This is a genomic window from Pseudomonas sp. ERMR1:02, from assembly GCF_002277815.1.
Classification (GTDB): Bacteria; Pseudomonadota; Gammaproteobacteria; order Pseudomonadales; family Pseudomonadaceae; genus Aquipseudomonas.
On the sequence record NZ_NKJI01000027.1, the window covers coordinates 1 to 57,671 of the forward strand.

General features: G+C 59.5%; 41 protein-coding genes and 8 pseudogenes (1 of these 49 running past the window's edge). 26 read left to right on the forward strand and 23 right to left on the reverse strand.

What is annotated here, in order from left to right; all coding sequences use genetic code 11:
• Nucleotides 1-226: 226 nt before the first annotated feature.
• From CES87_RS29140 to CES87_RS29165, 6 genes and pseudogenes are all read right to left on the reverse strand, one after another.
• Entirely contained in the window at nt 227-1,702 is a 1,476-nt protein-coding gene (locus CES87_RS29140) for an efflux transporter outer membrane subunit (protein ID WP_128608824.1), read from the reverse strand.
• Nucleotides 1,699-4,806, reverse strand: a complete 3,108-nt coding sequence (locus tag CES87_RS29145) for an efflux RND transporter permease subunit (protein ID WP_128608825.1) — start codon at nt 4,804-4,806, stop codon at nt 1,699-1,701. Before CES87_RS29145 ends, CES87_RS29140 begins: the two co-directional genes overlap by 4 nt.
• A complete protein-coding gene (locus tag CES87_RS29150; RefSeq protein ID WP_128608826.1) occupies nt 4,803-7,907 on the reverse strand; it encodes an MdtB/MuxB family multidrug efflux RND transporter permease subunit in 3,105 nt (1,034 codons plus the stop codon). The genes CES87_RS29145 and CES87_RS29150 overlap by 4 nt, the downstream gene beginning before the upstream one ends.
• The gene (locus CES87_RS29155; RefSeq protein ID WP_128608827.1) at nt 7,904-9,220 is read right to left on the reverse strand and encodes an MdtA/MuxA family multidrug efflux RND transporter periplasmic adaptor subunit; all 1,317 of its coding nucleotides are present in this window, start codon (nt 9,218-9,220) and stop codon (nt 7,904-7,906) included. The genes CES87_RS29150 and CES87_RS29155 overlap by 4 nt, the downstream gene beginning before the upstream one ends.
• A gap of 178 nt (nt 9,221-9,398) precedes the next feature.
• The gene (tpx, locus tag CES87_RS29160; protein ID WP_128608828.1) at nt 9,399-9,899 is read right to left on the reverse strand and encodes a thiol peroxidase; all 501 of its coding nucleotides are present in this window, start codon (nt 9,897-9,899) and stop codon (nt 9,399-9,401) included.
• A gap of 130 nt (nt 9,900-10,029) precedes the next feature.
• Nucleotides 10,030-10,472 (reverse strand): annotated as a pseudogene (locus CES87_RS29165) (polyketide cyclase).
• A 254-nt stretch (nt 10,473-10,726) separates the two neighbouring features.
• Between CES87_RS29165 and CES87_RS29170 the strand changes: the two are divergent.
• The 7 genes and pseudogenes from CES87_RS29170 (at nt 10,727) to CES87_RS29200 (ending at nt 17,401) form a co-directional block, all read left to right on the forward strand.
• Nucleotides 10,727-11,151, forward strand: a pseudogene (locus CES87_RS29170) (YciI family protein).
• 103 nt (nt 11,152-11,254) lie between these two features.
• Nucleotides 11,255-11,439 (forward strand): annotated as a pseudogene (locus CES87_RS29175) (DUF6124 family protein); the annotation flags it as partial.
• Between the two features lie 301 nt (nt 11,440-11,740).
• Nucleotides 11,741-12,187: pseudogene (locus CES87_RS29180) on the forward strand (hypothetical protein); the annotation flags it as partial.
• A 10-nt stretch (nt 12,188-12,197) separates the two neighbouring features.
• Nucleotides 12,198-13,610 (forward strand): DUF1254 domain-containing protein, encoded by a 1,413-nt coding sequence (locus tag CES87_RS29185; RefSeq protein ID WP_128608829.1) that lies wholly within the window; start codon nt 12,198-12,200, stop codon nt 13,608-13,610.
• A gap of 49 nt (nt 13,611-13,659) precedes the next feature.
• Nucleotides 13,660-14,141: pseudogene (locus tag CES87_RS29190) on the forward strand (DUF58 domain-containing protein); the annotation flags it as partial.
• A gap of 71 nt (nt 14,142-14,212) precedes the next feature.
• Nucleotides 14,213-16,609 carry a tetratricopeptide repeat protein gene (locus tag CES87_RS29195; protein WP_128608830.1) on the forward strand — a complete coding sequence of 799 codons (2,397 nt, stop codon included), beginning with the start codon at nt 14,213-14,215 and terminating at the stop codon, nt 16,607-16,609.
• A gap of 354 nt (nt 16,610-16,963) precedes the next feature.
• Complete coding sequence (locus tag CES87_RS29200; protein ID WP_256591135.1) at nt 16,964-17,401, forward strand: hypothetical protein; 438 nt, start codon at nt 16,964-16,966, stop codon at nt 17,399-17,401.
• Nucleotides 17,402-17,449: 48 nt separating this feature from the next.
• On the opposite strand, the gene CES87_RS29205 is transcribed toward CES87_RS29200, so the two are convergent.
• Both CES87_RS29205 and CES87_RS29210 read right to left on the reverse strand, forming a co-directional pair.
• The gene (locus CES87_RS29205) at nt 17,450-17,932 is read right to left on the reverse strand and encodes a DUF934 domain-containing protein (RefSeq protein ID WP_128608831.1); all 483 of its coding nucleotides are present in this window, start codon (nt 17,930-17,932) and stop codon (nt 17,450-17,452) included.
• Nucleotides 17,929-19,602, reverse strand: coding sequence for a nitrite/sulfite reductase (locus tag CES87_RS29210; RefSeq protein ID WP_128608832.1), 1,674 nt, complete (start codon nt 19,600-19,602; stop codon nt 17,929-17,931). The genes CES87_RS29205 and CES87_RS29210 overlap by 4 nt, the downstream gene beginning before the upstream one ends.
• A 326-nt stretch (nt 19,603-19,928) precedes the next feature.
• Between CES87_RS29210 and CES87_RS29215 the strand changes: the two are divergent.
• Together CES87_RS29215 and CES87_RS33805 are read left to right on the forward strand one after the other, a co-directional pair.
• Nucleotides 19,929-20,288: pseudogene (locus CES87_RS29215) on the forward strand (cbb3-type cytochrome c oxidase subunit I); the annotation flags it as partial.
• Nucleotides 20,287-20,400 (forward strand): annotated as a pseudogene (locus tag CES87_RS33805) (cbb3-type cytochrome c oxidase subunit 3); the annotation flags it as partial. The pseudogenes CES87_RS29215 and CES87_RS33805, both read left to right, overlap by 2 nt.
• Before the next feature lie 131 nt (nt 20,401-20,531).
• Here CES87_RS33805 and CES87_RS29230 read toward each other — a convergent pair.
• The 3 genes from CES87_RS29230 to CES87_RS29240 all read right to left on the reverse strand — a co-directional run bounded on the left by CES87_RS29230 (nt 20,532) and on the right by CES87_RS29240 (nt 22,250).
• Nucleotides 20,532-21,026, reverse strand: a complete 495-nt coding sequence (locus CES87_RS29230) for a hypothetical protein (protein WP_128608833.1) — start codon at nt 21,024-21,026, stop codon at nt 20,532-20,534.
• Between the two features lie 87 nt (nt 21,027-21,113).
• Nucleotides 21,114-21,629, reverse strand: a complete 516-nt coding sequence (locus CES87_RS29235; RefSeq protein WP_128608834.1) for a GNAT family N-acetyltransferase — start codon at nt 21,627-21,629, stop codon at nt 21,114-21,116.
• 180 nt (nt 21,630-21,809) lie between these two features.
• Nucleotides 21,810-22,250, reverse strand: coding sequence for a carboxymuconolactone decarboxylase family protein (locus CES87_RS29240; RefSeq protein ID WP_128608835.1), 441 nt, complete (start codon nt 22,248-22,250; stop codon nt 21,810-21,812).
• Nucleotides 22,251-22,455: 205 nt separating this feature from the next.
• On the opposite strand from CES87_RS29240, the gene CES87_RS29245 reads away from it, so the two are divergent.
• The 5 genes from CES87_RS29245 (at nt 22,456) to CES87_RS29265 (ending at nt 26,673) form a co-directional block, all read left to right on the forward strand.
• Nucleotides 22,456-23,889, forward strand: a complete 1,434-nt coding sequence (locus tag CES87_RS29245; protein ID WP_128608836.1) for a PLP-dependent aminotransferase family protein — start codon at nt 22,456-22,458, stop codon at nt 23,887-23,889.
• Nucleotides 23,890-24,012: 123 nt separating this feature from the next.
• Entirely contained in the window at nt 24,013-24,306 is a 294-nt protein-coding gene (locus CES87_RS29250; RefSeq protein ID WP_128608837.1) for an antibiotic biosynthesis monooxygenase family protein, read from the forward strand.
• Between the two features lie 198 nt (nt 24,307-24,504).
• The gene (locus tag CES87_RS29255; RefSeq protein ID WP_128608838.1) at nt 24,505-24,915 is read left to right on the forward strand and encodes a cupin domain-containing protein; all 411 of its coding nucleotides are present in this window, start codon (nt 24,505-24,507) and stop codon (nt 24,913-24,915) included.
• A gap of 228 nt (nt 24,916-25,143) precedes the next feature.
• On the forward strand, nt 25,144-25,854 hold the full coding sequence (locus tag CES87_RS29260) for an ATPase (RefSeq protein ID WP_128608839.1): 711 nt from the start codon (nt 25,144-25,146) through the stop codon (nt 25,852-25,854).
• Between the two features lie 216 nt (nt 25,855-26,070).
• The gene (locus CES87_RS29265) at nt 26,071-26,673 is read left to right on the forward strand and encodes a hypothetical protein (RefSeq protein WP_128608840.1); all 603 of its coding nucleotides are present in this window, start codon (nt 26,071-26,073) and stop codon (nt 26,671-26,673) included.
• Between the two features lie 127 nt (nt 26,674-26,800).
• Here CES87_RS29265 and ltrA read toward each other — a convergent pair whose 3' ends face one another.
• Together ltrA and CES87_RS29280 are read right to left on the reverse strand one after the other, a co-directional pair.
• The gene (ltrA, locus tag CES87_RS29270) at nt 26,801-28,093 is read right to left on the reverse strand and encodes a group II intron reverse transcriptase/maturase (protein ID WP_128606251.1); all 1,293 of its coding nucleotides are present in this window, start codon (nt 28,091-28,093) and stop codon (nt 26,801-26,803) included.
• Between the two features lie 502 nt (nt 28,094-28,595).
• On the reverse strand, nt 28,596-33,494 hold the full coding sequence (locus tag CES87_RS29280) for an NAD-glutamate dehydrogenase (RefSeq protein ID WP_128608841.1): 4,899 nt from the start codon (nt 33,492-33,494) through the stop codon (nt 28,596-28,598).
• Between the two features lie 505 nt (nt 33,495-33,999).
• Here CES87_RS29280 and CES87_RS29285 point away from each other — a divergent pair.
• From CES87_RS29285 to CES87_RS29330, 10 genes are all read left to right on the forward strand, one after another.
• Entirely contained in the window at nt 34,000-34,353 is a 354-nt protein-coding gene (locus tag CES87_RS29285; protein WP_128608842.1) for a hypothetical protein, read from the forward strand.
• Nucleotides 34,354-34,644: 291 nt separating this feature from the next.
• Nucleotides 34,645-35,604, forward strand: a complete 960-nt coding sequence (locus tag CES87_RS29290; RefSeq protein WP_128608843.1) for a MoxR family ATPase — start codon at nt 34,645-34,647, stop codon at nt 35,602-35,604.
• 5 nt (nt 35,605-35,609) lie between these two features.
• The gene (locus tag CES87_RS29295; protein WP_128608844.1) at nt 35,610-36,554 is read left to right on the forward strand and encodes a DUF58 domain-containing protein; all 945 of its coding nucleotides are present in this window, start codon (nt 35,610-35,612) and stop codon (nt 36,552-36,554) included.
• Complete coding sequence (locus CES87_RS29300) at nt 36,551-37,045, forward strand: DUF4381 domain-containing protein (protein ID WP_128608845.1); 495 nt, start codon at nt 36,551-36,553, stop codon at nt 37,043-37,045. Before CES87_RS29295 ends, CES87_RS29300 begins: the two co-directional genes overlap by 4 nt.
• Nucleotides 37,038-38,117, forward strand: a complete 1,080-nt coding sequence (locus CES87_RS29305) for a VWA domain-containing protein (protein WP_128608846.1) — start codon at nt 37,038-37,040, stop codon at nt 38,115-38,117. The genes CES87_RS29300 and CES87_RS29305 overlap by 8 nt, the downstream gene beginning before the upstream one ends.
• Entirely contained in the window at nt 38,114-39,853 is a 1,740-nt protein-coding gene (locus CES87_RS29310) for a tetratricopeptide repeat protein (protein WP_128608847.1), read from the forward strand. The genes CES87_RS29305 and CES87_RS29310 overlap by 4 nt, the downstream gene beginning before the upstream one ends.
• The gene (locus tag CES87_RS29315) at nt 39,850-41,490 is read left to right on the forward strand and encodes a BatD family protein (RefSeq protein ID WP_128608848.1); all 1,641 of its coding nucleotides are present in this window, start codon (nt 39,850-39,852) and stop codon (nt 41,488-41,490) included. The genes CES87_RS29310 and CES87_RS29315 overlap by 4 nt, the downstream gene beginning before the upstream one ends.
• A 283-nt stretch (nt 41,491-41,773) precedes the next feature.
• Nucleotides 41,774-43,018 (forward strand): exonuclease SbcCD subunit D C-terminal domain-containing protein, encoded by a 1,245-nt coding sequence (locus CES87_RS29320; RefSeq protein WP_128608849.1) that lies wholly within the window; start codon nt 41,774-41,776, stop codon nt 43,016-43,018.
• Nucleotides 43,015-46,656: an AAA family ATPase gene (locus CES87_RS29325; RefSeq protein ID WP_128608850.1), complete on the forward strand. Its 3,642-nt coding sequence runs from the start codon at nt 43,015-43,017 to the stop codon at nt 46,654-46,656. Before CES87_RS29320 ends, CES87_RS29325 begins: the two co-directional genes overlap by 4 nt.
• Nucleotides 46,653-47,249, forward strand: coding sequence for a glutathione S-transferase (locus CES87_RS29330; protein ID WP_128608851.1), 597 nt, complete (start codon nt 46,653-46,655; stop codon nt 47,247-47,249). Before CES87_RS29325 ends, CES87_RS29330 begins: the two co-directional genes overlap by 4 nt.
• Before the next feature lie 122 nt (nt 47,250-47,371).
• On the opposite strand, the gene CES87_RS29335 is transcribed toward CES87_RS29330, so the two are convergent.
• The 8 genes and pseudogenes from CES87_RS29335 to CES87_RS29365 all read right to left on the reverse strand — a co-directional run.
• Nucleotides 47,372-47,629 (reverse strand): hypothetical protein, encoded by a 258-nt coding sequence (locus CES87_RS29335; protein ID WP_128608852.1) that lies wholly within the window; start codon nt 47,627-47,629, stop codon nt 47,372-47,374.
• The gene (locus CES87_RS29340) at nt 47,626-47,838 is read right to left on the reverse strand and encodes a hypothetical protein (protein ID WP_128608853.1); all 213 of its coding nucleotides are present in this window, start codon (nt 47,836-47,838) and stop codon (nt 47,626-47,628) included. Before CES87_RS29340 ends, CES87_RS29335 begins: the two co-directional genes overlap by 4 nt.
• Before the next feature lie 115 nt (nt 47,839-47,953).
• The gene (locus CES87_RS33810; RefSeq protein WP_256591136.1) at nt 47,954-48,079 is read right to left on the reverse strand and encodes a hypothetical protein; all 126 of its coding nucleotides are present in this window, start codon (nt 48,077-48,079) and stop codon (nt 47,954-47,956) included.
• Between the two features lie 208 nt (nt 48,080-48,287).
• Nucleotides 48,288-48,467 carry a hypothetical protein gene (locus CES87_RS29345; protein ID WP_128608854.1) on the reverse strand — a complete coding sequence of 60 codons (180 nt, stop codon included), beginning with the start codon at nt 48,465-48,467 and terminating at the stop codon, nt 48,288-48,290.
• Nucleotides 48,468-48,628: 161 nt separating this feature from the next.
• A complete protein-coding gene (locus CES87_RS29350) occupies nt 48,629-49,792 on the reverse strand; it encodes a lactonase family protein (RefSeq protein WP_128608855.1) in 1,164 nt (387 codons plus the stop codon).
• Entirely contained in the window at nt 49,785-50,123 is a 339-nt protein-coding gene (locus CES87_RS29355) for a DUF5629 family protein (protein ID WP_128608856.1), read from the reverse strand. Before CES87_RS29355 ends, CES87_RS29350 begins: the two co-directional genes overlap by 8 nt.
• 134 nt (nt 50,124-50,257) lie before the next feature.
• On the reverse strand, nt 50,258-51,250 hold the full coding sequence (araD1, locus tag CES87_RS29360; RefSeq protein ID WP_128608857.1) for an AraD1 family protein: 993 nt from the start codon (nt 51,248-51,250) through the stop codon (nt 50,258-50,260).
• 196 nt (nt 51,251-51,446) lie between these two features.
• Nucleotides 51,447-51,584: pseudogene (locus CES87_RS29365) on the reverse strand (MFS transporter); the annotation flags it as partial.
• A gap of 193 nt (nt 51,585-51,777) precedes the next feature.
• Between CES87_RS29365 and CES87_RS29370 the strand changes: the two are divergent.
• Together CES87_RS29370 and CES87_RS29375 are read left to right on the forward strand one after the other, a co-directional pair.
• Nucleotides 51,778-53,514: an IlvD/Edd family dehydratase gene (locus CES87_RS29370; RefSeq protein ID WP_178081502.1), complete on the forward strand. Its 1,737-nt coding sequence runs from the start codon at nt 51,778-51,780 to the stop codon at nt 53,512-53,514.
• Between the two features lie 236 nt (nt 53,515-53,750).
• Nucleotides 53,751-54,470: a FadR/GntR family transcriptional regulator gene (locus CES87_RS29375; RefSeq protein ID WP_128608859.1), complete on the forward strand. Its 720-nt coding sequence runs from the start codon at nt 53,751-53,753 to the stop codon at nt 54,468-54,470.
• Between the two features lie 177 nt (nt 54,471-54,647).
• On the opposite strand, the gene CES87_RS29380 is transcribed toward CES87_RS29375, so the two are convergent.
• Nucleotides 54,648-57,032 (reverse strand): RND family transporter, encoded by a 2,385-nt coding sequence (locus tag CES87_RS29380; protein WP_128608860.1) that lies wholly within the window; start codon nt 57,030-57,032, stop codon nt 54,648-54,650.
• Nucleotides 57,033-57,060: 28 nt separating this feature from the next.
• Nucleotides 57,061-57,671: the 3' portion of a YCF48-related protein gene (locus CES87_RS29385; protein ID WP_128608861.1), read on the reverse strand. Its footprint extends 442 nt past the window's final position; the window shows 611 of its 1,053 coding nt (coding positions 443-1,053); its start codon lies off the right edge, out of view; the stop codon is at nt 57,061-57,063.

A 57,671-nucleotide genomic window follows, 5' to 3' on the forward strand; every position in this document is an offset into this window, starting at 1 on the left:
GGGCAAAAAGCGCGATTGTACTGATTCCGGCATTGAACGCACTGAAAAAGTAATCATTTCGCCATCAGGACGATGAAACACTTGTTTAACCACCGCCGTAGCCCGTTCCAGAGCCCTGTAGGAGCGAGCTTGCTCGCGATGGACGACTAGACACTGCGGGCATTCAGGCCCCCCGCATTATCGTTGACCACCATCGCGAGCAAGCTCGCTCCTACAAGGGCCAAGGTCAGTTGTGTTGTTCAAGCTGCCCATCCCAGCCACCACCCAGCGCAGCTATCAACTGCACGCTGGCAATCAAACGGCTCTGCAACAGATCCAGCGCACTGCGCTCGTTGTTCAATGCCGCCGCTTGAACCACCACCACATCCAGATAGGCAATCACCCCGGCCTTGTACTGATTCTGGGTCAAGCGCAAGGATTCGCGTGCCGCGTCCAAGGCTTGCTGGCGAACGACCGCTTCGTTCTCCAGGACCTTGAGTTGCACCAGGAAGTTTTCCACTTCGCGGAAGCCATCGAGCACGGTCTGGCGGTATTTGGCCACGGTTTCGTCGTAGGCCGCTTCGCTGCGGTCCACTTCCGCCGAGCGTTGACCGCCGTCGAACACAGTCATGGCCAGTTGCGGACCAACCGACCAGAAGCGGTTAGGCAGGCTGAACAAGTCCTTCGACGTACTGCTGCTGTAACCACCGTTCAGACTCAGGGTCAGGTCCGGGTAATAGGCAGCCTTGGCCACGCCGATGTTGGCATTGGCGGCCATCACCGAACGCTCGGCGGAGGCAATGTCCGGACGGCGTTCCAGCAACTGGGAAGGCAGGCTCAGCGGCACCTCGGGCAAGGCCGGAATATCCTCGGATTCAGCCAGCTTGAACTCGGCTGGCGGCAGACCGATCAGTACCGCGATGGCGTTTTCGAACTGGGCGCGTTGCCAGATCAGATCGACCATGTCTGCCTCGGTGCTCTTGAGCTGCGTCTGCGCCTGAGCCACCGCATCCTTGCCGGAAACACCGGCACGGTACTGGTTCTCGGTCATTTTCAGCGAGCGCTGGTAGGCCTCCACGGTCGATTCCAATAAGCGCTTCTGCTCATCGATGACCCGCAATTGCAGGTAGTTCTGCACCAGTTCCGACTGCTGGCTCAAACGCATCGCCGCCAGATCGGCGAAGCTGGCTTCGGCGTTGGCTGTGTCGGCTTCGAGACCACGGCGTAATTTGCCCCAGATATCCGCTTCCCAACTGACGCCGGCCTGTGCCGTGTAGGTGTTGCGGATGCCGCTGGAAGAGCTGCTAAGGCTTGAGCTACTACTGCCGGTGCCCCGACCGGAGCGGGTTTTCCCTGCGGTCAGGTCCACCGTCGGGAAAAACGCGCCCCGAGCGCTACGCACCAAGGCCTGAGCCTGACGGAACTGGGCCTCGGACTGGGCAACGGTCTGGTTGGAGCTGTTGAGCTTTTCGATCAGGCCATTGAGCTGCTGATCGCCATACAGTTCCCACCAGGCTCCGCGGGCCAGGGCATCGCTCGGATTTGCCTGACTCCAGCCGGCCGCTTCCTTGTATTGCGCCGGATCAGCAGTTTGCGGGCGCTGGTAATCCGGGCCGACGGCGCAGGCACTGAGCATCGCCACGCACAGCGACAGGCTCAGCAACCGCGAGCCTCGAGCGGTGTTCAGCGGTGTGGCCAGGTTGAACAGCGAACGGTCAGTCATAGCGGAGTATCCAGAGCAGCATCGGTACGCACCCCACGCCAGTGGTTGAAGCGATGGCGCAGTTTGTCGAGATAGAGGTAAACCACCGGGGTGGTGTAAAGGGTCAGCACCTGGCTGAAGATCAGTCCGCCGATGATGGTCAGGCCCAGCGGCTGGCGCATCTCGGCCCCTTCGGCACGGCTGAGCAGCAACGGCATGGCACCGAGGATCGCCGCCAGGGTGGTCATCAGGATCGGCCGCAAACGTTGCAGGCACGCATTGCGAATCGACTCCAGCGGCGCCATGCCTTGCTGGCGTTCGAGTTGCAAGGCCAGGTCGATCATCAGAATGGCGTTTTTCTTCACCACGCCGATCAGCAGGAACAGCCCCAGCAATGAGATCAGGCTGAATTCACCGCCCAGCGCATAAATCGACAGCAACGCGCCGACGCCCGCCGACGGCAAAGTCGAGAGAATGGTCAGCGGATGAATGTAGCTTTCATACAGCACACCGAGCACCAGATAGACCGCCACCAACGCGCCAAGGATCATCCACGGCTGGCTTTTCTGGGTCGCGGCAAAGGCGTCGGCGGTGCCGGCCATTTTCACGATCACGTCTTCCGGCATCCCCAGCCTGGCAATCGCACGCTCGATGGCCGCCGTGCCCTGCTCCACCGTGACCCCTTCAGCCATGTCGAAGGAGATACTTTCGGAGGCAAACTGACCTTCGTGGCTGACCCGGTCGTCTTCCAGGCTGTTTTCGTAGTGCGCGATGGTCGACAGCGGAATCCGTGCCCCTGTGGCGGTAATTACCTGAACCTGCTTGAGGGTGATCGGGTCCTGGGCGTATTTCGGATTGACCTCCATCACCACCTGGTACTGGTTGAGGCTGTCGTAGATGGTGGAAATCTGCCGTTGGCTGTAGGCGTTGTTCAGTACCGCCGTGACCATGTTCATATCGACGCCCAAGCGTTTGGCCTGGTCGCGATCAACAATCAACGTGACCTGTTGGGCACCACGGCCTTCGCGAGCGTCAATCGCCGTCAGCTCCGGCAAGGCCTTCAGCGAAGTGACGACTTTCGGATACCACTCGCGCAGCTCGCCAAGATCAGCGCTTTGCAGGATGTAGGAATACTGCGACGTGGTCTGCTCGCGGCCACCACCGAATTGCAGGTCCTGGTCAGCCATCAACATCAGTTGCGCGCCGGCGACTTTGGGCATTTCCTTTCGCAGGCGCTCGATGACCTTTTGCGCGGAAATATTGCGTTCCTTGATGGGCTTGAGGCGCACCAGCATGAAGGCGTTGTTGGTGCCGTTGTTGCCACCAATGAAACCGGCGACGCTTTGCACTGCCTCGTCCTTGAGCACGGCACGCCGGAACGTCTCCATTTTCGGCTGCATCACGCTGAACGACAGGCCGTCGTCACCGCGTACGAAACCGATCAATTGACCAGTGTCCTGCTGCGGTAAAAACGTTTTTGGAACAACAACATACAGCGCGATGTTAACGCCAACTGTCACAAACAGACTTAGCAGCGTCAGCCGGCGATGACGCAGCACCCAGTCGAGGCTAGTGGCGTATTTGCCGACCATCCATTCATTGGCGCGCTGACTCCAGCGTTGCAGAAGGTTTTCCTGGCCCGGCGTGTGCGGCTTGAGCCAGCGGGCGCAGAGCATCGGGGTCAACGTCAGTGAAACCACCAGCGACACCACGATGGATGCCGCCAACGTGATGGAGAACTCGCGGAACAGGCTCTCGATGATCCCGCCCATGAACAGGATCGACAGGAACACCGCCACCAGCGACACGTTCATCGACAGCAAGGTGAAGCCGACTTCCTGGGCGCCGAGATAGGCGGCCTTCATCGGTTTGATGCCTTCGTCGATGTGTCGGGAAATGTTTTCCAGCACGACGATGGCGTCATCCACCACCAGTCCGGTGGCCAGAATCAGCGCCATCAGCGACAGGTTGTTCAACGAAAAGCCGTAGAGGTACATCACCGCAAAGGTGCCCACCAGCGACACCGGCACCGCCAGGGTGGGAATCAACGATGCACGGAAATTACCGAGAAACAGGAACACCACCAGAATCACCAGCGCTACGGCGATCAGCAGGGTCATTTCCGCTTCGTGCAACGTGGCCTTGATCACCGGCGAACGGTCCATGGCCAGGTTCAGTTTGACGCTGGCCGGCAGCACGGCCTGCAACGCCGGCAACTGGGCTTTGATCTCGTTGACCGTCTCGATGATGTTGGCGCCGGCCTGGCGGTTGATCACCAGCAGCACCGCCGAGTCGTCGTTGAAGAAGCCGCTGTTGTAGCGGTCTTCAACGCCGTCGCTGACCTTGGCCACATCCTTGAGACGCAGGGCCGCGCCATTCGCGTAGTGAATGATCAGCGACTCGTAGTCCTTGGCTTTTTCCAGTTGGTCATTGGCCTGCACCTGCCACAGACGCTGGCCGTCTTCCACCGAGCCCTTGGGCCGGCGCACGTTGGCGTTGGCGATGGTGTTGCGCACATCATCCAGTGCCACGCCGTACTGGTTGAGCGCCTGGGGTTCGAGCTCGATGCGCACCGCTGGCAAGGAGCTGCCGCCGATCTGCACTTCACCGACGCCCTGCACTTGCGACAGGCTCTGGGACAGGATGGTCGAGGCCAGGTCATACAACTGGCCTTTTTCCAGCACATCCGAGGTCAGCGACAGCACCATGATCGGCGCTTGGGACGGGTTGACCTTCTTGTAGGTCGGCATGCTGCGCATACCGCTGGGCAATAGGTTACGCGAGGCGTTGATCGCCGCCTGCACTTCACGTGCCGCGCCGTTAATGTCGCGGTCGAGGTCGAATTGCAGGATCACCCGGGTCGAACCCTGGCTTGATCGGCTGCTCATGGTGTTGACCCCGGCGATGGCACCGAAGGATCGCTCCAGGGGTGTAGCCACCGTGGAGGCCATCACTTCGGGGCTCGCGCCAGGCAGGCTGGCCTGAACCACGATCACCGGAAAGTCCATTTGCGGCAGTGGCGACACGGGCAACAGGCCGAAACTCACACCACCCAGCAGCATGATCGCCAGGCTGAGCAACATGGTTGCCACCGGGCGCTTGATGAAAGGTCCCGAAAGGTTCATGGCTGCTCTACCGCTTCCACGGACTCAGGCTTGCGACTCCAGCGCCGACCGAGGCGGTCGAAGTACAGGTAAATCACGGGCGTGGTGAAAAGGGTCAGAACCTGACTCACGAGCAACCCGCCGACCATTACCAGACCCAGCGGCTGGCGCAGTTCCGCCCCGGAACCGGTGGCCAGCATTAGCGGCACCGCGCCGAACAATGCCGCCAGTGTCGTCATTAAAATCGGCCGAAAACGCAGTAGTGCGGCCTGATAGATTGCCGTTTCCGGGTCCATGCCCTGATTGCGCTCAGCATCCAGCGCAAAGTCGATCATCATGATCGCGTTCTTCTTCACGATGCCGATCAGCAGGATGATGCCGATGATCGCGATCATGCCCAGGTCATTGCCGCTCAACAGTAGCGCCAGCAAAGCGCCGACCGCCGCCGACGGCAAGGTGGACAGGATGGTAATCGGGTGGATGTAGCTCTCGTACAGCACGCCCAGCACGATGTACATGGTCACCACCGCCGCCAGAATCAGCAGCAAAGTGCTCGACAGTGAGGCCTGGAAGGCTTCGGCCGCGCCCTGGAACTGGGTCTGCACGCCAATCGGCATGCCGATGTCCTTCTGCACCTGCTCGATAATCTGCACCGCATGCCCCAGCGCCACGCCGGGCGCGAGGTTGAACGACATCATCACCGCCGGGAACTGACCGATGTGGGTGATCGCCAGTTGCGCCTGACGCTCTTCGATGTGGGCCAGGCTGGACAGGCGCACCTGACCACCTTCGGTGGTCTTGACATGAATCTGTTCCAGCGCCTGCGGGCCGATCTTCTCGCCGGACTGCGACTGCAGCACCACACGATATTGACTGGCCTGGGTGTAGATCGTGGAAATCTGCCGCTGACCGAAGGCGTCATACAACGCATCGGTAATGTTCGACACCGATACCCCTACTCGTGACGCAGCGTCACGGTCGATCACCAGATAGACCTGCAAGCCCTTGTCCTGCAAGTCGCTGGCAACGTCGGTCAGCTCCGGGCGATCCGCCAGGGCCTCGACCAGCCGCCCGCTCCACAGGCTGAGCAATTCGGAGTCCGGCGACGACATGCTGAACTGGTACTGCGTGCGGCTGACCCGGTCCTCGATGGTCAGGTCCTGCACCGGCTGCATGTACAGGCGGATGCCGACCAGTTTGTCCAGTTCCGGTTGCAATCGGGCAATCACGCCGGTTGCGCTCAGATCGCGGTCGCCGTGGGATTTGAGGTTGATCAGCAGTCGACCGCTGTTGAGCGTCGAGTTATCGCCGTCGACACCAATATAGGACGACAGGCTCTCCACCGCCGGATCGGCCAGGATGACTTTGGCCAGTTCCTGCTGACGTTCACTCATCAAAGCGAAGGAAATCGACTGCGGCGCCTCTGAAATGCCCTGGATCACCCCGGTGTCCTGCACCGGGAAGAAGCCCTTGGGCACCACCATGTACAGGAATACCGTCAACGCCAGGGTGCCGATAGCCACCAGCAGCGTCAGCGGCTGGTGCTTGAGCACCCACTGCAATTTGCGTCCGTAGGCGGCGATCATCCAGTCGATTGCAGCGCCACTCGCGCGGTAGAAGCGGCCCTGTTCTTCTTCCTTGGGTTCGCGCTTGAGCAATCGCGCGCACATCATCGGCGTCAGGGTCAGGGATACCACCAGGGAAATCAGGATCGCCACCGCCAGGGTTATCGCAAACTCGCGGAACAACCGCCCTACCACGTCAGCCATGAACAGCAGCGGAATCAGTACCGCGATCAGCGACAGGGTCAGGGAAATCAGGGTAAAGCCGATCTGCTTGGCGCCCTTGAGTGCCGCGTTCAGCGGGCTGTCGCCCTCTTCGATGAATCGGGAGATGTTCTCCAGCATGACAATGGCATCGTCCACCACGAAACCGGTGGCGATGGTCAGGGCCATCAGGGTCAGGTTATTGACCGAGAAACCGGCAAGGTACATCACCCCGAAGGTGCCGATCAGCGACAGCGGCACGGCCACTGACGGAATGATCGTTGCACTGGCCCGGCGCAGGAACAGGAAGGTGACCATCACCACCAGGGCGATAGCGATCAGCAATTCGTGTTGCACATCCTTGACCGAGGCGCGGATGGTCTGGGTGCGATCGGTCAATACAGTGACGTCGAGACCGGCAGGCAGGTTGTCGGTGATGCTCGGCAGCAAGGCCTTGATCCGGTCCACCACCTCGATGACGTTGGCCCCTGGCTGGCGCTGGATGTTCAGCAGCACCGCCTGGTTTTCGTTGGCCCATGCCGCCAGACGTTCGTTTTCGGCGCCGTCGACGATCTCGGCCACGTCCTTGAGCCGCAACGGCGCACCGTTGGCATAGGCCAGGATCAGGTTGGCGTAGTCCTGTGGCGAGGTCAGTTGATCGTTTGCATCCAGCATCGACACCCGGGTCGGGCCGTCGAAGTTGCCCTTGGGCTGGTTGACGTTGGAAGCGCCGATCAGGGTGCGCACGTCCGACAGGTTCAGACCGTTGGCTGCCAGGGCTTCGGGATTGACCTTGATCCGCACCGCCTGACGCTGTCCGCCGGCAATGCTGACCATGCCGACGCCGCTGATCTGGGCGATTTTCTGCGCCATGCGCGTATCGACCAGATCGTTGAGCTTGGGCAACAGCATGGTCTTGGAGGTAATGGCCAGGGTCAGGACCGGCGTATCGGCCGGGTTGACCTTGTTGTACACCGGTGGCGCTGGCAAGTCCTTGGGCAACAGGTTGGTCGCGGCGTTGATCGCGGCCTGCACCTGCTGCTCGGCAACGTCCATGTTGATGTCGAGGCTGAAACGCAGGGTCAGCACCGAGGCGCCGCCGGAGCTGGTCGAGGCCATCTGGGTCAGGCCGGGCATTTGTCCGAACTGCCGCTCAAGCGGCGCGGTCACGGCGCTGGTCATGACATCGGGGCTGGCGCCGGGATAAAGCGTCATGACGCGAATGGTCGGGTAATCGACCTGAGGCAATGCTGAAACCGGCAACAGGCGATAAGCGATCACGCCGGCCAGAACGATGGCCAGCATGCTCAAAGTGGTCGCTACCGGGCGAAGGATGAACAGCCGCGAGAGGTTCATGCGCCGCCCTTTTTCGCCTTGTCGGCAGGCGCGGGCTCAGTCGAGTTGACCGCCGATTTGCCTTGCAGGTGGCCAGCGGGGTTGGCCGGCACCTGCTGCGGGTCGTTGACCACTTCTACGTCGCTGCCGTCCTTCAAGCGGTCGGTGCCCTCCAGAACCACGCGATCACCGGCGGCCAGGCCATCGGTGATCACAGTGTTTACGCCGTCGCTGGCGCCGATTTTCAGCTGGCGGATCTTGACCTTCTTGTCGCCGTCCAGGGCATAGACGAACGTGCCATTGGTGCCGAACTGGATCGCGGCGGACGGTGCGAGCACAACGTCCTTGAGGGTGTCCGCCAGCAGGCGCACATTGACGAATTGGTTGGGGAACAGGGCCTGATCGCGGTTGTCGTAACGGGCCTTGAATTTCAGGGTGCCGGTGGTGACGTCGATCTGGTTGTCCAGGCTCTGCAACACGCCAGTGGCTTGCAGTTTGGTGTCACCACGATCCCAGGCTTCGGCCGGCAATTTGGCACCGCTGCGGTAGCGCGCGAGCACGGTGTCGAGGCTGTTTTCCGGCAGGGTGAAGGCCACGCTGATTGGTTGGGTCTGGGTGATGATCGCCAGCGCTGTGGTGTCGTTGGCCGCTACCAGGTTGCCGACGTCGAGCTGGCGCAGGCCGACGCGTCCGGCGATTGGCGCGCGAATCTTGGTGAATTCGAGATTGAGCTTGGCATCGTTGACCGCCGCCTGATTGGTCTTGACCGTGCCCTGGAATTGACCGACCAGCGCAACGGCGGTGTCCAGGGTTTGCTTGGCGATGCTGTCTTCACGGTACAGTCCCGTATAACGCTCGACATCCACCTGGGCATTCTTCAGCTGTGCCTGATTCTGCAGCAAGGTGCCTTCTGCCTGGAGCAAGGCGTTCTGGAAGGGTCGTGGGTCGATTTCGGCCAGCAGGTCGCCAGCCTTGACCATTTGCCCTTCCTCGAAATAGATCTTGACCAGTTCACCGCCGACGCGGCTGCGCACGTTGATGGTGTTCAGCGCGGTGACCGTGCCCAGCGCCTTGTAGTACAACGGGAAGTCACCCTTGACCGCCGGCGCCACACGCACCGGAACCGGCCCCGATGCACCGCCGAACCCCGGACGCATTGCCCCCGACCTGCCGGTGTGCCCGGCCACGGCTTTCGGCTGCGCACCCTCTTTCGGCACAGCGCCGCCGGGCCAGAATTTCCAGCACAGGGCGGCGATGACCAACAGGACAAGCAGGCCAAACAGCCAGCGACGTGGACTACGGGAAGCGGAGGATTGCATTGAATGATCAACCATTGGGCGCGTGGGCTTCTTTTACATGAGGCTGAACGATAAGCACTGGCGGGTCTTAAGCAAAGCGCCTTTACCGGCAATTTACCTTTGGCTTACGTAACAGGAGATTTATCCAAGACACTGAAACACAAATGAAAACGGCCTGGACAGGGCCAGGCCGTTAACAATTGTAAAACTCTACTTATTTCAAGACAGCGAGCGCTGCTTCGTAGTTCGGTTCTTCAGCGATTTCCTTGACCAGTTCGCTGTGCAGCACGTTGTCGTTCTCGTCCAGTACCACGACAGCACGAGCGGTCAGGCCTTTGAGCGGGCCTTCAGCGATGGCAACGCCATAGTTCTCGATGAACTCGGCACCGCGCAGGGTCGACAGGTTCTGCACGTTTTCCAGGCCTTCGGCGCCGCAGAAGCGGGCCTGGGCGAATGGCAGGTCAGCGGAGATGCACAGCACCACGGTGTTTGCGACGTCATTGGCCTGGGCGTTGAACTTGCGTACCGAAGTGGCGCAGGTCGGGGTATCGACGCTTGGGAAGATGTTCAGCACTTTGCGCTTGCCTGCAAAGTCTTTCAGGGTGACGTCGGACAGATTGCCGGCAACCAGGGAAAAGGCTGGCGCCTTGGAACCGGCTTGAGGCAGTTGGCCGTTGACTTGAACCGGGTTGCCTTTAAGAGTGACTTGAGCCATGAACGGAGTCCTTCTGTACGTTGTTGTTGAGAATTTTGAAGAGGCCGAAGTTAACCATGAAATTGGTGAACGACCTACTGCGGATACTACCTATCCATAATCAACACAAAACCCTGTGGGAGCGGCGGTGCTATCTGAGTAACCGCAACATATTGCGATGCCGCGCCTCGAAGATCCGCCGCATATAGGCATTCACCAGCAGCGCTTGGGCCAACACACCACCCATCGCCGAATACGTCACCCGATCGGTATACAGCGTACCCCCTCTCCCACCGCTACCCGATGCTCATGACGAAAGGCACGCATTGGGCCCTTGAGCATTTCGTCGATGAAATGTGCATCGCCAACCTCACGAATCACCACCGTCCAGTTCGACGGAATGAAGTTGAACATCCAGTGCCGAAAGCGGAACTGCCGCCCTGCTTCGATACGCAGATTATTCAGGTCGATATCGCCCAGCGGTGTGATGCGCTCGGGAAAGATTTTCGGGAAATTCACGCCGTCGAGGCAGAAGTCGAGGACCTCTTTGGGCGTGCGATCGGGAATTAGCGTTGTGAGTTCTAGAACGGGCATAGATGAGGGCATTCCATTGACCAGGTAACTCACAGACTACCATCCCATAGGAGCTGGCTTGTCGGGTCGCCGCATCGCAGCGAAGGCTGGTATGTCAGACGGACCGAGTTGCGGCGTTCGCCAGCAAGCCGGCTCCTACATAAGGGATTGGGGGTATCACCAAATTTGTTACTACTTTCTGTGACTGCGTTGTCGATTCAGCCGGTGATCATTCGACTATAAGTGAGCAATCCAAATCCAACGGAGAAAACACCATGCGATTCATGATCATTATCAAAGCCAGTCAGGACTCCGAAGCCGGCATCATGCCCAGCACCGAACTGCTGACCGCAATGGGCAACTACAACGAAGAACTGGCCAAGGCCGGCATCCTCGTCGCCGGCGAAGGCCTGCACCCGAGCAGCAAAGGCGCCCGTGTGCGTTTCTCCGGCGACAAACGCTCGGTGATCGACGGTCCGTTTGCCGAAACCAAGGAACTGATCGCCGGCTACTGGCTGTGGCAGGTGAAGTCGAAGGAAGAAGCCATCGAATGGGTCAAGCGCTGCCCGAACCCGATGCCGGGAACGGAAGCCGAGATCGAGATTCGCCAAGTGTTCGAGATGGAAGATTCGGCGCAGAACTCACGCCGGAACTGCGCGAGCAGGAAGAGCGCGCGTTTGGGCAAGGGAAGAAGTGCTGAGTGTCGAATGAAGCTGGCAATGATTGCAGAGACAGTGATCTTTTGCATCAAAACGCCATCTTCCGGGGCTACAGCGCCTTGCGGCATTGCCAACAACTACGCCGATATCGACAACCACACCCTGCTGGAATACGCCTGCGTATCGCTGACCTCGGCCAATGTCATGGCCAGTGATTTCGCGCGGGATCTGAAGGGATCGCAGGGCATCACTCTGCTGGGGATTCAGCAATCGATCATGCTGGGGAAATGGCGGTGAATCGGGTGCTGGATAATCTTGATCCGCCTTAGTCGGCGCTGAGTTATCGACCCCCGAAGTTTCTTCAGGGATACCGCGTTATCGTTCTTCGCGGGCAAGCCTCGCTCCTACGGATCCCACTGACTGTAGGAGCGAGGCTTGCCCGCGAATGCGTTTTCAAGCACACCACCTTTTCGAATCTTCCCTCAACCTCCTGATTCGTATTAACTTTTAGTACACACAAATATCGAAAACTTGCAAACAAAACCAAGGAATCAAGGCCTCCGACTGGCTAACCCCCATTTAGCTGCTAGCTTCAAGAAATGTCCTACAGGCTTGATAAGAAAGAGATTGACCAAAGGCGTGCAGTTGGGTATCGGCCCGCAGATTACCGTTCCCTTCGCCGATCGGGACGAACTGGGGACGGGCAAATGGCAGGCCGGTCTGGCCGCAGTAGCCATCGACTCCTCGCCTCGCGGCCTGTTGGGCGCGCTGGTGTAATACCAGAGTTCATTCGCTGGCGATCACGACCGCGAACAAGTCGAAACCGCCACCTTGCAGCCCTTCATCATTCACAACCTGGAAGACGGATGGTACCTGCGCTCCACCGGCATCTGGACCTACGACCTGAAGAACGACACCCACTACATCCCACTCGGTTTGGGTGGCGGCAAAGTCTGGAAGTCCGGGCGTAATATTCTCAACGCCTTCATCGAGCCGCAATGGACAGTCGACCACAAAGGCGCTGGCCGGCCGAAGTTCACGCTATTCGCCGGGCTTAACGTCACGTTTGGAAAATGAGGACACTGCCATGCACATTGCAATTCGCACAGCCGGATTCAGCATGATGACAATGTTTGTCAGTTGCGGCGTGGGTGCCAACTTCACCGCCACCCCGCAAGAGGCCCGGGGCATCGCCAAGGAAGCCTATTTGTACGGCTTCCCGGTGGTGGAAATGTACAAGACCCTCTACACCCAGGCCGTGGACAAGAAGAGTTCCAATTTCAAGGCGCCGTTCAACCAGATCGGCAACACCGCCAAGGCCTTCACGGCCAAGGATACCGCATTCGTCTCGCCGAATGCGGACACCCCCTACTCCTTCGTCTGGATGGACCTGCGCGCCGAGCCATTGGTGCTCACTTTGCCGCGCATCGATGAGCACCGTTATTACTCGGTGCAATTGATCGACGCCTACACGCAGAATTTTGCTTATCTGGGCACCCGCAGCACGGGCAACAGTGGCGGCCATTTCATGGTTGCGGGGCCGAACTGGCAGGGTCAGCAACCGCTGGACATCGACCGCCTGCTGCGCAGTGAAACCAACATCGCCTATGCGCTGTATCGCACGCAGCTGTTGGATGAAAAGGACCTGGCCAAGGTCAAGCAGATCCAGAAGGGCTACAAGGTTGAAACCCTGAGCCGGTACGACAAGCACAAGGCACCGCCTGCCGCAGCGAAAATCGACTGGCCGAAACCCATGCCAACCATGAGCGACACGCCAGATCTGTTTCGCTACCTGAATTTCATGCTGGCCTTCGCACCGGCCCAGGACGTGGAAAAAGATCTGCTCGCACGCTTCAAGACCATCGGCATCGAAGCCGGCAAGCCGTTCGATCTCATCAGGTTGAGTGCCGATCAGCGCAAAGCCCTTGAGGATGGCATCAGCGACGCCAAGGCTGAATTCGCCGAATTGCAGAAAACCAAATTCGACACCCACGAACTGTCCAGCTCGGTCGCGTTCGGCACTCGCGATCATCTCAATGGCAATTACCTGTACCGCTACGCCGGCGCCAACATGGGTATCTTCGGTAACTCTGCCGAAGAGGCGAATTACATCCCCTATTTCGTCGACAAGGACAGTAAACCGCTCGACGCCTCGAAGCACGACTACACCCTGCATTTCGACAAGGGCGCCCTGCCCCCGGCCGAGGCCTTCTGGTCGCTGACCATGTACAACGCGAAGAACAAATTGCTGGTAGCCAATCCCCTCAACCGCTATCTGATCAACTCGCCGATGGTGCCCGACCTCAAGGTCGATGCCGATGGCGGCCTGACCCTTTACCTACAGAACAAGGCCCCGGCCAAGGACCTGCAAAGCAACTGGTTGCCGGCACCCAACGGGCCGTTCTACAGCGTGCTACGCCTGTACCTGCCAACACCTGCAGTCGCTAGCGGCCAATGGCAAATGCCGTCGCTGACGCCTGTAAACCAACAAAAACAGTAAGCGGAGTCATTCATGGTCAGGCCTTTCGTTTTTCCTCCGACATTACCGGCGCCGAGGTGAACCCGGCGATGATTGCGGCACCTCGACTGGCGCGCCTCGGTACGCACTGGCAAACCGGTGGTGCGTACCTTCACCGAAGAGGGCGACCGCCCGGCGTTGATCCTGGTCGATCAGCGCATCAGCATGTTTTTCGGCTCGCAACGCAGCTTCAAATCTGCGGTCGACGCGGAACTTGGCGCACTGGCGGCGTGGATGGTGTTCAACGCCGGCGACCGGGTCGGCGGGCTGGTGTTCAACGATCAGGCATCGACAGCGTCGCGCCGCTGCGCAGCCGCAAGCGAATCGAAGCGCTGTGCAGCCGCATCGTCCAGCAGAAACAGCAATTGAACGCAGCCAATCCGGACGCCGAAGGCGAAGACCAGCTCGACAAGGTTTTGCAGCAATGCCTGGCCTTGGCGGGGCACAGATCATTTGATCTGTATCGTCAGCAACCTGCACAGCGGATCACAACCGTCATTTGACAGACGCCGGGCATCCGGCAAAGCTGCGTCGAGCATGAACGCGCGCCTGACGGCAAACGCACCTGGACTACGGAAGTCGTAATGCCGAAAGATAAAAATAAAGCGATAGCCCCAACCCCTGATTCGCAACCGAACCTGATCAATCGCTACCTGTTTCCTGTCACCATCGGCGTGCTGCTTCTGGCGGTTATGGGCATCGGCTGGTTTCTGTTCAGCAGCAAACCGGTTCCCGTGACTTACGCGCCGGCCGGCACGCCTGTCGCTCAAACCACCCAGCCGAAACCGGTGGCCGCACTACCAGAGATGGCGCCGGCAACAGTGCCGGCGAAAATGGTCGACGAGCAGCAATGCCAGGCATGCCACAACACCCAGGTCAAGGACTGGCAAGGCTCCCATCACCAATTGGCGATGCAGGAAGCCACCGCTGAAACGATGCTCGGAGACTTCAACAACGTCACCTTCAAGGCGCAAAAGGAAACCACCCGCTTCTCACGCAAGGATGACGGATTCTGGGTCAATACCCCCGGCATCGACGGCAAAAACGCGGACTTCAAGGTCGCCTACACCTTTGGTATCGCGCCGTTGCAGCAATACCTGATTGCAGTCGGCGACGGTCGCTTGCAAGCCCTGGGCGTGGCCTGGGATACCGAGAAACACCGCTGGTTTCATCTCTATCCGGGCCAGGGCGTGACCTTCAAGGACCCGTTGCATTGGAGCAAACCGAGCCAGAACGCCAATTTCATGTGCGTCGAGTGCCACACCACCGGTTACAAACGCAACTTCGATGCGGCAAAAAACACCTTCGACAGCCAGTGGAACAGCCTCGGTGTCGGCTGTCAGGCCTGCCACGGTCCGGCCTCCAATCATCTGGAATGGACGGCGAAAAAAACCGATCTGATCCACGCTGGTTTTGCCGTCGACCTCAAGGACAAAAACGCCACCGTCGAAATCGAAACCTGCGCCCGCTGCCACTCTCGCCGCGCACCGCTGGGCGATGGTTACACTGTCGGCAAGCGCCTGATGGATGACTACCTGCCGAGCACCCTGACCCGTGAGTTGTATGCCCTGGATGGCAAGATCAAGGATGAAGTGTTCGAACACGGCTCCTTCGCGCAAAGCAAAATGTTCGACAAGGGCGTGCGTTGCAGCAATTGCCACAACCCCCACAGCACCCAACTCAAGGCACCCGGCAACGGCGTCTGCCTGCAATGCCACAACACTGCCGGCAAGACCCCGGTGGAAGGTGTCGATGGCAAGGGCCTGCAAGCGAAGAACTACGATTCCATCGAACACACCCGCCACACCATGGGCCAACCGGGTTCGCAGTGCGTGGATTGCCACATGCCCGGCAAGTTGTACATGGGCAACGACTTGCGTCATGACCACAGCTTTAGCATCCCCAATCCCGAACGCGCGAAGAAACTCGGCACGCCGGACGCCTGCCTGACCTGCCATCAGGGCAAGGCCGGGGACAATGCCGGTAAAAAAGTCACCGAGCAGTTCAAGCTGTGGAACACCGCCAATGCCGGCACCCCGCAGGCCCCACGCTACGACGAAAGTCTGTGGCTGATTCGCAATGGTCAACCCGGCGCAGCGCAAGCCTTGTTCGAGCAACTGCAACGCAGCAACCTGCCGGCGATTGAGCGGGCGACTCTGCTCACCGAATTGCCGTCGTACCCGAGCGATCAGGCGCTGAAACTGGCGACCAAGGATCTGAGCAACCCGGCACCGCAAGTGCGTGAGAGCGCTGTGCGCGCGCTCAGCGCATTCCTGCCGCCCGCGGAACGTGCGCCGCTGTTGACGCCGTTGCTGAGCGACCCGGTGAAGGCCGTGCGCATTGCGGCAGCGCGGGACTTGCTCGGCGTGGCGCGTGACGGTCTGGGCAATGCTCAGGGCAGCTGGAACAGCGCCATCGCCGAATACGAGGCGGTGCAGAAAAGCCTGGCCGAACGCGCCGAAGCCAACCTCAACCTGGCCATGCTGTATCAAGCCAGCGGCCGCAGTGGCGAGGTCGAAAGTCAACTGCGGACTTCCCTCCAGCGTGATCCGGATTTCTACCCGGCGCTGGTGACACTGGTGCAGTGGCTTGAGGCCAATGGCCGCAACCAGGAGGCTCAGGCGCTGCTCGCACAAAGCCTGAAGGAACACCCGGACGCCGCCCTGCTGCAACACACTCAGGGCCTGTCGCTGGTGCGTGCCGGTAAATCGGAGCAGGCCATGCCGTTCCTGCGCAAGGCGGCGCAACTGGAACCGCAGACTGCGCAATACGGCTACGTGCTGGCGGTGGCGTTGCATGACAGCGGCAAGGTTGATGCAGCGTGCCAGGAGCTGGAAAGATTGTTGAAGGTGCAGCCGACCAACCGCAATGCACGACTGGCGCTGATCCAGTACAACCTCGATAACGGGCAGGAGCCCAAGGCGCAGGTGCTGCTACAGGGCTGGAAGAAAATGAACATGGGAGATCCGGCGTTGAAGTGATTGGGGGGAAGGCCCCTTCGCGGGCAAGCCTCGCTCCTACAGGTCTAATGTATGGCCGAACCCTGTAGGCGCAAGGCTTGCCCGCGAAGACGTGCGCGCGAACAACGCCATCCTCAAGCCCAGATCGATGCATGCCCTCGTAGCGATAAAAAATTCCTACGATTTTTAGTGATATCACAGTGATATCACTGTTAAAGTTCATGCCGCGTAAACACACCCCCAAATAATCACCTCGTGGCCTGCATGAAGCACGCCCCGGCCAATGACGGCACAGTCCAGTCGCAAGGAAAAAAATGGTAGTTATCCGCAAGCTTTCACCGTTACAGCCCTGACCGCCACCCTCCTGACTTCCGGTTGCGCAAGCATCGTCGGGGACAGCAAGTATCCGGTGAACCTATCGAGTACCCAAGCGGGGCCAACTTCACTATCCAGAACAAGGCCGGTGTCGTCGTTCATAACGGTTCCACGCCCAATACCGTGACGCTGCCTTCGGGTCGTGGCTACTTCAAAGGCGAGACCTACACGGTTACCTTCAAGAAAGAAGGCTACGCCGATACCACAGCACAGCTGGAAACCAGCATGAGCGGCTGGTACTGGGGCAACATTCTGATCGGTGGGCTGATCGGCATGTTGGTAGTCGATCCGTTGACTGGGGCGATGTACAAGCTTCCTGCTGACGCCGCAGGCAATTTCGGTAAACCGTTGACTGCAGACGCTCCCAAGGACCTGACCCTGCTCGAAATCGATCAGATTTCACCGAGTGATCGGGCAGCTCTGATTCGCATCAATTAAGTGCACCCGGCGCATCCTGCCCAAGGATGCGCCCTCGTCGTCGACGATCTACTGCCGTCGCCGAAACAACGGCCGCGGCTCAATCACAGAACGCCCGTACAGCACACTCATCCCCGCCAACCCCTTCAGTGCATCCTCGGCGGATTTATCCTCGCGCACCGCGAAGCTGTCGAAACCGCACTGGCGCATGTGGCTGAGCTGGTCGCGCAGCACATCGCCGATGGCACGCAACTCGCCCCTCCAGCCCAATCGACTGCGCAGCAGATACGCCTGGCTGTACGCGCGCCCATCGCGAAAACTCGGGAAATCCAGAGCGATCAATGGCAGCTGGGCAAACCACGGCTTGAGGCTTTCCACTTCATCGTGCGGGCCGAGCCAGACGCCATTGGGGTGAGGGTTTTCCAGCCAGCGTACCAGCGGCAAAATCAACGCCTGCGCCGGTACAAACTCTTGCAGATCGCGCACGAGTATCCATGGATCATCAGAGATGATCCGCGCTTCGCCCTCTTCCAGCCGCAACACATTGTTCATGCCGACACCTCCAGCACTTTCGGATAAACCGACTCCTTGAACGGCTCAAGGCCGATGCGTTGGAAAGTGTCGACAAACAGTTCTTCACTCTCGCGGTAACGCACGAAGGTCTCGATGATGCGCTCGATGACCCCGGGCACCTCGACGGCGCTGAATGATGGACCGATGACCTTGCCCAATGCACTGTTCTTGCCCTGGGCGCCGCCGAGGGTAATCTGGTACCACTCGCTGCCGTTTTTATCGACACCGAGGATGCCGATGTTGCCAATGTGGTGGTGACCGCAGGCGTTCATGCAACCGGAAATATTGAGGCTGATGTCGCCCAGGTCGTGCAGGTAATCGAGGTCTTCGAAGCGCGCCTGAATGCCTTGGGCGATGGGGATTGACTTGGCGTTGGCCAGCGCACAAAAGTCGCCACCGGGACAGGCAATGATGTCAGTGAGCAACCCGACGTTGGCGCTTCCCAGATTGTGTTCGCAGGCCAGACTCCACAGCGCGAACAGCTCGGCCTTCGGTACATCCGGCAGGACGATATTTTGTTCGTGGGCAATGCGAATCTCGGCGAATCCAAAGTGCTCGGACCACTCGGCCACCGCTTCCATTTGTGCGGTGGTGACATCGCCCGGTGGCGAGGCGTTGCCGGGTTTGGTCGACAGCACCACGCTGGCGTAACCCGGCACTTTGTGCGGCTGCACGTTACGCAGCACCCAGCGTGCGAACGCCGGACTCTTGGCCAGATGCGTACCGAATTCGAGATCGGTATTGGCCAGAGCACGATAATCGGGCGCGATGAAGGCACTGGCCACGCGCTCGTACTCATCAGCAGTCAGTTGCGCCGGACCGTCCTTGAGGTACTGCCACTCCTCCTCCACTTCCCGGGCGAAGGCCTCAATGCCCAGGGCTTTGACCAGAATCTTGATCCGCGCCTTGTACTTGTTGTCGCGCCGGCCATGGCGGTTGTACACGCGCAACACCGCCTCGACGTAGGACAGCAGGTGCTGCCACGGCAAGTTTTCGCGGATCTGCAAGCCGAGGATCGGCGTGCGTCCCAGACCGCCACCGACGATCACCCGCAGCAGCATTTGCCCGTCCGCGCCTGGGTAAAGATAGAGGCCGATGTCATGCATCATGATCGCCGCCCGATCCTGCTCGGCCGAGCAGATGGCGATCTTGAATTTGCGCGGCAGGAACAGGAATTCGGGGTTGATGGTCGACCATTGCCGCAGGATTTCGGCCAGCGGTCGCGGATCGATCATTTCGTCCGCCGCGACTCCGGCGAAGGCTTCGGTGGTGATGTTGCGCACGCAGTTGCCGGACGTCTGGATCGCGTGCATTTCCACCTCGGCCAAGCGTTCGAGGATGTCCGGCACCTGGGCCAGTTCGATCCAGTTGAACTGCATGTTCTGCCGGGTGGTGAAGTGGCCGTAACCGCGATCGTAATCCCGGGCGATGCTCGCCAGCGTGCGCATTTGCCTGGCGCTCAACGTGCCATAAGGAATCGCCACGCGCAGCATGTAGGCATGTTTTTGCATGTACAGGCCGTTCTGCAGGCGCAAAGGCAGGAACTCTTCTTCGCTCAGTTCACCGGCCATGAAACGTTCGACCTGATCACGAAACTGCGCAACCCGTTCGAACACCAGCGCCCGGTCATAGTCGTCGTACTGATACATGTGGCTACCTCATCAGGATTGGGCACGTAACCCTGTAGGAGCGAGCTCGCTCGCGATGGAGTCAATGGCGACGCGCTCATCCAGAAAGTTCGCGTTTTCGTTAACGACCATCGCGAGCAGAGCTCGCTCCTACAGTGGTGGCGACTATGAGCTTTCGGCGCAGTACGTTACAGATCCACCTGAACACTAAAAAACCGTATCAGAACGCGGCAGATAGCCGCAGGTATGCCCAATACCTGATCCGGACAAATGAATTTTTCCTGAGCCTGTTTTGTTTTACCGGTGTTTTTACAGTGCACGCCATTGCAACCGTGGAAGCATTGAGCATGAGCACAACAACTATTGGACAGGCCTATAACTACAAGGTCGTCCGCCAATTCGTCGTGGCGACCGTATTCTGGGGCGTCGTGGGGATGGCGATGGGCGTCTGGATCGCGTCGCAACTGGTGTGGCCCGAGATGAATTTCGACCTGCCATGCAGTTTCCGCCGCTTGCGTCCGCTACACACCAGCCTGGTGATTTTCGGTTTCGCCGGCAGCGCGCAATTCGCCGCCAGTTATTACGCGGTGCAGCGTACCTGTCAGGTGCGGCTGTATTCGGACAAACTCGCTGCCTTCACTTTCTGGGGCTGGCAGTCGGTAATCGTGGTGATGCTGATCAGCCTGCCGCTGGGCTACACGACCACCATTTGCCGATGATCCGGAGGTGGCGCGGCGGGTGGAGTTGGCAATGGGTAAAACCGTGAACGCCGTTTCACCTGAAGTACCGAAGCCGGGTTGGGCTAATCTCGAAATCTGATGCACCACAAATCCAATGTGGGAGCGGGCTTGCTCGCGAAGGGGCCGTATCAGTCAACATTGATGTTGACTGATATTCCGCTTTCGCGAGCAAGCCCGCTCCCACAGGGGGATGTGTGGTGTCCAGAGAATTCAGCTGCGCTCGCGGGGTATCAGGCTCTGCAATTGCTGAGCGAGGAAGTCCGCATCAAACGCAAAGGTATCCGGGTCTTTCAAACCATTGGTCTTGCGCCACTGCCAGCCATCCGACGGCGGCAGGCAGACCAGCGAAACGCTGCCATAACGCGCGGCGGTAAAGCCCATCACCGCCACGGAAATCTGACCACCGACACCCATCACATCCGGCACAAATTCCACCGGCTTACCAGCAATCAAAATGGACAGCTTCTCGGTCCTGAACGTCGACGTCTCGACCGGCACACTCGGCCCGAACGCAACATACTGTTCGCGACTCACCTCAAGCAGATTCGGCGTCAGCACCGGTTCCAGCCATTGCTGGATCTGATCGAACAATTCACCAATGAGCGTCGCCCACACGGCCGATTGCGATTCAAACAATTGCTTCTTGTGCGCTTCGCTGTCTGCGTAGTGGCGAAGCATCTCGCCCAGTTGCTGTACATCGTCCATTGCGGTGTTCCTTTGGTTGAAACGGTGCTGCGGACTTTGAGCATGGCAGATGCGCGCGGATTGCGTACGACTAAACGCCGGGAGGTATCAGCCGGGCATGCGCCGCAGGCGCGCCATGCTCAGGACGTCAACCCACTGGCCGTCACGCAGCCCGTAGTCGCGTAACTGCCCTTCGGTTTCGAAACCGAATTTTCGGTACAGCCCAATGGCGGCTTCGTTGTCAGCATAAACGGTCAATTCGACACGGCGCAGGTTCATCCAGTTGTCAGCAATATCCAGCGCCGCCGCCAGCAGCATTGAACCCACGCCTTTGCCCTGCCACGCCCGCGCAACGCCCATGCCGAAGCTGCCGGCGTGGCTGCGGCGGATGCGCGAAAACTGCTCAAGGCTAATGTTGCCGATGACTGTTCCTTGATGCAGCGCCACCAGTTGCACGACCCGCTCGTCGTAGGACGCCAGGCGTTTACGCCAGATCTCGGTGGACAGAAACGGCATTTGCAGCGTCTGACGCAAAACCGCCGGTTCGTGATAAAGCGCGGTAATGCCTTCGAGGTGGGATTCGTTTAGGCGTTCGAGGGTGATGACCGATTCAGAGACGGGCATGGGTGATTCATCCTTGATACAGACATGGTTTGTCACTCTACAACGCATGCTTAGGGCAATGCGAGAACCCTTGTAATTGGATGGACTCGCCCAAGCCAAGGCGGTGTGTCTGGTTCACCGTGGTGTCTGGTTCGCCAGCAAGCCGGCTCCTACAGGGTTGTGGATGGCGCAGGACTTGTATCAGGTGCTGGGAACTTGCCGAAAGCTCACGGCCAGGCGATTCCAGCTGTTGATGGTGGTGACGGCGATGGTCAGGTCCACCAATTCGCCTTCACTGAATTGCTCCCGCGCCTGTTCATAGACGTCATCCGGCACATGGTTCTCCGAGAGCAGCGTCACCGCCTCGGTCCAGGCCAGTGCTGAGCGTTCGCGTGGGTTGAAGAAGTTGCTGTTACGCCAGACCACGATGGAATACAGACGCCGGTCGGTCTCACCGAGACGCCGGGCATCCACCGAGTGCATGTCGGTGCAGAATGCACAGCCATTGAGCTGCGACGCACGGATCTTGATCAGGTGCAGCAGCGCCGGTTCGATGCTCAAACTGCTGGTCAGGGCCTCCATGGCGATCATTGCTTTCATCGCTTTGGGGGAAGCGCTGTAGTAATCCAGACGGGGGTTCATGGAGCGACCTCGGGCAGCGATGATGTGCTCTCACGGTAGTGGTTGATACGTGCGCGTTACAGATCCAATTCTACGGAATATCCATGGACCACCTAGTGCATGACCAATTGACGGTTTTTGCGCCACGCAACTTCTGTATGGCAGCCGGATGAGGGTACTCTGGCGCGACGCACACGCGCCTTCACTGCTGCGGAGCTTTGCCGGTATGGAACTACATGTTGTCATCAACGGACGCAAGGATCTGTCGGGCCAGTTGTACAACCAACTGCGCAGTGCCATCGAATCGGGTCGCCTGGCAGCAGGGACGCAGCTCCCACCCAGCCGCCTGCTGGCCGAGCAACTGGGCATTTCGCGCAAGACCATTTCCGATACCTACGCCCAGCTGACTTACGAAAACTTCCTCACCGGAGTGATCGGCAAAGGCACCTACGTCAACGCCCGGGCCTCGAAGGTCGAGCGCAAGCAGAGCCACTCCGAGCTGGCCGGTTTCGAGGTGATCGAGTCCTGGCGCAACCTGCCGGTATTTCTGCGCCACCCGACGCTGGAAGGCTCGCTGCGTTATGACTTCATTGGCGGCGCCACCAGCAAGGGCCAGTTTCCCCAGGACGATTGGCGACGCTGCACCTCCCACGCCTTGCGCCAGATAGCCGCTTCCAAAGGCTTTTACAGCCTGGCCGAAGGCCTGCCGGCGTTGCGCAATGCCATCGCGCGGCACATCTCGTTTTCCCGCGGAGTCAATTGCCAGGATGAAGACGTGGTGGTGTGCAACGGTGCCCAGCAAGCCCTGGACCTGATCTCCCGCGTGCTCACGCGGTCCGGCAGCATCGTGGCCATGGAAGACCCCGGTTATCCGCCCGCACGCCTGTTGTTCGGCACCCACGGCGCCACGGTGATCGGGGTTCCGGTGGATGCCGAGGGCATCCAGGTGGACAAAATCCCCCTCGGTACACGGCTGATTTATGTCACCCCTTCGCACCAGTTCCCCCTCGGCATGCCCATGAGCCAGGAACGACGGGTGGCGTTGCTGACCAAGGCTCATGAACTGGGGGCAATCATCATCGAGGACGACTACGACAGCGAATTCCGCTACGAAGGTCGACCTACGGACTCGCTGCAAAGCATGGACGAGCGCGGGATTGTCGCCTACGTCGGGACCTTTTCGAAAACCCTGCTGCCGGAACTGCGTCTGGGTTACGCGATACTGCCGCCAGCGATCCTCGAAGCGGTGATCCGCGCCAAGCAACTCACCGATCTGCATACCTCCACCCTGCCCCAGTGGGCGCTGGCCAAGTTCATCGCTGAAGGTTGCCTGCTCAAGCACATTCGACGCTGCCATACGATTTATGCAGGCAGACGTGACCGGATCCTGGCGCGCATGGCCGGTGATCTCTCGCCATGGCTCGAAGCGGTGCCAACCAGGGCCGGTTTCCACATGGTGGTGCTGTGCAAAGTGCCAATCGACGTTCCATTGGTGATCGAACTGGCGAAAAAGGTTGAAGTCGGGCTCTATGCCATCGACAGCTTTTTCTACCAGCAAGCGCCGCAAGCCGGGTTTTTCCTCGGTTTTGGTGCCATTGAAACCCTGGACATCGACATCGCCCTGGACCGCCTTCGAGACATTTTGCAGCAGGTTGCCTGACGGATTGGACTGCGGCTTTATCCCGCGATTGGCTATTGGTGGTCCGGGAGTGCAGGCCTATCCTGCATAGGCGTTATCCCTCAATGAGCAGGATTCGTCCGGCCTGATTCAGGAGTGTGAGCAATGTCCTACAACGTGATCAATACCGTAAAGGTGCAGGCCGTCTCCGGCCGCTCGGAAGAACTGGGTAAGCAATTGCAAAAGATTGTCGACACCCTGCGCGAACTACCGGGCTGTGACTCCTATATGGTCGACCGCTGCCCTGAGGACAGTAATCGCTGGACTGTCAGCGCCCACTGGCAATCGGAAGCAGCCATGCAATCGCATTTCAACAGCCCCCAAGTGCAAGGCTTTATCGACCTGATCGATTGCCAGTTGGCCAATGCCGTCGACTTCAACAGCTTTCCGATCCGATAGAAAAACGGTTAAAGATCGCAGTCTTTTGGCTGTTCTTGCAGGGTATGGGTACCTCTGCAGAAACTGCCGGAGGCTGCGATCTTTTTCGTTTACGGCCCCTGCATTGGTCCCCTGACCTTCCCGAATATTGGCTGTTTGTTTGTCACTCGTAGCGGACTAGATTTGTCCCTGACAACTCGTCCAACGCAGGTAATGAACATGAACGTTTTGCGCTTCTGTGCCGCTCCCCTTGTCGCCCTGACCCTGACCGTTTCCGCCTCGGCATTCGCCCATGACCCGTCGGAAAAGGTCACGGTTTTGCAAGACCAAATGCTGAAAAACGTGCCGGGCAAAAAAGCGCTGATGATTGAAGTCGACTATAAGCCCGGCCAATCTTCCATTGCTCACAAGCACGACGGTACCGCCATGGCCTACGTCCTCTCGGGATCTATTACATCCCAGGTCAAAGGCGAGAATGAGATTACCTACAAGGCAGGCGAGTATTGGTATGAGCCGGCAGGCTCCGAGCATCTGGTCTCAAAAAACGCCAGCGCCACCAAGCCTGCCAGGTTGCTGGTATTCATGGTCTTGTCGCCGGACGAGAAAGTGCTGGTCCCATTGAAAAACTGATCGCTGAACGGACAGCTATAAATAAATAGGCCTGAATCATCAATTCGGGCCTTTTTATTTCTCCGGGTAATTAACCAGATATCTTTACACCAAACAAAACTATTGCCCACTTAATAAAGGCTGATATTGGCTATTTCATCGCGCCGCTCCAGGTTTAGTCTGAATGCACTGCCGGTTATCTCCGGCTTAATAACTTCCCGACTGATGTTGTTTCACTGGAGAAACACCATGAAACTTGCGCTTGTCAGTACGTTGACGATAACGACTCTTTTGACCGGCTGTTCGATTCCCACTGCGCCTTCGGCGGTTTCTTCGCTGGACGGTATCTTCAGCAAGCCGGTGGGTCGCAGCAGTGCAACCAGCATTCCCAACGGGGCTAAAGTTTCTCTGGGCGTGGTGTACAGCCGCAATACCCAGGCCAACCGTGCCTATTTGCAGGATTACCAGGCCAATGCAGGCACCGGTTTCGGCCAAAGCTTGCTGGTGCAATCGATTCATGATGCCTATGTAGCCACCTCCAACCCTGATATGGCCGTGGATGGGGTCAAGGCCTCCCTGCAGCGGCAGTTCGGTTCGGTCACGGTGTATCCGGACATGCAAAGCCTCAAGGCAGCCAAACCGGACGTCGTCGCGGTGATCGACAGCCGCAGTCAACTCATGACTTCGCGCAGTTCGGACATCAAGGCCGATGTCAGTGCGGACTTCTACGACAGCAACTTCAACTACATCGGTACTGCACAGGGGCATGATGCCAAAGCACTCAGCCCGGTATGGGCGGACTATAAACGCAGTGAAGAAATTGTCGCCGATATTAACGAGCAGCAGAATGTGCAAGTAAGGGCACTGCAGAAGTTTGACCAATCGCTCAGTAATTTATTGACCAGGCCGACAGATAAGGTGTCAATGATCGATAATAAAACAGGCATGAATTTGTATTGATTTAAATGGCCCCATCGCGGGCAAGCCCGCTCCCACATTGGTTTTGTGCATGACGCAAATCCAATGTGGGAGCGGGCTTGCTCGCGAAGAGGCCCGAACAGGCAGCATTAATCCTTCGAAGCAATATCAGGCAACCATTTTCCGTTACCACTCGAAATCGACATCGCTATCCTGACTTCTCGCACGACGCGAATCACTCAGCACATGGAGTTTTTTATGAGTACGGAACAGGAAAGATCATTTATCGCATGCATCCGCTGCGACGATGCAAAGATGAAATTTTTCGATGAAATGCCTTCCCGCAGCGCAGGCCAAGGGAATCTTCTCACGAGCTATCATCATTATTCTGAAATCAGCAAGGGGATGGTCAAGATTCAGAGGGCTCTTCCCGCCACTCGCACTCGCTCGGACGAGATGATTGCGTTTTTCGACTGCTACGACGACTACTACAACATCCAGATTCTCAGCGAAGCGTACCTCGGGAAATACCTCAGCAAAAACACTAATGGCATTCTCGGCGCGTTTCCTGCCGCCGGCGGTGATACCACTTCATTTAATTTGCTGAATGCCAATCAAGACATCATTACCCTGGATGATCTCAAGACTGACACGGTCAGCGTCTATCTCAAGGCCCGCAACACAGGCATGGTGAAACGCCAACTGATGCAGAATCCGAATCTGTATTGCTTTGGCGATCAATCCGGGGAGTCCGTGAAGTTCACTCTGAGTATCCTGGAGCGGAACGTTCCCCTTAGGACCATTTCTGAACCCTACCCCTTGTACATCGAGCCAAGGCTTCAGGATGACGACGAGGATTGATCAACCCGTCATTCGCAGGAATCCCCCGTAACGCTTGAAATCGGCATAGGGGGCGGCCTTCATAGGCCGCTCCCCTGCCACACCACCCGGCATGCGGGTCCGCACCGGGCGGTTCGAGAGATTGAGGTTATGAGAGTCGCACCAGACCCAGTCTGTCGAACCACGCCACATTCAACACTCGATTGAGCTCAAAGCGGCTGTTACGCCACCAGCTATGAGAGTTGGCCGCCACTTTCCGAGCCGTTTGGCTGCTGGCTCCCAACCCCCGCAGTTCGCGGTAAATCGTCGGACCACGCCTCCATTGTTTAAGCTGGATCGCTCGCAATCGGTGTCGCATCCACTCGTCCAGCTCTCGCCAGATTTTCGGCGTTTGTGACAACCCGAAGTAAGTTTTCCAGCCCATAAGATAAGGGCGTAGGTTCTCGACAACTTGTCGCAGACTGCGACCGCCTGAGCGACGGGTGAGTTCGCGTATCCGTTGTTTGAACTGCTTGCGCGCCTTGACCGCCACTGCTCTTTTGACGCCTTGTGGAGAAGCCCAGAAGGCGTATCCCAGAAACTTGCGGCCAAACGCGCTCGCCACCGCACTCTTGCTCTCGTTGACGCTCAAGTGCAGCCTTTCATACAGACGCTTCAGCAAGTCCATCACCCGTTGCCCCGCCTTATGACTGCGGACATACACATTCGCATCGTCGGCATAGCGCACGAAGCAATGACCTCGACGCTCAAGCTCCCGATCCACTTCGTCCAGCAGCACATTCGCCAGCAACGGCGACAGCGGACCGCCTTGCGGCGCCCCGCAGCGGCTTTTCTCGACCACGTCATTGATCAGCGTTCCCGCATCCAGATAAGCCCGGATCAAGCGAACAACCGCCCGGTCCGCGATCCTTTTGCCTAGACGATCAATCAAAATGTCGTGATCGACCCGGTCAAAGAACTTCTCCAGATCAACATCCACCACCACTCTGCGCCCTGAAGACACATGACGCTGAGCCGCTAGAACGGCATCCTGCGCCGAGCGCCCCGGGCGAAAGCCGTAGCTATGTTCACTGAACGTCGGATCGAGTATTGGCTGCAAGACTTGCAGGAACGCTTGTTGGATCAAGCGGTCGGTGACCGTGGGAATACCCAACTCGCGCTGACCGCCGTCAGGTTTGGGAATGACCACTCGGCGTACCGGACTGGGCCGGTAGACACCTGATAGAAGCTGTTCACGAATTGTTGGCCATCGAGTCAGCAGATGCTCGGCGGTCTGTTCAATATCCAGACCGTCGACTCCCGCCGCACCTTTGTTGGCCTTGACCCGCTTCCACGCCCGTTTCAGGTTTTCTCTCGCAAAGGCCCGCTCCAGCAGCCCTTGCCCTGCGTTGTCGGGTTCATTTTGCGGGCGATTGACCTCGTCGCTGACGGAGCTTCTCACGGTTTCACCGTTCGCAGTCTCTATCCGCCCCGCGTTTGGCAGGCATCTGACTTCCGGTCGTTCGCATCAACATGGCCTATAACGCTTTCTCTCGTTCGGCCCTTCGTCAAAAAAAAAGACTACTACGGCCTCTGCTGACTTCTCGCTCCGGCTTACGCCGTCGCCCTTTCAGGCACGAGGCGAGATCTCCCCAGGTAAGAACGCAATCCTTCCCCGCACAACCGCCGGATTTACGTTGCCGCCCTTTGACCACAAGAGCTTTGCGATTTATTGCCCGCTCGCCCTGGTCGGCATCGCCTTATATCCGGTTCTTGTCCATCGGCTCACGGTTTCGATTCACGCTTCCTCCCCACACTCGGTCACCCTCATGCAGTTGCGCTTCACTTCGTTCGCTGTGGTCAGCTCACGGCGGGACTTTCACCCACAAGATTGCGCCCATGCTGGGCGCACAATAAAAAAGCCCCGTATCTCTCGATACGGGGCTTTTTCATTCAACGCCTAATCAGGCCGCAGGCTCCAGTTCGGCGCTGGCCGCGGTAGCGGCGGCGGCAGGTACTACTGCTTGACCGCTCAACGCCACGTCCAACAACTCCCGGTTGGCCACCGCGTACATGGCGTAGTCCGTGCCGCTGGCGGCACGGATTTCCACCAGCATGGCACGCCAGCGTTCGATCGTGCTTTCGTGCTGCGCCATCCATTGCTCCAGGCGTGTTTCCACATTCTGGGTGCCACCGCCCTGTTGCAGGACGGAGATGGTGATCGCACGTTGCTGCCAGTCGACGTCATCGCGGAACGCTTCACGGGCCAGTGCCTGCCAGTTATTTTCAACCGGCAGCGCGCTGATCTGTTGCAGGTACCAGGTGATGTCCAACGCACTGCCCACGGCGAAGTAGGCCTTGGCCACGTCCGCAGGGTCCTGGCCGGTCACATCGGAGGCTTCGATGATCGGCAGCAAGGTGTACAGGTGCGTGGTGCCAGCCACCATGCGCGCCAGCAACTCAGGCACGCCAGCCGCAACGTAAGCCTGATAACGGGTCTGCCAGGTTTCGCGGATCTCGCCACTGAGCAGTTCGTCGAGCTTGAGGCCCAACGCCGCCAGATGCGGACCGAAGTGCGCGACGTCACGAGCGGCGTTCTGCTCGTTGCGACGGGCACGCAGGAACCAGCGCGTGGCGCGACGGCCCAGACGCATCAGCTCGTCCATCAGCTCCAGTTGCACGTCGGCGGAAACCTTGTAGTCCAGGTTTTCAATCTGACGGAACCAGTGCGGGAGGTGGAAAATGTCACGCACGATCACGTAGGCACCGGCCACGTTCGCCGGGCTCATGCCGGTCGACTCTTTGAGTCGTTGAACGAAGGTGATGCCCATGTGGTTCACCAGATCGTTGGCGATCTGGGTGCTGACGATTTCGCGCTTCAGACGGTGCCGGCGCATGGCTGCGGAGAACTTGCTCACCAGGGTCGGCGGGAAAGCGGTTTCCATGTCGCGGGTCAGGTAGTCGTCATCCGGCACCAGGGAGCCCAGCAGCTGCTCCTTGAGGTCGATCTTGCTATAGGAAATCAGCACCGACAGCTCGGCACGCGTCAGGCCATGACCGGCCGCGATGCGTTCATTGATCTGATCTTCCGCCGGCAGGAACTCGATGGCGCGATCCAACTTGCCTCGAGCTTCCAGATCGTTCATCAGACGCTTGTATTCAGCGATCCGTGGCAGGGCACGACGAGCCGCCAGCGACAGGGCCTGAGTCTGCTTGTAGTTGTTGCCCAGCACCAGACTACCAACTTCGTCGGTCATGCTCGCCAGCAACTGGTTACGTTGCTTGTCGGTCATGTCGCCAGCCTGAACCACTTCGTTCAGCAGGATCTTGATGTTCACTTCGTGGTCGGAGCAGTCCACGCCACCGGCGTTGTCGATGAAGTCGGTGTTAGAGCCGCCGCCATTGAGGCCGAATTCCACACGACCCAGTTGGGTCATGCCGAGGTTACCGCCCTCGCCCACGACTTTGCAGCGCAGTTCATTGCCGTTCACGCGCAGTGCATCGTTGGCCTTGTCGCCGACATCGGCGTGGCTTTCGCTGCTGGCTTTGACGTAAGTACCGATACCGCCGTTCCACAACAGATCCACAGGTGCCTTGAGCAAGGCATTGAGCAATTCGGTCGGGGTCAGCTTGTCGGCCTTAATGTCGAAACGCTCTTGCATCTGCGGGGAAATCGCGATGCTCTTCGCGCTACGGGAGAAGATCCCGCCGCCTTCGGACATGATGCTGGTGTCGTAATCCGACCATGCCGAACGCGGCAGGTCGAACAGACGCTGACGCTCGGCGAAGCTGTTGGCCGCTTCCGGGTTCGGATCGATAAAGATGTGCAGGTGGTTGAACGCTGCGACCAGTTGCAGCTTGTCGGACATCAGCAAGCCGTTACCGAACACGTCACCGGCCATATCGCCGACGCCCACCACAGTGATGCTGTCTTCCTGGACATTGATGCCGCGCTCGCGGAAGTGGCGCTGTACGCCAACCCACGCGCCCTTGGCGGTGATGCCCATTTTCTTGTGGTCGTAACCGGCCGAACCACCGGACGCAAACGCGTCACCCAGCCAGAAGCCGTAGTCGATGGCAATGCCGTTGGCGATGTCGGAGAAGGTCGCAGTGCCCTTGTCCGCTGCTACCACCAGGTACGGGTCATCGTCGTCATGACGCACGACGTTGGCCGGCGGTACCAGTGCGCCGTCTTTCAGGTTGTCGGTGATGTCCAGCAGACCCGAAATGAAGATGCGGTAGCAGGCGATGCCCTCGGCCGCGATCTCGTCACGGCTGCCGCCCAAAGGCAGGCGACGCGGCAGGAAGCCGCCCTTCGCGCCCACCGGCACGATCACCGAGTTCTTCACTTGCTGGGCTTTTACCAGGCCCAGGACTTCGGTACGGAAGTCTTCTTCACGGTCAGACCAGCGCAGACCACCGCGAGCGACGTTGCCGAAGCGCAGGTGCACGCCTTCGACGCGTGGCGAGTAAACGAAGATTTCGAATTTCGGTACAGGCTTCGGCAGTTCAGGGATCAAGTGCGGGTTGAACTTGAAGCTGAAGTACGACTTGTTATGGCCGTTGGCGTCAGTCTGGTAGAAGTTGGTCCGCAGGGTCGCCTTGATCAGGTCCAGGTAACGACGCAGGATGCGGTCTTCGTTGAGCACCTGGACGTCGTCCAGAGCGCTGAGAATCGCTTGTTCCAAACGCTGTTCGAGGTCGTCGCTGCTGAGCTTGCGCGCCAGGTAGAAACGGGTCTTGAACAACCGGGTCAGTTCGCGAGCGATGTCGGTGTGGTTGTTCAGGGTGCTGGCGATGTAGCCCAGGTCGAAGCCCAGGCGGATCTGCTTCAGGTAACGGGCGTAGGCACGCAGCAAGGCCACGTCGCGCCATGGCAGGCCGGCGGTCAGTACCAGGCGGTTGAACGCATCGTTCTCGGCATCGCCGCGCACGATATGGACAAACGCGTCCTGCAGGGTGTCGTTGAGTTGCTGGATGTCCAGATCCAGGCCCTCAGCGGCAGTGAACGCGAAATCGTGAATCCAGAACTCGCGGCCGCTGTTGTGACGCAGACGATACGGGAACTCACCCAGCACGCGCAGGCCGAGGTTTTCCAGGATCGGCAGGACGTCGGACAGGGCCAATGGGGTATCGGCGTGGTACAGCTTGCAATGCAGCTCGCGCTGACCGGAGACCTGGCCTAGTGGCTGATAGAAGCTCATCACCAGCGGATTTTTGTCGTTGAGGTTCAGCAGGTGCTGCATGTCGACCACGGCCGAATGCGCTGCGAAACGCTCGCGGTAACCGGCCGGGAAGCCTTTCGGGAAGTCGGCCAGCACGTTGGTGCCCTGGGCTTCGCCGAAGCTTTCGACGGTCAGTGCGGAGTAGTCGTCCTGCCAGCTGCGGCAGGCCTGGATTACTTCGTTTTCCAGCTGTTGCGGGTCGATGTCGAGGCGGTTTTTCGGGTCGACGCGCAGGATCAGTTGCACGCGGGCCAGCACGGACTCGGAGAAGAACGTCCAGAACTCGCAATCCGAGGCTTTCAGGCGATCCATCAGTACTTGCTGGATCTTCTGGCGCACTTCGGTGGAGTAGATATCACGCGGCACATAAGCCAGGCAGTAGCAGAAACGGCCGTACGGATCTTTGCGCAGGAAGACGCGAATCTTGTTGCGTTCCTGGATTTGCACGATTGACATCACGGTGCTGAACAGCTCGTCCACCGGAGTCTGGAACAGATCGTCGCGCGGCAGCACTTCGAGCACTTGCGCCAGTTCCTTGCCCAGGTGAGCCTTGGACTGGAAGCCGGAGCGGTGTTCGATTTCCGCAACCTTGCGGCGGATGTACGGAATGGCGCGCACGCTCTCGCCGTACACCGACGAGGTGTACAGGCCCATGAAACGGCATTCCTTGATGACCTTGCCATCAGCGTCGATTTCACGGATCGATACGTAGTCCGGGTAAGCCGGACGGTGTACACGACTCGGATGCGCGGCTTTGGCGAACGTCAGCAGTTTCGGCTCGCGCAGGTAATTCACGGCGTAGTCTTCGATGCGCAGGTCATCGTAGGTCATGCCGGTACGCAGCGATTTGGTCAGGCCCAGGAACGAGTTCTGGTCGTAGACGATGTGACCGCCATCGGCCTCATCGCTGACCACGAACTCTTCGTAGCCAAGGAAGGTGAAGTGGTTGCCCACCAGCCATTCCAGGAAACTCTTGATTTCGCTCTTTTCGTCGGCATCGACAGCGAACCGGCTGTTGTCCAGGTTGGTCAGGATTTCCTGGACCTTGGCTTTCATCGGCTCGAAATCAGTTACCGCGACGCGCACTTCACCGAGCACCTGCTCCAGCTCTTTGGTCAGCACGTTCAGTTCGGCTGGGTTGGCGCAACGGTCGATTTCCAGGTACATCAACGACTCTTGCAGCACGTCGTCGCCCTGGGTGCCTTTGGGCAGGATTTCCAGCAACTCACCCTTGCTCCCGCGACGTACGCTCAGCACGGTGGTTTGCAGGGTATGAATGCTGAAGCCGCGACGGTTCAGCTCGGTACGCACCGAGTCCACCAGGAACGGCAGGTCGTGGTGCAGCACTTCGACCGCGGTGTGGGTCGACTGCCAGCCGTGACGTTCGTAATCGGGGTTGTAGACGCGCACTTGCGGTTGCGCATGATCGAAGCGCTCAAGCAGGCGCCACGCAGAAAGGGTACAGCCAGCGAGATCGGACAACCGACGTTGGGTCAGTTCGTCCAGGGAAATGATGCCAAAGAATTGTTCAGCGAACAGCGCCACTTGTGGCAGTGCCTGTTCACTGATGTGCTGCGCCAGTGCCGCTTGCAGTTGGTGCTGGAAGTCGGCTTTGCTGGCTGCGGTGAAGAACGCCATCTGTGGTACTCCGCTTGGGCTTGTTATTGATGGAAGCGTCGCGTGCAAAACCCCTGATCGGGGCTACCCGTCACCCTGCTCCTGATTCTCGGGCAGAGGAAACAGGATGACAGGTGGGTGAAGCTGGTCGAGACACTCAGGTCACATTCACCTTCCATGAATGGGCATCTGCAAAAGCGACTGGGCTGCGGGCAACGCAATGCCTTTACAGGTGCTCATCCGTTGCGCAGCTTAACGAGTGCGGCAAGGCCCGTGCTTGCGAAGCTGCGACATATTCGGTCAACGGTATGCAGCTTGGTGGCGGTGCATCGAAGAACACTAGCAGTCGTACGGAAAAATGTCGGGTTTCTGTCCGGTTTTGCGGTACATCCGTACCAGAAATGACCAACAACACTTTGGCCAGTCACAACACATCCTTCGACACTCGGGCGAGCAGAAATTCACTGAGGCTGGCAGAATCGCCTTTTGTACGCCTTCATTACGCCCACCGAGCCAGGAATTCCCCATGCAAATGACCACCGCCCTCTTGATCGTCAACCCGTGCGATGACGAAGAAGACAACATGGCCATGCTCTGCTGCCACAGCGACAAGGGCGAAATGTTCCTGATGACCCGTTATCCGGACGAAGACGAGCTGGAAATCACCCTCGACGGCGAACCCTCGACGCTGGATGGCGTGAAAGTCACCCTTAGCCCTACGCGACTGCTGATCGAAATCGCTGCGGCGGATGCTGATGTGCTTAATGGTGATGATGTGCTGGAAATCACTCACGACACCGATTCGAGTGATCTGGCTGAGGTTGAAGAGACCTTGCAGAACATTCTCAAGGGGACTGGGACTTACATCAGCCAGCTTTGATGGTGCCTGAGCGTGCCTCTTCGCGGGCAAGCCTCGCTCCTACAGGGATTGAATCGGACGCGATATCTGCGGACGACATCGACACCTGTAGGAGCGAGGCTTGCCCGCGAAGAGGCCCGAATGAACGACGTCTCCCTCTCGCCCGTACAAACATCCAACAGTTTGCCAATCATTTCCCGCCCTTTGCACAAAATGCCGTTAGTCGCCGCCCCCCGCGATGGATTAAAGTAACGCCCCCAGCCCTGGCGTTATACGAACGTCTTCGGTCACCCTTTCCAGGAACAGTCATCGATGGAACATCGTGAAGCGCTGCTCGCGCTGCGAACCTTTCTTTCAACGCAGATTCTCGGCCAGGAAAAACTCATCGAGCGCTTGCTCATCGCCCTGCTTGCCGACGGCCATATGCTGGTCGAGGGCGCCCCTGGCCTGGCCAAGACCAAGGCCATCAAAGAACTTGCCGAAGGCATCGAAGCCCAGTTCCACCGCATTCAGTTCACCCCCGACCTGTTGCCTGCCGACATCACTGGCACGGAAATCTATCGCCCGGAAACAGGCAGTTTCGTGTTCCAGCAAGGTCCGATCTTCCATAACCTGGTGCTGGCGGACGAAATCAACCGTGCCCCGGCCAAGGTTCAGTCGGCATTGCTCGAAGCCATGGGCGAGCGCCAGGTGAGTGTCGGACGCAGCACCTATGAACTGTCGCCACTGTTTCTGGTGATGGCCACGCAAAACCCTATCGAGCAGGAAGGCACGTATCCGCTGCCCGAAGCCCAGCTCGACCGTTTCCTGTTGCACGTGAAGATCGGCTTCCCGGATGCCGCCGTCGAACGCCGCATCCTGCAGCAAGCCCGGGGCGAAGCCCTGCACGGCGAGGCCAAACCCGAACGCCGGGTCAGCCAGCAGGCCATTTTTGCCGCGCGCAAGGAAATTCTCGGCTTATACATGGCCGATGCAGTGGAGGAATACCTGGTGCAGTTGGTCATGGCCACGCGCACCCCGGCCAAGTTCGACCCGGAAATGGCCGAGTGGATCGCTTACGGCGCCAGCCCTCGCGGCTCCATCGCCCTGGACCGTTGCTCCCGGGCCCACGCCTGGCTGGCCGGACGCGACTTCGTCAGCCCGGAAGACATTCAGGCGGTGCTGTTCGATGTGTTACGCCACCGCATCATTCTTTCCTTTGAAGCCGAAGCCGCTGGCATCGATCAGGACCGGGTTGTCCAGCGGATCCTCGACGTCGTAGCCGTCGCTTGACCCCGATGAACGCCCTCCTGCCGCCCCAACCAGGTGTCCGCATCACGCTCGCCGAGATGATCGAGATGCGTCATCGCGTGCGCGAAGTGCAACTGTTCTCCACGCCGAGCCAGCGCAGCCCGCTGATCGGTCTGCACCACTCCAAGCTGCGCGGACGTGGCGTGGACTTCGATCAGGTGCGGGTCTATCAGGCAGGCGACGACGTGCGGACCATCGACTGGCGCGTCACCGCGCGGACCCAGGAGCCGCACACCAAGCTATTCCACGAGGAACGCGAACGACCGATTTTCATCATGGTCGAGCAGAGTCGCCGGTTGTTTTTCGGCTCGGGCCTGATGTTCAAGTCGGTGCTTGCCGCCCAAGCCGCGAGTCTGATCGGCTGGGCTGCGCTCGGGCATAACGATCGGGTTGGCGGGCTGGTGTTCGGCGACAACGAGCACTACGAAATCAAACCCCGGCGCAGCAAACAGAGCCTGCTGCAACTGCTCAACCGGCTGGTGCGGGTCAATCAGTCGTTGAACACCGAAAGCGAGCCGGACCGCGATGCATTCGGTATTGCCCTGCGCCGCGCCCGGGAAGTATCGCGCCCCGGCAGCCTGGTGATTGTGATTTGCGATGAGCGCGCCTTGTCCGAGAGCGCCGAGCAGCAACTGAGCCTGTTGTCGCGACATTGCGACCTGTTGCTGCTGCCGGTGTCAGACCCGCTGGATCACGCCCTGCCCGCCGCCGGTTTGCTGCGTTTCGCTGAGCGCGGTGCGCAACTGGAACTCGACACGCTTAATTACGATCTGCGCCAGACCTACCGCGCGCAGGCCGAAGTGCGCATCGCCCGCTGGGAACTGCTCGCGCAAAAGCTGCGGGTGTTGCTGATGCCGTTGAGCACCCAGAGCGAAATGGTCGAGCAACTGCGCGAGTACCTGAACCCTCAAAAGCCGGGGAAAGGTCGATGAACAGTCTCGAACAACTGCAACCGCTGATTTCCCCGCCTCCGATCGAATCCTGGCCGCCGGCGCCGGGCTGGTGGTTGTTGCTGTTGCTGCTGCCCGTGATCGGCTTCGGTCTTTGGAGACTTCGTCGATTCATTCCGCAAAAGCGCCCGATCGTGCGCGCCGAACAACCGTTGGACCCGGTGCGCGTCGCTGCACTGGCAGAACTGGCACTGATGCCCAAGCCCTACGACGGCGCCCCCGCCGGCGCATGGCTGCAGCAACTCAATGGCCTGCTCAAGCGTCTGTGCCGCAACCATTATCCCTATAGCCAGAGCCATACCCTCAACGGGCGCAAGTGGCTGGCCTTCCTCGACAACCGCTGCCCGGCTGCCGGGCTGACCCGCTGGATGGTACTGGTCGAAGGCGCCTACAAACCCGAATGCAAGCTCGACGACAAGGCCATCGCCGGCTTGACCCAGGCTGTCGAAACCTGGATTCGCAAACATGTTTGAGTTCGCCTGGCCGTGGATCTTCGCCCTGCTACCGTTGCCGTGGCTGATGCGTATCGTGCTGCCGGTAGCCGACAGCGGCGAGCCGGCGCTCAAAGTCAGCTTCCTCAGTGACCTCGAAGGCCTGGTCCGACGCCGCGCCCGAGCGAACCTGCCGGCATGGCGACAACAGGCGCCATTCCTGCTGCTGTGGTTGCTGCTGCTGACCGCCGCAGCGCGCCCGCAATGGCTCGGCGAACCGCTGCCGATTGCGGCCAGTGGCCGTGACCTGCTGGTGGCGGTGGACGTGTCCGGCTCCATGGATTTCCCCGACATGCAGTGGCAGGACGAAGACGTCAGCCGCCTTGCGTTAGTCCAGCATTTGCTCGGTGACTTCCTCGAAAGCCGCGATGGCGATCGGGTTGGCTTGATCCTGTTCGGCAGCCAGGCCTACCTGCAAGCGCCGCTTACCTTCGACCGGCATACCGTACGCGTCTGGCTCGACGAAGCGCGTATCGGCATCGCCGGCAAGAACACCGCCATCGGCGACGCCATTGGTCTGGCCCTCAAACGCCTGCGGCAACGCCCGGCACAAAGTCGCGTGCTGATTCTGGTGACCGATGGTGCCAACAACAGCGGTCAAATCGACCCGCTCACTGCGGCGCGCCTGGCGGCCAGGGAAGGCGTGAAAATCTACCCGATCGGCATCGGCGCCGATCCGGAGGAAAGTGGTACCCAGGGTTTCCTCGGTATCAATCCGAGCCTGGATCTTGATGAGCCTTCCCTGAAAGCGATCGCGCAGGCGACCGGCGGCCGTTACTTTCGGGCGCGAGATGGCAAGGAACTGCAAGCGATCAAGGACACCCTCGACCAACTGGAACCCGTGACCCAGCAACCGACCCAGGCCCGTCCGGCCCAGACGTTGTATCACTGGCCGCTAGCGATGGCGCTGTTATTGAGCATGCTGATGGTGGCCCGCGAGCTCTGGCCGGACAATCCGCTGCAGCGTCTGTTTAGCAAGAAACTGTTTTTGCCAACGCAAATGCCTGACTGGCGCCAGCGTCTCAAGCGTCTGCGCCTTCGGAGACGCCGATGAGCGCGCTCTGGCCGTACTGGTTCCGCCCCTGGTGGCTGTTGTTGTTGCCGCTGCTGGGCTGGTTGCTGTGGAAACTCTGGCACCGCCAAAAGCGCGCCGGGCGTTGGCAGATGATTCTGCCGCCGGCCTTTCATGCGGCACTGCTCAGTGGTGGCAGCGGACGCGACAGTAAACTGCCATGGGTGGCCTTGGGTGTGGCGTGGCTTCTCACCGTACTCGCGCTGCTTGGGCCGAGCTGGGAGCGTGTCGAGCAGCTCGCCCAGAAACCCGCCGACCCATTGGTGGTGATCCTTGAGTTGACCCCGGAAATGCTCGCCACCGACGTTCAGCCCAACCGTCTGGAACAGGCACGGCGCAAGCTCTTCGACCTGCTGCAAAACCGCAGCGACGCGCAGACCGCCATCGTCGTATTTGCCGGTAGCGCACACACGCTCGTGCCGCTGTCGGACGATCTGGCCACCAGCCACAATCTGCTGGATGCCCTCAAGCCGTCGTTGATGCCCGAAGCCGGCCATCGCGCCGATCTGGCGGTGATCAAGGCCCTGACCCTGCTGGAACAAGGCGCCCTTGGCGACGGCCGGATTCTACTGATCGGCTCGACCCTGACGGAACAGGAACGCCTGGGGATTCGTCGTGCACTGAGCGGCAAATCCACCCAGTTCCTGATGCTTGGCATCGGCACCGCCGAGGGCGCGCCGATCACCCAGGAGGATGGCAGTTTTCTCAAGGACGAACAGGGTGCGATTCTGGTGCCCCATCTGGACGAGCCGGGCCTGAAAGCCTTCGCCGATGATCTGGACGGACGCTATCGCCACGCGCGCCTGGCTGACAGCGATCTGCGGGCTCTTGGCTTGCTCGATGGCCCGCGCAACCTGCGCAACGACGGCCAGACCTTGCGTTTGGACAGTTGGGCCGATCAGGGTTACTGGTTGCTATTGCCGCTGTTGCTGCTGGCGGCCTGCGCCGGTCGTCGTGGCTGGTTGCTCTGCCTGCCGTTGCTGCTGGCGCTGCCACAATCAAGCTATGCCTTCGATTTTCAGGATCTGTGGTTGCGCCCCGACCAACAAGGCATGCACCTGCTCAAGCAGCAACGCCCGGCCGAGGCCGCTCAGCACTTCGAAGATCATCAGTGGCAAGGCGTGGCCCTCTACGATGCCGGCGATTACAGCGGCGCCGCCCAGCGGTTCGCCGAAGGCAACGATGCCCATGCCCACTACAATCGAGGCAACGCCCTGGCCAAAAGTGGTGAGCTGGAGGCAGCGCTGGATGCGTATGAACAGGCACTTGAACGCCAACCGGACTTGCGCCCGGCGTTGACCAACAAGGCATTGGTGGAAAGCCTGCTCAAGCAGAAAACCACCCCGCCCACCGCCGAGCCAGACAAAACCGCCAACGAGGAGTCCCAGACTGCTGCGCAAGAACCACCACCTGGCGCTGCCACGCAGGCGCAGAGCCCGGGCGAGCCGAAAAACGCTGAGCAACAGTCTGGCTCCGATACCGAACAATCGCCCAAGGCGCCGCCAAAGGCTGGCACCAATGAAGTTCCGGGCAGCGAGTTGGGGGACGAACAGCACACCACGCCGCCCATGCGACCGGCCAGCGACAGCATCGAGGGCGAACAGCAGCAGGCACTGGAGCAATGGCTGCGGCAGATTCCGGATGATCCGGGGGAATTGCTCAGGCGCAAATTCTGGTACGAACAGCAACAACATCAGGATCAGGGAAAAATTCGATGACCCGCTTCACCGCTTTCATGTTCGCCATTGTGTTGTGGACCACTCAGGCCCAGGCAGCCGAGTTGGTCGCCAGTGTCGATCGCACGCACCTGAACTCCGGCGAGACGATCGAACTGACCCTGGAATCCAACGACGTGACACAGTTCGGCAAGCCTGACCTGACGCCACTGGCGCCGCTGTTCGAAGTGCGTGGCACCCGCCAGGTCAACCAGTTGAACACCCTCAACGGCGACAACCGCGCCACCACTCGCTGGATCGTCACCCTGCTGCCGCTGCAAAACGGCAGCGTGGTGATCCCGTCGCTGAAGCTGGGCGACGTCCAGAGCCAGCCGATAACCGTGCAAGTGGTCGAGAGTCAGGCCCAGGAGAATCCGAACAAACTGGCCGCGGTGTTCATCGACGCCAGTCTCGATCAAACCAGCGTGTACGTGCAGGCCCAGGCGATCCTGACCTTGCGTATCTACCATTCGGTGTCGCTGTACGACGACAGCAGCCTGCCGCCATTGCAGATACCCGATGCGCGCATCGAGCAGTTGGGCGAATCACGAACCTACGAAAAAGACATCAACGGCGTGCGCCACGGCGTGATCGAAATGCGCTACGCGATCTACCCGCAACACAGCGGTGAGTTGATTATTCCAGGGCAGATCTTCAATGCCGCGCTCGTGGATGCGCAACCTATCAAGGACGCTGCATCGCAGACACCGAAGTCCGGCAAACTGATGCGTGTCAGCTCTGGCGAACTCCTGCTGACGGTCAAGGCCAAACCCATCACCTACCCCGCCGACCTGCCCTGGTTACCGGCTCGCAGCCTGACGCTCAGCGAAACCTGGAATCCGGAGCCGGAGCACGTTCAGGCGGGCGACTCACTGACCCGCAGTCTGACGGTGAAGGCCGAAGGCCTGGCCAGTTCGCAACTGCCGCCGCTATCGGGCACCGAAGTCAGCGGCTTGCGCCGTTATCCGGATCAACCGGTGCTGGGCAACCAGAACAGCGAGCGTGGCCTGGTCGGCAGTCGCGAGGACCGCGAAGCGCTGGTGCCGGCCCGCAGCGGTTCAATTGAGTTGCCGTCGGTTGAAGTGGTCTGGTGGAACACTTTCGAAGACCACCTTGAACACAGCAGCCTGCCGGCCAGAACCCTGCAAGTGGCGGCCAATCCGAGCCTGATGGTCGACACACCGGCCGGCACCTCACCACTCAACGCATCTGCCGACAGCGAAACCCTGTGGCGCTGGAAGCTCAGCAGCCTGATCCTGGCTTGCACCACCCTTCTTGGCTTCGGCCTGTGGTGGCGAGCGCGCTGGCAACCGGCAATCCTGCGTGCAACGCAAGCCGGCCCAAGCCCGCGCACCGTGCTCGACGAGCTCAAGCGCGCCTGCCAGGCCAACGACTCCCACGCCACCCGCCAGGCCCTCGACGCCTGGGCCCGGCAGCAACCGGAAACCCTGGCCGACATGGCCGCCCGTTTCGTACCACTGTCCGACGCGCTGGACGGCTTGAACGGTGCGCTGTACAGCGAGACCGGCCAGCATTGGCAGGGGGAAGAACTGTGGCGGGTGATTCGTACGATCCCGATAACTGAACGGGCTCAGGACCCAACTGGCGACAGTGGGCTGCCACCGCTTTATCCCAAATAGAAGCCGCCCCCCCTGATCGTTCCCACGCTCCGCGTGGGAATGCCGCCTGGGACGCTCCGCGTTCCGCTCGCGACGCACGGCTTGAGACTTGCGCAATGGTGACGCGGAGCGTCACGGGATGCATTCCCACGCGGAGCGTGGGAACGATCAGTACGGTGAACAGTTCGCAAGGTCGTGACTGTCGGCGGCTGGCCACATTGAACGCGTTTGCCAGTAAACTCTCTCCCCTTTCGCCGCTGTCATTTCCTTCGCGGCCATCACCTTTCAAGTAGCGGAGTTCGCCTTGCGTCTGTTCCACACCTCCGACTGGCACCTTGGGCAGAACCTGCATGGCCAGGATCGCGATTTCGAGCACGGCTGTTTTCTCGACTGGCTGCTGCGTCAGCTCAAACTCGATCAGCCCGATGTGCTGCTGATCGCCGGCGATATCTTCGACACGGTCAACCCACCGGTCAAAGCCCAGGAACGCCTTTACGACTTCATCGTCAGCGCCCACGAGCAGCAGCCGCTGCTGACCATCGTGATGATTGCCGGCAACCACGATTCCGGCTCGCGGATCGAATTGCCCGCGCCGTTGATGCGCCGTTTGCGCACCCATGCATTGGGTCGGGTGCTGTGGCTGGATGACGGTCAACTGGACGCCGAACGCCTGTTGCTGCCGTTGCCCGATGCCAGCGGCAACATCGCCGGCTGGTGCCTGGCGCTGCCGTTCCTGCGTCCGGCCGAAGTCACCGGTGCGCATCTGGGCGACAACTACCTGCGCGGTATCGGCCAGGTTCACGAATGGCTGATCGAAGCGGCCAACGCCAAGCGCCAACCGGGTCAGGCACTGATCGCCATCAGCCACGCGCACATGGCCGGCGGTTCGGTGTCGGAAGATTCCGAGCGCAGCCTGATCATCGGCAACGCCGAAGCCCTGCCCGCCAGCTTGTTCGGGCCGAGCATCAGCTACGTCGCCCTCGGTCATTTGCACAAGCCGCAGAAGGTCAATGGTGAAGAACGGATTCGCTACAGCGGTTCGCCGATTCCGCTGTCGTTCTCCGAAATCGCTTACCAGCACCAGATTCTCGACGTCACCCTCGACGGCGAATCGCTGATCAGCATCGAACCCAAACTCATTCCCCGCGCCGTGAATCTACAACGCATCGGCCCGGCGCCATTGGCGGACATTTTGCTGCAACTGGCCGACCTGCCGAACATCGACCTGTTGGCCGACTACCAGCGCCAGCCATGGCTGGAAGTGCGGGTGCGCCTCGACGAACCACAACCGGACTTGCGTCACCAAGTGGAAACCGCCTTGCAAGGCAAGGCCGTGCGCCTGGTGCGCATCGCGGCCGAATACGCCGGCAACGGCAGCCGTGAAGGCAACGATGACGGTGCGACGCTGATCGAACTGGACCAACTCACGCCCCAGGAACTGTTCAGCCGCGCCTGGCAGGACAACTACGGCAGCGAGGTTGACGAACAAACCCTCAAGGACTTTGCCGAGCTGCTGCAAGATGTGCAGATGGAGAGCGAACAGCCATGAAGATCCTCGCCATTCGCCTGAAAAACCTCGCCTCGCTGGCCGGCCCTTTCGAGATCGACTTCACCGCCGAACCGCTGGCAAGCGCCGGCCTGTTCGCGATTACCGGCCCGACCGGCGCGGGTAAGAGCACGTTGCTCGATGCCTTGTGCCTGGCGTTGTTCGGCACTGTGCCGCGGCTCAACAGTGTCCAGCCATCAGCCAAGGCGCCGGACGTTGACGGCGAAATCGGCACCGGCGATCCACGCACGCTGTTGCGTCGCGGTACCGGTGAAGGCTACGCGGAAGTGGATTTCGTCGGCATTGACGGTCGCCGCTATCGCGCTCGCTGGGAAGCCAACCGCGCAAGGGAGAAAGCTGGTGGCAGGCTGCAAGCCAGTCGGCAAAGCTTGCGTGACATCGACCAGGATCAACTGCTGGCCAGTCAAAAGCTTGAGTTCAAAAGCAAGATCGAGTCGGTACTGGGCCTGAACTTCGAACAGTTCACCCGCGCCGTGCTGCTGGCGCAAAGCGAGTTCAGCGCCTTCCTCAAAGCCGATGATAACGACCGCAGCGAACTGCTGGAAAAACTCACCGACACGGCGCTCTATACCCGGCTGGGCCGTCGCGCTTTCGACAAGACCAAAGAAGCCCGCGAAGCGCACAAGCTGCTGCAGGATCAGGCCAACGGCGTCACGCCGCTGGCGCCCGAAGCCCGGGCGGAACTGGATGAGCGCTTCAACGCAGCAAAACAACATTTGAAATTGCAGCAGGCCCAGCTCAAGCAGCTTGAGTTACAGCACACCTGGCTCAAGGAATTGCGTCAGTTACAGGACGCGCAACACAGCGCCACCGAACAACGGCAAGCGGCTCAGACCCATTGGCAAAGCCTGGCCGGCGAGCGCTTGAAGCTGACCCGCCTGGAGCAACTGGCGCCGCAACGGCACCAGTTTGCCCGCAAAGCCCAGATCGACGCGTTGCTAACACCCTTGGCGGCGCACATTGCCCAACATACGCAACAGCATGGCGAATTCGGCGAGCGCCAAACGCAGCTGGAGCAACGTCTCAGCGCAACCCGGATCACATTGGGCGAAGCGCAACAGCGGCAAACCGATGGCGCACCGTTGCTGCGCCAGGCCTTCGAAGAGCAAAGCACCCTCGCCCGTCTCGCCAGGGATGCCGCCCTGAGCGCTGAAACACAGCACAAAGCCGAACTGGCCTGCACCCAGGGCCAGAGCGCGATTCAAACCTTGCACGAACGGCAAATCCAGGTCGCCGAACACTTGCAGCGCATGGCCGCCGCGCTGGAACGAAGCGTCCATCTGGCGCCGTTGAGCGATGCCTGGCATGCCTATCGAGATCGCCTGCAACAGTTGATGTTGATCGGCAATCGACTGAATCAGGGGCAGGCCGAACTGGCCAATCTCGAACTAAACGCGACGCGTACCGCACAAGCGCTCACCGCGCAGAAACAGCAGCTGGAAGTGTTGTTCAACGAGGCCGGTGCCGAACCGGATGCCGTCGCCGAGCAGATCGGCATTCTCGGCAACCTGTTGCAGGACAACCGCAAACAACTGCGCGCCATTGAAGACTTGACGCGGTTGTGGGCCAGCCAACAGGAACTCGACAAGCGCGCTGCCGAGTTGCAACAGCGCCAGCTCATCGCGCAACAGGAACGCGAGCGCCTGACTCAGGACGGGGTAAAAACCAAGTCTGAACTGAGCGTCGCCGAGCAGACCCTCAACGTCACCCGCGATCTGCTGGAGCGTCAGCGACTGGCGCGTAGTGCCAGTGTCGAAGAATTGCGCACGCAGTTGCAGGATGATCAGCCATGCCCCGTTTGTGGCAGCCACGAGCATCCGTATCACCAGCCCGAAGCGCTGCTGCAAAGCCTCGGCCGTTTCGATGAAAGCGAACAAGCCAACGCCCAGAAAGCCGTCGACCTGCTCAAGGAAAAACTCACCGATCTGCGCGCAGAAGTCGGCGGCCTGATCGCTCAACAAAAAGAGCTGCTGCAACAGCAGGAGCAATTGGCAACCCAGCAACAAGCCTTGTCGCCGAGCCTTGAAGCGCATCCCCTGACAACCCAACTGTTGAGTCAGGACGTCGACAAGCGCGACGGATGGCTGACCCGGCAAAACAGTCAGTTGAATCAAAGCATCACCCAGGATGAGCAAAGACAAACCGCCCTACTCACCCTGCAACAGGATGCCGCGCGCCTGACTCAGCAATTGCGCCACGCCGAAACCGCGCATCAGCAAGCGGCCCGGCATTTGGACAATCAACAGCGCGAACTGAGCAGTGACCGTCAGCGTCTGGACGAAGAACTCACCGCGTTCGCCAGCCTGCTGCCGACCGAAACCCTGCAAGCGCTGCGTATTGAGCCGGCCGCGACCTTCATGCAACTCGATCGGCAGATCACCGAGCGCCTGGCGCAACTCGATCAACAGAAGGAAGAGCTCGCCGAACAGCAACAGCGTCAGCAAAACCTCGAGAAGGAACAGGATCGGCAGCAAACCCGCGTGCAACAGTTACAAGCGGCCGAACAGCAGCTCAATGCGCTGACTGAACAAAAACGGGCGTGCCAGCACACGCTCGGGCAGTTGCTCGGCGAGCACGGCAGCGCCGAGCAGTGGCAGCAGCAACTGGAACGGGGTGTGGAAACCGCACGCAGCGCCGAAACCACGACCGCTCAGGAGCTGCAAAGCGTCCACACGCAACAGGTGCGAATCGCCGCCGAACTCAAGTCCCAGCAAGAGCGTTTGCAAGCTCTGGAAAGCGAGGGCACGGAACTGGCCGGCAACATCGCCGACTGGCGCGCCCGTCATCCGGAGCTGGATGACGGTGGCCTCGAAGACCTGCTGCGCGTCGATGACGCCCAGGTCAGCGAGCTGCGCCAACGCTTGCAGCACAGCGAAAAAGCCATCGAACAGGCCAGCGTCCTGGTGCAGGAGCGCGACAAGCGTTTGCTCGATCACCAGGCGCAGCACAACGGTAACCTTGACGCCGAACAACTCGATACCGCCCTCCCCGAACTGCAAAACCAGTGCGCCGTCAGCGAACAGCTTTGCGCCGAACTCCGCGCCCAACAGGCCGAGGACCAACGCCGGCAGAACGCCAATCAGGCGTTGGCGCAGCAAATTGCCGAGGCTTACACCGAGTATCAACGCTGGGCACGCCTGAATGCATTGATCGGCTCGGCCACCGGCGACACCTTCCGCAAGATCGCCCAGGCCTACAACCTCGATCTGCTGGTGCACCACGCCAACGTGCAACTGCGCCAACTGGTGCGGCGCTATCGCCTCAAACGGGGCGGCAGCATGCTCGGGCTGTTGGTGATGGACACCGAGATGGGCGACGAACTGCGTTCGGTGCATTCGTTGTCCGGCGGTGAGACCTTCCTGGTGTCGCTGGCCCTGGCGTTGGGTCTGGCATCGATGGCGTCGAGCACGCTGAAAATCGAATCGCTGTTCATCGACGAGGGCTTTGGCAGCCTTGACCCGGAATCTTTGCAACTGGCCATGGACGCCCTCGATGGCTTGCAGGCCCAGGGGCGCAAGGTCGCGGTGATTTCCCACGTACAGGAAATGCATGAGCGGATTCCGGTGCAGATTCAGGTTCACCGTCAGGGCAATGGCCTGAGCACCCTGGAGGTGAAATGACCACGCTGTATTCTTTTCGCCGCTGCCCGTACGCCATGCGGGCGCGCATGGCCCTGCGTTATGCGGGGGTTGCCGTGAACATCGTCGAAGTCAGCCTCAAGGCCAAACCCGCCGAGATGCTCGCGCTGTCGAGCAAAGGCACGGTGCCGGTGCTGAGCGTTGAAGGCCGGGTCATCGACGAAAGCCTGGAAATCATGCGCTGGGCCGTCGCGCAGAATGATCCGCAGGACTGGTTGCTCAAGGGCGATCAGCAAGGGCAACTCGCCATGGCGGCGTTGATTGAGGAGAACGATCAGGCGTTCAAGGTGCATCTGAACCGCTACAAGTACGCCGAACGCTATCCCGATCAACCGATGGCGTTTTATCGCGCCGAAGGTGAGGTGTTCCTTCGCAGACTTAATGAGTTGCTGGAGGGGCGCGACTACCTGCTGACCGGACATCCATGCCTGGCCGATGTGGCGTTGATGCCGTTCATACGGCAATTCGCCCATGTCGATCGTGAGTGGTTTGCGCAGACGCCATATCGACGGTTGCAGGCGTGGTTACAGCGGCTTCTTGAGTCGGACCTGTTCACCTCGATCATGAAAAAATAACCAATCCCCTGTAGGAGCGAGCATGCTCGCGATGGTCGCCAACGATTACGCGGGAAGCCTGACACCCCATGGTGTTCTCAGGTCCATCGCGAGCATGCTCGCTCCTACAGAGGGTTGTGCTGTTACGCCAACACTTCACACATCCCAATCACCGAGCAATCAATCTGGAAGGGGCCGAAAAAGGCCATTTCAGGTTTGACCGGCGGGTTGCCGGCCAACATGCCCATGGCGCTGGCTGTCTCGATGTTGCGCGCGATGTTGTGATTGGCCTCGATGGCCCGTGCCACCCCACCTATCGAACCTTGCCCGATCCCCAGCAAGGAAAAGCCATTGGTAATGAATGCCAGGAAGGCGATGAGCAAAAGTTTGCAACGGTTCATGCTCCGCCGACTCCCACGAGATCAGCCTGATCAGCCATCGCCTGTTGCGCGTGGTGTTCAAACTGGATGCCAGGATGTGCGACTTGAATAGGCGCTTCGAAGGATTGTTGCGACTGCGGCGAAAGACTGAAAACCAGCACCATGACCAGGTAAAGACCGATAGCCACATAGGCGCCGTGTTTGGCAGAAGTGATGATTGCGCTGGCCATGATGTACTCCGTGGACATGTTTCAGAGTCCACAGAATCGATCAAAAAGGCATCGATAACCAACAAGGCTTGTCTATAGCAACTATCAGCTGCGTTGATCATTAAGCGAGACTATTTCAGTCTTCAATAAAACTCATCAAGCGCTCGCGGGCAGCGTCCGGCTCCCTGGAAATGGGCTCGGCAGCGGATAAAATCGGGGTGGAATAGAGGAACAGCAGCACCACGGCCAGACGCATTGCCATATCGTCGATCCTTTTCTTGAGAAGGAGTCAAAAAATCCGCGTCAAATTTAAACTGGTGGCTAGGTGATATCAAGCGAAACATTGATGGCAATATGATGCTGTCGTAAACGCGTTATGCAGGAGCGACATCACTTCAGTGCTTTTCGAACTTTCAACGCTCGATCGGCAAGTGACTTCGCTCCTGCATAAAGGGTGCAGGGAGGACATTTCATTGCTGGGCTTTGTGATCCAGCGCGGCGTAGAAGTTGGCGCTTTGTTGCAGGTATTTCTGGGTGTAGCTCTGGGTGTGGGATTTTTTGTCGCTGATTTCAACGTTGGCGCTCGCTGGCAGCGCAACAGTGGCAGAGATGGCGGAAGCGGCGATTATTGAGAAGAGATTGAAGTTCATGCTGTATTCCTCGAAGTCAGTTGGCTTGCTTGACCGGTGGGGCCGTGAAGCAAACTTAACCCTCGATGAACGATGCCTTGAAATGCTTTGTAGCATTACCAAATATCAGCCTCATTGATAGAAAGCTACAGGCCCCGCGAACCGGGGCCTGCGGCCTAATGTCACAGCATGAACTTGAGGTCGCTCGGCGCGTCCATCGCCAGTTTTTGCACGGTTTTACCCAGCAGACCGGTCTTGGCATCGCGCTCGACGACGACAATTTGGTTGCTTTTCTGGTTGGCGATCAGCAGGAATTTGCCACTGGGATCGAGACTGAATTCCCGTGGATGGTCGCCTTCCACTGTTCGGCGCTGCAGCTCCTTAAGGTGTCCGCTCAAAGGGTCGATGGCGAACACCAGCAACTGATTGGCGGTGCCACGATTGCTGACGTAAAGGAACTTGCCGTCCTTTGATGCATGCAACGCAGCGGCGGCCTTGTCCGAAACAGGCTGACCGGCGGCCAGATCGACCATTTGCGTCTGCTCAAGCTTGCCGTCACGGTAATCGAACACGGCCACCTGGGCGCTCATTTCCATGGTCAGCCAGGCGTGCTTGCCATCAGCGCTGAACAGCAGATGACGCGGACCGCTGCCTGATGGCAACTGGACAAACCCCGGCGTGGCCGGGGTCAACGGCAGGTCAGGATTGGCCTTGGGGTCGAAACGGTAGGCAAAAACCTTGTCGGCCCCCAGGTCGTTGGAAAACAAGTATTTGCCATCCGGCGATGGGATAGTCGAATGCACGTGCGCCGACATCTGCCGCTCGGGATTGACCCGACTGGCCGGATGACTGCTCATTTGCACCACCGGCTTCAGCGTGCCGTCGGCGCCCACCGGCAACACCGCCAGGGTGCCGCCCGGGTCTTCGGCCACCGAGTAATTACTGACGAACAGGTGGCTGGCATCAGCGCTGAGGCTCGAATGGGTCGGCTCGTTGCCCAGGCTCTGTACCTGACTGATCAGGCTCAGCTCGTGGGTCTTGGGGGCGATCGCATAACTGCTGACACGTCCCACCGGATCGGCCTGGCCCGGGCCATTTTCGTTGACCACGAACAAGCGTCGCTGATCCGTGGACAGGGTCAGCCATGACGGGTTTTCGCTTTTGATCACTTGCAATGGTTTGGCGTTGATTTGCCCGGTCGCGCTGTCGAAATTCAGGCGATAGATGCCCTGACTTTGCCCGGCGGTGTACGAACCCACGAGCAATTGATAGTCGTCGGCAGATGCGGCCTGAACACCCATCGCGCCGATGCTGCCGGCGATCAACAGCGGCCAGAGGTTACGCATCCTCTTGTTCATCGTCTTCGTTGTCACCGCTAACGACGTCGCCGAGGCACACCAGTCGGTGCTCGCCGCCACTGTCATTGATCAGCCAGCTCTGCAAAGTTGGATCGAAGGTTGCGGCTTGAATCTGCGCGGGAGTGAATTCCCAGTGCAGTGCGTTTCGACCATCCATGCATTCGATATGCAGGTTATCTTCTTCATCGAGGGAAAATTCGAAGGCGTGTTTCCCGTCGATTTCGACCATTCCGCAGTGTTCGAGGGCGTTGAGCAAGGTATCGGTTGCAGCAGTCATGGCAGTCAATCTTTGAATGGGAAAGACCCAATGATAGCTCATGCCTCCACTGATCGTTCCCATGCTCTGCGTGGGAATGCCTCTTCGGACGCTCCGCGTTCGGCTCGGGAAAGGACGCGGAGCGTCCTGGGCTGCATTCCCACGCAGAGCGTGGGAACGATCGGTGTGGCGGGAGGTTAAAGTGTGACGACCGTGCCGGGCTCGAAAGCCGCTTCAACCGGCGCGATGCCATTGATCAACGGCGCGCCGAATTCGGCCTGGCTGATTTCGAACACGTCGCCAGGCTGCGTGCGAATCCCGTCGGCGAACGACAGGGTCGCGGTGCCGAAGAAGTGAATGTGCACATCCCCCGGACGCAGGAACTGGCGGTACTTGAAGTGATGGAACTCCAGGTTCGCCAGGCTGTGGCACATGTTGGCCTCGCCGCTGAGAAACTCGTTCTGCCACAGCACTTCACCGTCACGCAGGATGCGGCTGGTGCCGGCCAGGTGCTGGGGCAGTTCACCGACCCGCAGCTCCGGGCCATAGCTGCAACTGCGCAGTTTCGAGTGGGCCAGATACAGGTAGTTCTTGCGTTCCATGATGTGATCGGAGAACTCGTTGCCCACCGCAAACCCCAGGCGATACGGCTTGCCGTCGTGGCCGATGACGTACAAGCCACTCAATTCAGGTTCCTCGCCGGCGTCTTCGGCAAATGGCGGCAATGGGAACGGCCGGCCCGGACGCACGACAATGCTACCGTCGCCCTTGTAGAACCATTCCGGTTGCACACCGGCCTGCCCCGCTGCCGGTTTACCACCCTCCACGCCCCACTTGAAGATGCGCATAGTGTCGGTCATCGAGGCTTCATCACCGGCCTGCTGATGCATCTTGTCCCGGGCTGATGCACTGCCCAGGTGGGTCAGGCCGGTGCCGCTGACCAGCATGTGCGCCGGGTCCGGGTGATCCAGCGGCGGCAGAATGCGCAGTTGCGCCAACAGCTCGGCGTAGTCGTGGCTGATGCCGAGCCCCAAGGCGTGCACCTGTTGCTCAAGGTTGACGCCCGCCTCAATCGCCGCCAGGGCCAGGTCGCGAACGGTGCGAGCGTCCTGAACTTCACACACCAACCCCTCCTCGACCACGCCCACCCGGCGTTCGCCGTTACTCAACTCAAATTGAACCAAACGCATGAATTTCTCCTGTAAACAAAACTTGAAAACACCGCATGCCCTGAGCTGGCTTGCCAGCGAAAGCGGAGTGTCAGTCAATATCAAAGAATCGGCCGGGCAAGGTCCAGAACACCGCGGTACAGGAAAACAGCGCAAACGCGACCAGGCACAGCGCTATCAATTGCAGCACCGGAAACGACAACCAGGCACTGAGGAACAGGCCGATGTCGGCGCCCATGTGCAATTTGGCGAACCCCACTGCGGAGCGATCCACATAGGTGATCAGGTACAGCAAGATCAGGAAGGGAATCAGTTTCAGCGTGATGCGACGTATAAGCCGCAGTTCCGGGCTCATGAGATCGGTCTCCGATTGTTGTTCTTATAGAACCTCGGGAGACACCTCTCACGGTAAACCGCCAGGGCCATCCCTTCGCTGGAAACGACTATATAGTAATACTAATTACCCAACAACACTTCAAAATAGGCATATTTTCGCTTATGTTACGTCCATACCTATACAATATAGTCATACAATAAGAGAATTGATCATGTCTGATAAGAAACCCACCCTGCGCTCCGCCTCATGGTTTGGCACCGCCGACAAAAACGGTTTCATGTACCGCAGCTGGATGAAGAATCAGGGCATCGCCGACCATCAATTCCACGGCAAGCCGATCATTGGCATCTGCAACACTTGGTCGGAACTGACCCCGTGCAACGCGCATTTCCGCCAGATTGCCGAGCATGTGAAACGCGGGGTGATCGAGGCCGGGGGTTTCCCGGTGGAATTCCCGGTGTTCTCCAACGGCGAATCCAACCTGCGTCCCACCGCCATGCTCACCCGCAATCTGGCGAGCATGGATGTTGAAGAAGCGATTCGTGGCAACCCGATTGACGGCGTGGTCCTGCTGACCGGTTGCGACAAAACTACCCCGGCATTGCTGATGGGCGCGGCCAGTTGCGACGTGCCAGCCATCGTCGTCACCGGCGGGCCGATGCTCAACGGCAAGCACAAGGGCAAGGACATCGGTTCCGGTACCGTGGTCTGGCAGCTCAGCGAGCAGGTCAAGGCCGGCACCATCACCATTGACGATTTCCTCGCGGCCGAGGGTGGCATGTCCCGCTCGGCGGGTACGTGCAACACCATGGGCACTGCCTCGACCATGGCCTGCATGGCTGAAGCGCTGGGCACTTCCCTGCCCCACAACGCGGCGATTCCGGCGGTCGATGCACGTCGGTATGTGTTGGCGCACATGTCCGGCATGCGTGCGGTAGAGATGGTTCGCGAAGACTTGAAACTGTCGAAGATCCTGACCAAGGAAGCCTTCGAGAACGCCATTCGCGTCAACGCCGCCATCGGCGGTTCGACCAACGCGGTAATCCACCTCAAAGCCATCGCCGGGCGTATTGGCGTGGAGCTGGATCTGGACGACTGGACCCGCATCGGTCGCGGCATGCCAACCATCGTCGACCTGCAACCGTCGGGGCGTTTCCTGATGGAAGAGTTTTACTACGCCGGCGGTTTGCCAGCGGTATTGCGTCGCTTGGGTGAAGCCAATCTGATCCCGAACCCGAACGCCTTGACCGTCAACGGCAAGTCAATCGGCGAGAACACCAGGGACGCGCCGATCTACGGTGAGGACGAAGTCATCCGCACCCTCGACAACCCGATCCGCGCCGACGGCGGGATCTGCGTGTTACGCGGCAACCTGGCGCCACTGGGGGCCGTGCTCAAGCCGTCCGCCGCCACGCCAGAGCTGATGCAGCACCGTGGCCGTGCGGTGGTGTTCGAGAACTTCGACATGTACAAGGCGCGGATCAACGACCCGGAACTGGACGTCGACGCCAACTCGATTCTGGTGATGAAAAACTGCGGGCCGAAGGGTTATCCAGGCATGGCCGAAGTCGGCAACATGGGCCTGCCGGCCAAGCTGCTGGCCCAGGGCGTGACCGATATGGTGCGCATTTCCGATGCGCGCATGAGCGGCACGGCGTACGGCACCGTGGTGCTGCATGTGGCGCCGGAAGCGGCGGCTGGCGGACCTTTGGCGACGGTGAAGGAAGGCGACTGGATCGAGCTCGACTGCGCCAGTGGCCGTCTGCACCTGGACATTGCGGATGCCGAACTGGCGGCGCGCATGGCCGACCTGCAACCGCCGCAGCAATTGTTGGTTGGCGGATATCGTCAGCTGTACATCGACCATGTGCTGCAAGCGGATCAGGGTTGCGACTTTGACTTCCTGGTCGGTTGCCGCGGAGCCGAAGTCCCGCGCCACTCTCACTGACACCACCGCCCCCTGCCTTGATCGTTCCCACGCTCTGCGTGGGAATGCCTCTTCGGACGCTCCGCGTTCGGCTCTGGAAGGGACGCGGAGCGTCCCGGGCTGCATTCCCACGCAGAGCGTGGGAACGATCAATTCACGAGTAGACCCGCTCCCACATTTGATTCGTGCCCACCTCAAGAATGCGCCGTGCCTGTTATCATGCCAGGCACCCCTCGCACAGGACCGCGCCGTTCCCCATGGATTACCGCAAACCCTCCGACCGCAAAAGCATGCATTCGCGCATCGTCCAGGAACTGGGCATGCAGATCGTCTCGGGACGCTTCCTGCCAGACGACAAACTGCCCGCCGAAGCGCTGTTGTGCGAAGAATATGCCGTCAGCCGGCCAGTGTTGCGCGAAGCCACTCGGGTCCTGGTTGCCAAGGGCCTCGTGTACTCCCGCCCTCGGGTCGGCACCGTGGTCAAGCCGCGCAAGGACTGGCACATGCTGGATCCGGATGTGCTGCATTGGTTGATGCAAAGCAGTCCGCAAAATGAGTTCTTCGACTTGTTGACCAGCGTGCGCAGCATCATCGAACCGGCCGCCGCGGCCCTGGCTGCGCAGTTCGCCACGGAGGCGGACATCGCTTCCATTGGCGAAGCCTACCAACGCATGGAAGCCGCGCCGACCCCCGAAGCTTTACTGCAACCGGACCTGGATTTCCACAGCCGTATTGCCGATGCAACCCACAACGACCTGTTGGCCAACCTGTGCAACATGCTCTCGGTGGCGATTGCCGAAGCCTTGAAGCATTCAAACCAGCGACCGAATGTGCATGAACTGGCGTTGCCACGACACAAGGCGATTCTGACCGCGATCGAGAATCGTGATGCGCTGGGTGCGCGGCATGCCACGCTGGTGCAGCTGGATGATGCGCGCAGTGCGCTGAATGTGGTGCTGGGATCCAACCCTACTTAATCACCGCATATCGCCCGTAGGAGCGAGGCTTGCCCGCGAAGAGGCCATCACCTTCACGATTAATGTCGACCGATAAATCGCTTTCGCGGGCAAGCCTCGCTCCTACAAGGGCTGATGTGAATTTGATATGCAAAAAAGCCGCAACCAGGGTTGCGGCTTTTTTGTATGAGCTGTCTATCAGTGAGCGAACAACGAATTACCCTTCTGCCCCGCCAGTTTCTCCGGTTTGATCAGGAACCGCGCCAGCGCAGGCAGCAGCCACAGTGCGCCGAACATGTTCCACAGCAGCATGAAGGTCAGCATCAGGCCCATGTCGGCCTGGAACTTGATGGCCGAGAAGATCCAGGTGCACACGCCAATGGCCAGGCACAGACCGGTGAACAGCACGGCTTTACCGGTGGACTTCAGCGTCTGGTAGTACGCCTCTTGCAGTGGCATGCCGGCACGCAGGAAGCTTTCCAGACGGCTGTAGATGTAGATGCCGTAGTCCACGCCGATCCCCACACCCAATGCCACCACCGGCAGAGTCGCGACCTTCACGCCGATGCCCATGAAGGCCATCAGGGCGTTACCCAGCACCGAGGTCAGCACCAGCGGCAGCACGATGCACAAGGTCGCCGCCCAGGAACGGAAGGTGATCATGCACATGACCGCCACGCAGATGTACACCAGGATCAGAATGGTCAGCTCGGACTTCTTGATCACTTCGTTGGTGGCCGCCTCGATGCCGGCGTTACCGGCGGCGAGGATGAACTCCAGGCCTTCTTTGTTGTTTTCCTTGGCGAAGTCCTGCACCGCATGCACCGCGCGATCCAGGGTTTCAGCCTTGTGATCGTTGAGGAACACGAGTACTGGCGCCAGGGAGCAATTGTTGTTGTACAGGCCATCGGCACGGGCAATGGAGTTGTTCAACACGTCCGGGTTACGCGACAGGGTTTCCCATTTCAGGTTGCCCTCGTTCATGCCCTTGATCATCTGCTTGGACACGGTCACCAGGGAAATCGCCGACTGCACGCCCTCGGTGTTCTGCATCTTCCACATCAGCTCATCGATTGGCGCCATGGCTTCGTAGCGCGAACAACCTTCGGACTTGGTCTTGACCATCACCACCAACACATCGGAACTGGTGGAGTAGTTGCTGATGATGAAGTTGTTGTCCTTGTTGTAGCGCGAGTCCGGACGCAGCTCCGGTGCACCCTGATCGAGGTCACCGATCTTCAGGTTCTGGCTGTACCAGAGACCGCCGCCAAAGGCGATCAAGGCCAGCAGGATCGAGACCGGAGCGACTTTAGCGCTGGCAAAGTTCGCCAGTAGTCGCCAGAACGGGTGTTCGCGGTGCGCGTCTTTCTTGCTGCGCTCGACTGCTCGTTTGCTGATGCCGACGTAGGAAATCGCCACTGGCAACAGGATCAGGTTGGTGAACACGATCACCGCCACGCCAATGGACGCGCCGATGGCCAGCTCACGGATCACGCCGATATCGATGATCAGCAGTGTGATGAAACCCACCGCATCAGCGAGGATCGCGATCATCCCCGGCAGGAACAGTTGACGGAAGGTCCGGCGTGCCGCGGTCAGGGCGTTGTCCGCCTCACTGGATTGCAGGGCGATACCGTTGATCTTCTGCACGCCGTGGGAAATACCGATGGCGAAGATCAGGAACGGGACCAGCATCGAGTAAGGATCCAGCCCGAACCCGAAGAAGTGCATCAATCCGAGTTGCCACACCACCGCCACCAGCGTCGTGCTCAACACCGCCACGGTGCTACGCAGGCAGTTAGTGAACCACAGCAGCAGGATCAAGGTGATGACAAAGGCAATACCGAAGAACATCACCACCATGACCAGGCCATCGATCAGGTCGCCAACCTTCTTGGCGAAACCGACGATGTGAATCTTGACGTTGGGGTTCTGCGCTTCGAACTTGTTGCGGATCTTGTCTTCAAGTTCGTGGGAAAACTTGCGATAGTCCAGCGCCAGCAACTTGCCCTGGTCCTGCGGGTCCGGGTAGGACTCCAGCAGCGGGATATCGACGATGCTCGACTTGAAATCGTTGGCCACCAACCGCCCGACCTGCCCGGACTTGAGCACGTTGTTGCGCAACGTATCCAGACTTTGCTGCGAACCGTTGTAGCTCTGCGGAATCACTTCACCACCGGCGAAGCCCTCTTCAGTCACTTCGGTCCAGCGTACACTCGGACTCCACAACGACTTCAGGCCGGAACGATCCACGCCGGAGATGTAGAACACCTCGTCGTTGATCTGGCGCAGCGTCTCCATGTATTCCTTGGAGAAGATGTCGCCGTCTTTGGCTTCCACGGAAATCCGCACGGTGTTGCCCAGGTTCGCCAGATCGTTGCGGTGCTCCATCATCTTTTGGATGAAGGGATGCTCCAGCGGGATCATTTTTTCAAAACTGGTGGACGGCCGGATCAGCGTCGCCTGCCAGAACAGGAAGATGCTGACCAGCAGGCAGATCGTGATCACTGCCGGGCGGTTGTTGAAAATCAGGCGTTCAAGAAACGTCGCCTTGTCCTGATGATGAGTACTCAAGGAAGTCATAGCCCCGCCTTCTTATTATTAACCTGGCTCATTTGCCCAGCTCGGCGCCATTTGGCGAAGTGGCGCGAACGCCGCCCTGTCCACCCAGAATCAGATTGCCATTCCCTGCGCCAACTACCGAAGAGATGGAAATACGATCCCGCCGGTTGAAGACGCTGAATGTCTCGCCGTTGTTGCTGCTGCTGATCACCGAACCACCGTTGCCGACGATCACGATGGAACCATCGTCGAGCAACGTACCGCCGGACAGACCGAACTCCAGGGCACCGCGTTCAGCCTTGAGCTCGACTTGCTCCCAAGTGCTGCCGAAATCCGTGGAGCGGTAAAGATTGCCGCGCAGGCCATAGGCCAACACCGTATTGGCCTGCGCGGTGCCGATCACACCGAACAGCGAACCTTGGTACGGACCTTCGAGTTTTTCCCAGGTCTGACCCCAATCGGCGGAACGGAACATGCTGCCCTGCTCGCCAACGATGAACAGTCCAGCATCCTTGACCGCGGTGATTGCGTTGAGGTGGTACTGGTCTTCGTTGTCGAGGCGGTCGCTGACGTCTTGCCAGTTTTTCCCACCATCGGTGGTGGCCATCAGCGCACCATAAGCGCCCACGGCAAATCCACTGTTGACGTCCTGAAACCAGA

Coding starts and splice junctions, on each gene's coding strand:
- CES87_RS29140 (WP_128608824.1), bottom strand. CDS start 1,702: ATGACTGACCGTTCGCTGTTCAACCTGGCCACACCGCTGAACACCGCT.
- CES87_RS29145 (WP_128608825.1), bottom strand. CDS start 4,806: ATGAACCTTTCGGGACCTTTCATCAAGCGCCCGGTGGCAACCATGTTG.
- CES87_RS29150 (WP_128608826.1), bottom strand. CDS start 7,907: ATGAACCTCTCGCGGCTGTTCATCCTTCGCCCGGTAGCGACCACTTTG.
- CES87_RS29155 (WP_128608827.1), bottom strand. CDS start 9,220: ATGGTTGATCATTCAATGCAATCCTCCGCTTCCCGTAGTCCACGTCGC.
- tpx (WP_128608828.1), bottom strand. CDS start 9,899: ATGGCTCAAGTCACTCTTAAAGGCAACCCGGTTCAAGTCAACGGCCAA.
- CES87_RS29185 (WP_128608829.1), top strand. CDS start 12,198: ATGCACATTGCAATTCGCACAGCCGGATTCAGCATGATGACAATGTTT.
- CES87_RS29195 (WP_128608830.1), top strand. CDS start 14,213: ATGCCGAAAGATAAAAATAAAGCGATAGCCCCAACCCCTGATTCGCAA.
- CES87_RS29205 (WP_128608831.1), bottom strand. CDS start 17,932: ATGAACAATGTGTTGCGGCTGGAAGAGGGCGAAGCGCGGATCATCTCT.
- CES87_RS29210 (WP_128608832.1), bottom strand. CDS start 19,602: ATGTATCAGTACGACGACTATGACCGGGCGCTGGTGTTCGAACGGGTT.
- CES87_RS29230 (WP_128608833.1), bottom strand. CDS start 21,026: ATGGACGATGTACAGCAACTGGGCGAGATGCTTCGCCACTACGCAGAC.
- CES87_RS29235 (WP_128608834.1), bottom strand. CDS start 21,629: ATGCCCGTCTCTGAATCGGTCATCACCCTCGAACGCCTAAACGAATCC.
- CES87_RS29240 (WP_128608835.1), bottom strand. CDS start 22,250: ATGAACCCCCGTCTGGATTACTACAGCGCTTCCCCCAAAGCGATGAAA.
- CES87_RS29245 (WP_128608836.1), top strand. CDS start 22,456: ATGGAACTACATGTTGTCATCAACGGACGCAAGGATCTGTCGGGCCAG.
- CES87_RS29250 (WP_128608837.1), top strand. CDS start 24,013: ATGTCCTACAACGTGATCAATACCGTAAAGGTGCAGGCCGTCTCCGGC.
- CES87_RS29255 (WP_128608838.1), top strand. CDS start 24,505: ATGAACGTTTTGCGCTTCTGTGCCGCTCCCCTTGTCGCCCTGACCCTG.
- CES87_RS29260 (WP_128608839.1), top strand. CDS start 25,144: ATGAAACTTGCGCTTGTCAGTACGTTGACGATAACGACTCTTTTGACC.
- CES87_RS29265 (WP_128608840.1), top strand. CDS start 26,071: ATGAGTACGGAACAGGAAAGATCATTTATCGCATGCATCCGCTGCGAC.
- CES87_RS29280 (WP_128608841.1), bottom strand. CDS start 33,494: ATGGCGTTCTTCACCGCAGCCAGCAAAGCCGACTTCCAGCACCAACTG.
- CES87_RS29285 (WP_128608842.1), top strand. CDS start 34,000: ATGCAAATGACCACCGCCCTCTTGATCGTCAACCCGTGCGATGACGAA.
- CES87_RS29290 (WP_128608843.1), top strand. CDS start 34,645: ATGGAACATCGTGAAGCGCTGCTCGCGCTGCGAACCTTTCTTTCAACG.
- CES87_RS29295 (WP_128608844.1), top strand. CDS start 35,610: ATGAACGCCCTCCTGCCGCCCCAACCAGGTGTCCGCATCACGCTCGCC.
- CES87_RS29300 (WP_128608845.1), top strand. CDS start 36,551: ATGAACAGTCTCGAACAACTGCAACCGCTGATTTCCCCGCCTCCGATC.
- CES87_RS29305 (WP_128608846.1), top strand. CDS start 37,038: ATGTTTGAGTTCGCCTGGCCGTGGATCTTCGCCCTGCTACCGTTGCCG.
- CES87_RS29310 (WP_128608847.1), top strand. CDS start 38,114: ATGAGCGCGCTCTGGCCGTACTGGTTCCGCCCCTGGTGGCTGTTGTTG.
- CES87_RS29315 (WP_128608848.1), top strand. CDS start 39,850: ATGACCCGCTTCACCGCTTTCATGTTCGCCATTGTGTTGTGGACCACT.
- CES87_RS29325 (WP_128608850.1), top strand. CDS start 43,015: ATGAAGATCCTCGCCATTCGCCTGAAAAACCTCGCCTCGCTGGCCGGC.
- CES87_RS29330 (WP_128608851.1), top strand. CDS start 46,653: ATGACCACGCTGTATTCTTTTCGCCGCTGCCCGTACGCCATGCGGGCG.
- CES87_RS29335 (WP_128608852.1), bottom strand. CDS start 47,629: ATGAACCGTTGCAAACTTTTGCTCATCGCCTTCCTGGCATTCATTACC.
- CES87_RS29340 (WP_128608853.1), bottom strand. CDS start 47,838: ATGGCCAGCGCAATCATCACTTCTGCCAAACACGGCGCCTATGTGGCT.
- CES87_RS33810 (WP_256591136.1), bottom strand. CDS start 48,079: ATGGCAATGCGTCTGGCCGTGGTGCTGCTGTTCCTCTATTCCACCCCG.
- CES87_RS29345 (WP_128608854.1), bottom strand. CDS start 48,467: ATGAACTTCAATCTCTTCTCAATAATCGCCGCTTCCGCCATCTCTGCC.
- CES87_RS29350 (WP_128608855.1), bottom strand. CDS start 49,792: ATGCGTAACCTCTGGCCGCTGTTGATCGCCGGCAGCATCGGCGCGATG.
- CES87_RS29355 (WP_128608856.1), bottom strand. CDS start 50,123: ATGAGCTATCATTGGGTCTTTCCCATTCAAAGATTGACTGCCATGACT.
- araD1 (WP_128608857.1), bottom strand. CDS start 51,250: ATGCGTTTGGTTCAATTTGAGTTGAGTAACGGCGAACGCCGGGTGGGC.
- CES87_RS29370 (WP_178081502.1), top strand. CDS start 51,778: ATGTCTGATAAGAAACCCACCCTGCGCTCCGCCTCATGGTTTGGCACC.
- CES87_RS29375 (WP_128608859.1), top strand. CDS start 53,751: ATGGATTACCGCAAACCCTCCGACCGCAAAAGCATGCATTCGCGCATC.
- CES87_RS29380 (WP_128608860.1), bottom strand. CDS start 57,032: ATGACTTCCTTGAGTACTCATCATCAGGACAAGGCGACGTTTCTTGAA.